The organism is Acetobacterium sp. MES1 (genome assembly GCF_002237635.1).
GTDB lineage: Bacteria > Bacillota > Clostridia > Eubacteriales > Eubacteriaceae > Acetobacterium > Acetobacterium wieringae.
The window spans coordinates 1-57,671 of sequence record NZ_MJUY01000013.1 but is presented as its reverse complement, the minus strand read 5'-3'; the positions used below and the strand labels follow the sequence as shown (position 1 = coordinate 57,671).

Annotated in this window: 47 protein-coding genes and 1 pseudogene (1 of these 48 running past the window's edge); 14 read left to right on the top strand and 34 right to left on the bottom strand. The window is 49.9% G+C overall.

The window, feature by feature from the left end; genetic code table 11:
• Positions 1-1,210, top strand: the 3' portion of a protein-coding gene (locus tag BI182_RS04200) for a DUF3298 domain-containing protein (protein ID WP_286805755.1). Its footprint begins 20 nt before the window's first position; 1,210 of the gene's 1,230 nt are visible here — the last part of the coding sequence; the start codon falls outside the window, past its left edge; its stop codon occupies positions 1,208-1,210.
• Between the two features lie 116 nt (positions 1,211-1,326).
• On the opposite strand, the gene BI182_RS04195 is transcribed toward BI182_RS04200, so the two are convergent.
• Positions 1,327-6,114, bottom strand: coding sequence for a leucine-rich repeat protein (locus BI182_RS04195; RefSeq protein WP_286805754.1), 4,788 nt, complete (start codon positions 6,112-6,114; stop codon positions 1,327-1,329).
• 280 nt (positions 6,115-6,394) lie between these two features.
• Here BI182_RS04195 and BI182_RS04190 point away from each other — a divergent pair, with 280 nt between their 5' ends.
• Positions 6,395-7,450 carry a DUF3089 domain-containing protein gene (locus BI182_RS04190; protein ID WP_286805752.1) on the top strand — a complete coding sequence of 352 codons (1,056 nt, stop codon included), beginning with the start codon at positions 6,395-6,397 and terminating at the stop codon, positions 7,448-7,450.
• A 211-nt stretch (positions 7,451-7,661) separates the two neighbouring features.
• Here the strand turns inward: BI182_RS04190 and zupT are convergent, their stop codons facing one another.
• The 14 genes from zupT to rsgA all read right to left on the bottom strand — a co-directional run bounded on the left by zupT (position 7,662) and on the right by rsgA (position 21,708).
• Entirely contained in the window at positions 7,662-8,471 is an 810-nt protein-coding gene (zupT, locus tag BI182_RS04185; protein ID WP_070369880.1) for a zinc transporter ZupT, read from the bottom strand.
• Between the two features lie 201 nt (positions 8,472-8,672).
• Entirely contained in the window at positions 8,673-9,272 is a 600-nt protein-coding gene (locus tag BI182_RS04180) for a hypothetical protein (protein ID WP_148636552.1), read from the bottom strand.
• 343 nt (positions 9,273-9,615) lie between these two features.
• Positions 9,616-9,999: a dihydroxyacetone kinase phosphoryl donor subunit DhaM gene (gene dhaM / locus BI182_RS04175; RefSeq protein ID WP_070369877.1), complete on the bottom strand. Its 384-nt coding sequence runs from the start codon at positions 9,997-9,999 to the stop codon at positions 9,616-9,618.
• Between the two features lie 2 nt (positions 10,000-10,001).
• The gene (gene dhaL / locus BI182_RS04170; RefSeq protein WP_148636551.1) at positions 10,002-10,640 is read right to left on the bottom strand and encodes a dihydroxyacetone kinase subunit DhaL; all 639 of its coding nucleotides are present in this window, start codon (positions 10,638-10,640) and stop codon (positions 10,002-10,004) included.
• Between the two features lie 203 nt (positions 10,641-10,843).
• Positions 10,844-11,839: a dihydroxyacetone kinase subunit DhaK gene (gene dhaK, locus BI182_RS04165; protein ID WP_286805747.1), complete on the bottom strand. Its 996-nt coding sequence runs from the start codon at positions 11,837-11,839 to the stop codon at positions 10,844-10,846.
• 442 nt (positions 11,840-12,281) lie between these two features.
• The gene (trpA, locus tag BI182_RS04160) at positions 12,282-13,076 is read right to left on the bottom strand and encodes a tryptophan synthase subunit alpha (RefSeq protein ID WP_286805745.1); all 795 of its coding nucleotides are present in this window, start codon (positions 13,074-13,076) and stop codon (positions 12,282-12,284) included.
• Positions 13,069-14,253 carry a tryptophan synthase subunit beta gene (gene trpB, locus BI182_RS04155; RefSeq protein WP_286805743.1) on the bottom strand — a complete coding sequence of 395 codons (1,185 nt, stop codon included), beginning with the start codon at positions 14,251-14,253 and terminating at the stop codon, positions 13,069-13,071. Before trpB ends, trpA begins: the two co-directional genes overlap by 8 nt.
• A 197-nt stretch (positions 14,254-14,450) precedes the next feature.
• Positions 14,451-15,059, bottom strand: a complete 609-nt coding sequence (locus BI182_RS04150) for a phosphoribosylanthranilate isomerase (protein ID WP_286805741.1) — start codon at positions 15,057-15,059, stop codon at positions 14,451-14,453.
• A 360-nt stretch (positions 15,060-15,419) separates the two neighbouring features.
• A complete protein-coding gene (gene trpC / locus BI182_RS04145; RefSeq protein WP_286805740.1) occupies positions 15,420-16,202 on the bottom strand; it encodes an indole-3-glycerol phosphate synthase TrpC in 783 nt (260 codons plus the stop codon).
• Positions 16,199-17,227, bottom strand: coding sequence for an anthranilate phosphoribosyltransferase (gene trpD / locus BI182_RS04140; protein ID WP_286805738.1), 1,029 nt, complete (start codon positions 17,225-17,227; stop codon positions 16,199-16,201). The genes trpC and trpD overlap by 4 nt, the downstream gene beginning before the upstream one ends.
• A complete protein-coding gene (locus BI182_RS04135; protein WP_286805736.1) occupies positions 17,224-17,802 on the bottom strand; it encodes an anthranilate synthase component II in 579 nt (192 codons plus the stop codon). Before BI182_RS04135 ends, trpD begins: the two co-directional genes overlap by 4 nt.
• A complete protein-coding gene (trpE, locus tag BI182_RS04130) occupies positions 17,802-19,265 on the bottom strand; it encodes an anthranilate synthase component I (protein ID WP_286805735.1) in 1,464 nt (487 codons plus the stop codon). Before trpE ends, BI182_RS04135 begins: the two co-directional genes overlap by 1 nt.
• Before the next feature lie 740 nt (positions 19,266-20,005).
• Positions 20,006-20,482, bottom strand: coding sequence for a GNAT family N-acetyltransferase (locus tag BI182_RS04125; RefSeq protein WP_286805733.1), 477 nt, complete (start codon positions 20,480-20,482; stop codon positions 20,006-20,008).
• A gap of 149 nt (positions 20,483-20,631) precedes the next feature.
• Positions 20,632-21,708, bottom strand: a complete 1,077-nt coding sequence (gene rsgA, locus BI182_RS04120; protein WP_286805732.1) for a ribosome small subunit-dependent GTPase A — start codon at positions 21,706-21,708, stop codon at positions 20,632-20,634.
• Positions 21,709-22,458: 750 nt separating this feature from the next.
• Between rsgA and BI182_RS04115 the strand changes: the two genes are divergently transcribed.
• The 3 genes from BI182_RS04115 to BI182_RS04105 all read left to right on the top strand — a co-directional run bounded on the left by BI182_RS04115 (position 22,459) and on the right by BI182_RS04105 (position 26,995).
• Positions 22,459-23,019, top strand: a complete 561-nt coding sequence (locus tag BI182_RS04115; protein ID WP_070369909.1) for a PadR family transcriptional regulator — start codon at positions 22,459-22,461, stop codon at positions 23,017-23,019.
• Positions 23,020-23,382: 363 nt separating this feature from the next.
• The gene (locus BI182_RS04110) at positions 23,383-23,922 is read left to right on the top strand and encodes a hypothetical protein (RefSeq protein WP_286805729.1); all 540 of its coding nucleotides are present in this window, start codon (positions 23,383-23,385) and stop codon (positions 23,920-23,922) included.
• Between the two features lie 175 nt (positions 23,923-24,097).
• The gene (locus tag BI182_RS04105) at positions 24,098-26,995 is read left to right on the top strand and encodes a methyl-accepting chemotaxis protein (protein WP_286805727.1); all 2,898 of its coding nucleotides are present in this window, start codon (positions 24,098-24,100) and stop codon (positions 26,993-26,995) included.
• A 261-nt stretch (positions 26,996-27,256) separates the two neighbouring features.
• On the opposite strand, the gene BI182_RS04100 is transcribed toward BI182_RS04105, so the two are convergent.
• From BI182_RS04100 to BI182_RS04080, 5 genes are all read right to left on the bottom strand, one after another.
• Positions 27,257-27,715 (bottom strand): chemotaxis protein CheX, encoded by a 459-nt coding sequence (locus BI182_RS04100; protein ID WP_148636538.1) that lies wholly within the window; start codon positions 27,713-27,715, stop codon positions 27,257-27,259.
• Positions 27,706-28,569, bottom strand: coding sequence for a response regulator (locus BI182_RS04095; protein WP_148636537.1), 864 nt, complete (start codon positions 28,567-28,569; stop codon positions 27,706-27,708). The genes BI182_RS04100 and BI182_RS04095 overlap by 10 nt, the downstream gene beginning before the upstream one ends.
• A 120-nt stretch (positions 28,570-28,689) precedes the next feature.
• Positions 28,690-29,994 (bottom strand): DEAD/DEAH box helicase, encoded by a 1,305-nt coding sequence (locus tag BI182_RS04090; RefSeq protein WP_286805725.1) that lies wholly within the window; start codon positions 29,992-29,994, stop codon positions 28,690-28,692.
• 100 nt (positions 29,995-30,094) lie between these two features.
• Positions 30,095-30,253, bottom strand: a complete 159-nt coding sequence (locus tag BI182_RS04085; RefSeq protein WP_187389155.1) for a hypothetical protein — start codon at positions 30,251-30,253, stop codon at positions 30,095-30,097.
• A 117-nt stretch (positions 30,254-30,370) separates the two neighbouring features.
• Entirely contained in the window at positions 30,371-30,568 is a 198-nt protein-coding gene (locus BI182_RS04080) for a cold-shock protein (RefSeq protein WP_070369908.1), read from the bottom strand.
• A gap of 552 nt (positions 30,569-31,120) precedes the next feature.
• Here BI182_RS04080 and BI182_RS04075 point away from each other — a divergent pair.
• Positions 31,121-32,032 carry a DHH family phosphoesterase gene (locus BI182_RS04075; protein ID WP_250932596.1) on the top strand — a complete coding sequence of 304 codons (912 nt, stop codon included), beginning with the start codon at positions 31,121-31,123 and terminating at the stop codon, positions 32,030-32,032.
• A gap of 31 nt (positions 32,033-32,063) precedes the next feature.
• Here BI182_RS04075 and BI182_RS04070 read toward each other — a convergent pair whose 3' ends face one another.
• A complete protein-coding gene (locus BI182_RS04070) occupies positions 32,064-32,699 on the bottom strand; it encodes a hypothetical protein (RefSeq protein ID WP_286805721.1) in 636 nt (211 codons plus the stop codon).
• A gap of 463 nt (positions 32,700-33,162) precedes the next feature.
• On the opposite strand from BI182_RS04070, the gene BI182_RS04065 reads away from it, so the two are divergent.
• Complete coding sequence (locus tag BI182_RS04065) at positions 33,163-34,083, top strand: PfkB family carbohydrate kinase (RefSeq protein ID WP_070369857.1); 921 nt, start codon at positions 33,163-33,165, stop codon at positions 34,081-34,083.
• Between the two features lie 333 nt (positions 34,084-34,416).
• Here BI182_RS04065 and BI182_RS04060 read toward each other — a convergent pair whose 3' ends face one another.
• The 3 genes from BI182_RS04060 to recQ form a co-directional block, all read right to left on the bottom strand.
• On the bottom strand, positions 34,417-35,187 hold the full coding sequence (locus BI182_RS04060; RefSeq protein WP_286805718.1) for an arylamine N-acetyltransferase family protein: 771 nt from the start codon (positions 35,185-35,187) through the stop codon (positions 34,417-34,419).
• A 113-nt stretch (positions 35,188-35,300) separates the two neighbouring features.
• Positions 35,301-36,074: a TraX family protein gene (locus BI182_RS04055; RefSeq protein WP_286805716.1), complete on the bottom strand. Its 774-nt coding sequence runs from the start codon at positions 36,072-36,074 to the stop codon at positions 35,301-35,303.
• Between the two features lie 12 nt (positions 36,075-36,086).
• Positions 36,087-38,273 carry a DNA helicase RecQ gene (gene recQ / locus BI182_RS04050; RefSeq protein ID WP_286805714.1) on the bottom strand — a complete coding sequence of 729 codons (2,187 nt, stop codon included), beginning with the start codon at positions 38,271-38,273 and terminating at the stop codon, positions 36,087-36,089.
• A 318-nt stretch (positions 38,274-38,591) separates the two neighbouring features.
• Between recQ and BI182_RS04045 the strand changes: the two genes are divergently transcribed.
• The gene (locus BI182_RS04045) at positions 38,592-38,843 is read left to right on the top strand and encodes a hypothetical protein (protein WP_070369853.1); all 252 of its coding nucleotides are present in this window, start codon (positions 38,592-38,594) and stop codon (positions 38,841-38,843) included.
• A 79-nt stretch (positions 38,844-38,922) separates the two neighbouring features.
• On the opposite strand, the gene BI182_RS04040 is transcribed toward BI182_RS04045, so the two are convergent.
• Together BI182_RS04040 and BI182_RS04035 are read right to left on the bottom strand one after the other, a co-directional pair.
• A complete protein-coding gene (locus tag BI182_RS04040) occupies positions 38,923-39,798 on the bottom strand; it encodes a nitroreductase family protein (RefSeq protein WP_286805712.1) in 876 nt (291 codons plus the stop codon).
• 52 nt (positions 39,799-39,850) lie between these two features.
• Positions 39,851-40,324 carry a VanZ family protein gene (locus BI182_RS04035; protein ID WP_286805710.1) on the bottom strand — a complete coding sequence of 158 codons (474 nt, stop codon included), beginning with the start codon at positions 40,322-40,324 and terminating at the stop codon, positions 39,851-39,853.
• Positions 40,325-40,477: 153 nt separating this feature from the next.
• Here BI182_RS04035 and BI182_RS04030 point away from each other — a divergent pair, with 153 nt between their 5' ends.
• Positions 40,478-40,960: a deoxycytidylate deaminase gene (locus tag BI182_RS04030; RefSeq protein ID WP_070369850.1), complete on the top strand. Its 483-nt coding sequence runs from the start codon at positions 40,478-40,480 to the stop codon at positions 40,958-40,960.
• Between the two features lie 46 nt (positions 40,961-41,006).
• Here BI182_RS04030 and BI182_RS04025 read toward each other — a convergent pair whose 3' ends face one another.
• Positions 41,007-41,642: a Maf family protein gene (locus BI182_RS04025; protein ID WP_070369849.1), complete on the bottom strand. Its 636-nt coding sequence runs from the start codon at positions 41,640-41,642 to the stop codon at positions 41,007-41,009.
• Between the two features lie 256 nt (positions 41,643-41,898).
• Between BI182_RS04025 and BI182_RS04020 the strand changes: the two genes are divergently transcribed.
• Together BI182_RS04020 and BI182_RS04015 are read left to right on the top strand one after the other, a co-directional pair.
• A complete protein-coding gene (locus tag BI182_RS04020) occupies positions 41,899-43,890 on the top strand; it encodes a serine hydrolase domain-containing protein (RefSeq protein ID WP_286805707.1) in 1,992 nt (663 codons plus the stop codon).
• Positions 43,891-43,975: 85 nt separating this feature from the next.
• Complete coding sequence (locus BI182_RS04015; RefSeq protein WP_286805705.1) at positions 43,976-45,316, top strand: GDSL-type esterase/lipase family protein; 1,341 nt, start codon at positions 43,976-43,978, stop codon at positions 45,314-45,316.
• A 222-nt stretch (positions 45,317-45,538) separates the two neighbouring features.
• Here BI182_RS04015 and BI182_RS04010 read toward each other — a convergent pair whose 3' ends face one another.
• Entirely contained in the window at positions 45,539-47,575 is a 2,037-nt protein-coding gene (locus BI182_RS04010; RefSeq protein WP_286805703.1) for a Na+/H+ antiporter, read from the bottom strand.
• Positions 47,576-47,765: 190 nt separating this feature from the next.
• On the opposite strand from BI182_RS04010, the gene putP reads away from it, so the two are divergent.
• Positions 47,766-49,325 (top strand): sodium/proline symporter PutP, encoded by a 1,560-nt coding sequence (gene putP / locus BI182_RS04005; protein WP_286805701.1) that lies wholly within the window; start codon positions 47,766-47,768, stop codon positions 49,323-49,325.
• Positions 49,326-49,603: 278 nt separating this feature from the next.
• Here the strand turns inward: putP and BI182_RS04000 are convergent, their stop codons facing one another.
• The 5 genes from BI182_RS04000 to BI182_RS03980 all read right to left on the bottom strand — a co-directional run bounded on the left by BI182_RS04000 (position 49,604) and on the right by BI182_RS03980 (position 56,005).
• Positions 49,604-50,023 carry a molybdenum cofactor biosynthesis protein MoaE gene (locus BI182_RS04000; protein WP_286805699.1) on the bottom strand — a complete coding sequence of 140 codons (420 nt, stop codon included), beginning with the start codon at positions 50,021-50,023 and terminating at the stop codon, positions 49,604-49,606.
• A gap of 69 nt (positions 50,024-50,092) precedes the next feature.
• A complete protein-coding gene (locus tag BI182_RS03995; protein WP_286805697.1) occupies positions 50,093-52,918 on the bottom strand; it encodes an EAL domain-containing protein in 2,826 nt (941 codons plus the stop codon).
• Between the two features lie 189 nt (positions 52,919-53,107).
• Positions 53,108-54,766, bottom strand: a complete 1,659-nt coding sequence (locus tag BI182_RS03990) for a C39 family peptidase (protein ID WP_286805695.1) — start codon at positions 54,764-54,766, stop codon at positions 53,108-53,110.
• A 71-nt stretch (positions 54,767-54,837) separates the two neighbouring features.
• Entirely contained in the window at positions 54,838-55,530 is a 693-nt protein-coding gene (locus BI182_RS03985) for a Crp/Fnr family transcriptional regulator (RefSeq protein WP_070369842.1), read from the bottom strand.
• 265 nt (positions 55,531-55,795) lie between these two features.
• Positions 55,796-56,005: a DUF1858 domain-containing protein gene (locus BI182_RS03980; RefSeq protein WP_070369841.1), complete on the bottom strand. Its 210-nt coding sequence runs from the start codon at positions 56,003-56,005 to the stop codon at positions 55,796-55,798.
• A gap of 181 nt (positions 56,006-56,186) precedes the next feature.
• On the opposite strand from BI182_RS03980, the gene BI182_RS03975 reads away from it, so the two are divergent.
• Positions 56,187-56,792 (top strand): hypothetical protein, encoded by a 606-nt coding sequence (locus tag BI182_RS03975; protein WP_070369840.1) that lies wholly within the window; start codon positions 56,187-56,189, stop codon positions 56,790-56,792.
• Positions 56,789-57,340: a hemerythrin domain-containing protein gene (locus tag BI182_RS03970; RefSeq protein WP_070369839.1), complete on the top strand. Its 552-nt coding sequence runs from the start codon at positions 56,789-56,791 to the stop codon at positions 57,338-57,340. The genes BI182_RS03975 and BI182_RS03970 overlap by 4 nt, the downstream gene beginning before the upstream one ends.
• A gap of 121 nt (positions 57,341-57,461) precedes the next feature.
• On the opposite strand, the pseudogene BI182_RS03965 reads toward BI182_RS03970, so the two are convergent.
• Positions 57,462-57,671: pseudogene (locus BI182_RS03965) on the bottom strand (group II intron reverse transcriptase/maturase); the annotation flags it as partial.

Sequence of the window (57,671 nt, the reverse complement as noted above, 5' to 3'; positions counted from 1 at the left end):
GCTTGCGGTCATGTTGGTGACAATCCTGATGGTGCTGACACTGCCCCAGAGCATTCTGGCTGAAACCATCGACACCGCTACGCTGCTGCCCACTGCCAACTATCGTACCCATGTCCAGAATATCGGCTGGCAGGACTGGAAAAGCGCTGGCCAGACCAGCGGTACCTCGGGCCAGTCCCTGCGGCTGGAGGCCATCGAAATCACCCTCAACGATCAGGGCTATGATCTCGGTGTCGCATACCAGACCCACGTCCAGAATATCGGTTGGCAGGAGCTCAAATACAATGGTGAAACCAGTGGCACCTCGGGCCAATCACTGCGGCTGGAAGCGATCCGGATCTTTTTAAGCGGCAGCGATGCCAATCTCTTTGATATCTACTACCGGGTTCACGCCCAGAATCTGGGCTGGCTGGGTTGGGCGAAGAACGGCGAAAGTGCCGGTTCCGCCGGGCTCAGCTACCGGCTGGAAGCGATTGAAATTGTGATCGTTGCCAAGAACGGGGCGGCTCCCGGCTCCACCCTGCGGCCCTTTGTCAGTGTCTACAATATGGGCATTGCGCAAACCCAGGAACAGAACTATTACGATATCGACACCCTCCGCTGGGTCTACGGCTCCCGCTACGAACGGCCAATCTTTTACGACAACAGCCTGGTGCAGATGAAACTGGACATCTTTTATGAAGCCCTGGAAAACAGCTGGGTGCAGACCAACAACGCCGACTACATGAGCTTTGTTTATGCCTACACCACCGATCCGGTCTTCCGCCAGAATCTGATCGGCAAATACGAAAACAACGTCACCGCAGCAATAACCTACAATAACAACAATATCATCTCGGTTACCCAGGAACAGTACCGCTATAACGGCGGCGCCCATGGCAACAGCGAGCTCACCGCCCACAGCTTTGGCACCAGAACCGGGGATGAACTGCTGCTGGGGGATCTGCTGGCAATCCCCGATAGCCAGATCAGCGCCAAGCTGACCGCCGAATTCCAGCAGCTGAAAAACAGCGATCCCAACTACAGCGACATTGACCTCACCGCCATTGCCAGCAAGCTGGGGGCCAACTCCCCCTACTACCTCACCACCACCGGGGTCTGTGTCTTCTTTAACCCCTACGAGGTCGCCCCCGGCGCCCTTGGCCGGGTCGAGCTGCTAATCCCCTACAGCCGCACCGATCTGCTGGTAGAGGTGGAGACCCTGATTTAAACAGAGCCCGCCCGGTTTTCATTTAACCAAAAATCCGCCCAAAAATAGCGGCCAAAAGGCCGCCATTCTCCCCCGTCCCGGCAATAGCTGGGGCGGGGGAATTTTTTAGGAGAATACTATTTAGACCAATCCGCTGATCCTGAATCATACTGATAGATGCCAGCACCGCCAGCTAGATATGCTTCCAGAAAGCCGGTGCCATTGGTTCCCATGGTTGAGGGATCCCCATCGATCGACACCCCAGCTGGCAAATTAATGGTGGTCAGCGGCTGGAATTTAAAAGCTGACGGCCGAATATTAACGCCTCCGGTGCTCTGAATGGTCAGGGTTTCCAGGCTTGACAGATGGGTTGTCCCCTCCATTTTTCCTTCAAAGGCATTATCACCGATATAGGTTACCGTCGCCGGAATCGTCAGACTGCCACTTAAGTGGTTATGATAGAAGCTGTAATTACTGATGATATGCAACTGACTCGGCAGCGTCAGACTGGTTAGTGGGCATTCGGAAAAACCATTTAGATCAATGCTGATTAACTGTGAACCGGGGGCAAAATGAACGGTTGTCAAATTTTGACACATATGAAAGGCCGCTTCCCCAATACTGGTAACACTGGCGGGGATGGTCACTTCGGTCAGGGTTTGATTAAAGTAAAACGCTTGTTTACCAATGGCCACCACCGGTTTCCCGCCTATCGTCTCGGGGATCGAAACAGTAGTTGCACTCCCCAGGTATCCGGTAATGGTCACCTTGCCGTCGGTTACCGTGAATGAATAAGGCAGCACCGTTACCGTACAGGAAGCGTAAGCACCTCCGCCATCAGCGGCGGTGGCGGTAATTGTTGCGGTTCCGGGATTTTTAGCCGTCACCAGACCGTTACTATCAACTGTAGCCACTGCTGAACTATCGGTCGTCCAACTCAGGTTTTTGTTGATTGCATTATCCGGTTTCACGGTCGCTGTTAAGGTGTCGCTGCTGTTTTGACTCAGATCCAGGGTCGTTTTATTCAGAGTGATCTCAGTCACTGCCACTAGGGTGTTCAGGTTGACCACCCGTGATGGCCCGGCATTGTCGCCGCCGGTGACCAGCAGCCGGAAATCGTAGCTGGTGCCGGGGGTTAGCCCGGTGGCGATGGCGGTCGTTGAGGCGCTGGTAAGCGCTTCAGTCGTTGTTGCATCGGTCCAAGCGCTATCCGTGTGGATCTTCTTCTGCAGTTTCACCTCAGTCGCTCCATCCTGAGCATCAAAACTGAAGCTAGCCGTATTGATGGTCACATCGGTCTGGTTCAGGCTGATATTGCGCAGCACTAAATGATACTTACTATTTGTCCAGGGGGCGCCCGTAAAGCCGGTTTTATCTTCCCAGTATGCAAAGGTCGTCCCGTCAGGAAAGGCTGTGCTGTCAACCGAGCCCGGGGCATTGCCATCAAAACGCAGCACCAGATTAGCTGGACAGCCGCTAAAGGCACTCACCTCAATGGTGGTGACCGTTTCGGGAATCCTCAGACTGGTCAGGGCGGTACAGGCTTGAAAGGTATAGCCGGGAATCTTAGTCAATCCTGGCGGCAGGGTCACGTTGTTTAGCTTGCTGCAGCCGTTGAACAGCCCCCATGCATTAAAGACCGCTTTAGAGTCAGCCGCAAAGGTCACAGACTCCAGGGCCGTACATCCCGAAAAGACCCAGCCATTGAGAGTCTGCGCATTTTCGCCCCCTAAAAAGATCACTGTTTTTAAGCCAGTACAGTCTGCAAAAACACTGCTATTAATCACTTTAACCGAATTGGGAATCGTCAGACTTGCTAAACTATTACATTGACTAAAGGCCTTTTCGCCAATGGTCTCAACGCTCCCCAAATTTAAATCTTTCAGGGCGAAACACTGCAAAAATCCATATGCACCAATCGTCTTAACACTGCTGGGGAGACTGACACTTTCCAGTATCTTACAGCCCTGAAAGGCTTTGTCGCCAATGGACACCAGCGTCGGGCTGCCCGTAAAGCTCAGTGTCGTCATCTTGTTGCAGCCTTCAAAGGCGCTCACCCCAATACTGGTCACCGTTTGGGGAATCGTTACTGCCGTCACGTTGGTTTGGCCTTTAAAGGCATTATCGCCAATCCCGGTGATGGTTTTACCGCCGACTTTTTCCGGAATCACCACCGCCCCGCCGGGGCCGGTATAGGCAGTGATCACGCCATTTGCATCGATATTCGCCGGGTCGATGACAGCCACACTCATATCCGCCGTCATCTCATTGGACAACAGTGATTCGCCGTCAGCATCCCTGGCTTTGATCACAAAATAGTAGGTCTTGGTACTGTCCAAACCGGTGATTGTTGCCGTCAGATCAGCAGTTATGATCGCCGTTGTTGGATAACTACCCGAGGTATCACCGTATAAAACCTCATAATCAGTGGCGCCAGCGACGGTGTTCCAGTTAACCGTAACGGATGGGCTGCCAGAATTTGCTATTTCCAGGCCGGTCTGGATCGGAGTTATTAAAATAAATTCCTTAGTACACCCACTCCAATCGCCGGCATTAAACCCGGAGCAATTTGCATAATAGCGGATCGTCGGTTTTGGTGTTGTCGGGATCGCTCCAGCCCCCAGTGTGGTCGGCGCATTGCCCCGGAAGGTATAGCTGCGACTGCTCGGTTCTTTGCCCCCTTCATACCCAAAGGCGCCACTGCTAATCGTATTGACCCCTTTAGGGATGGTGACCGTTGTCAACTTGGTACAATTGTTAAAGGCACCCATCCCGATGGCGGTTAGCCCCGATGGTAAGGTCACTGTTGTTAAAGCACGACACTCGGAAAAGGCCTCCAGCGGAATAGCGGTGACCCCGCCGGAAATCGAAATGGACTCAAGCAACGAGCAGCCTAAGAAAGCCCGATCACCAATGGTGTTAAGGCTTGCCGGTAAGGTCAGGTTCATCGCCCCAATACCGACAAAGGCAGCGGCACCAATAGCGGTAAGGCTTGAATCCGCCGCAAAGGTCACGGTTGTCAGATCAAGACAATCATAAAATGCCATAGAACCGATTGTTTTAACGGTTCGGGGGATTGTCACACTGGTCATGTCGCTATTATAAAAAGCCTGGTCACCGATCCCCGAAACGGTTACCCCGTCAATGGTTTCGGGAATAAGGATAACCTTGCTACTGCCGTTCATCCCGGTGATCACAGCGGTTCCGTCAGCGATTTGAGTCACCTCAAAGCTGGTCGTCACGGTTACCTTGCAGCTGGCGGTTTTGTTGCCGTCATCGGTCTTAACCGTGATGGCGGCCTGCCCTTCTTTCTTTCCGGTGACCTTCCCGGTGGCATCCACAGTGGCAATGGTATCATCACTGGATGTCCAGGTTTCTGTTTTATTGGCCGCATTGCTTGGTAACACCGTGGCGTTTAGCTGTGCCATTCTGGCTACTCCCAACGAAAGACTCGCCAGATCCAGGCTGACCCCGGTCACGGCCACCGGTGCTGGCGGGTTATAGCCCCCACCGCCATCACTGGGCGTCGGAAACACCGGCGGAATCACCACCCCCGGCGCCACCGTGTAGCTGGTCGGTTTTTTGTCAAAAACCACGCCGTCGGCCCTGACTTCGGCTTTAACCACATTGCCCTGGCCTTTGATGGCAGCTTTGCCATCAAGCACCAGTTCACTGACCGTAGTACCGGGATTCACGGTCACGGTGCTGCTGGCACCGGTTTCCCCTACCGTCATCTTACCGATGGTGGTGGTATTGCCCTGGGTGGTGACGGTCATGTTGGGGGCGTTAATCTCCACGCTGTCAAAGGCACCTTCTAAAATAATCGTCTCGCCACTGGCATCTTCAGCAATGATCACATCCAGACCATCCACGCCCGTGGCCACAATCCGCACCGCACCGCTGGCGGTTTTCTCCATTATAATGCGGCTGTAACGGCCGCCATTAATATGAATACTGTTGGCTCCGCCGCCCCGAACAAGAGTGTCTCCATCCACCGTCACATTGTTCAGGGTTGCGGTGCCATTTCCGACGGCCTCACTGATTAACATATCCCCGGTGATGGTCAGATTCTGCAGGATCACCCCATCAGCTGCGATCCTCACATCGCCATCAATGGTCTGGGAGCCGGAAGCCGGGCCATAGGTACCCGCTTTGTCATAGACTGTCGGTCCGGTTTTCTTCGTAAGCCCCTCATAAGCCGCCTGGATCATTGCTACGGCTGCATCCACCTCTGCTTGTGTCCAGTCGGCCGTAACCGCATGCTCGTTCACGGCCGTTTGCAATACTGCCCAGGACTCGGCCGTAAAATCCCCTTCGGTAAGCCTTGCAACCTTTGCCACCAGGGCATTGTAAGCCGTTAAGTCGGCATTATTCTTAACCACCCGCACCAGCAGCGCTTCCAGCCGCAGGGAGCTCCCCACGGTACCCAGCTGGGCGCCGTCAGCCAGCCAGCTATCGGCCGTCTGGGGCTGATCGCCAAGGTTCTGAACATGGCCCCGATACTCGACACGATACCCCGGCACCGGTTTTCCGGCGCTGTCAGTCAGCACAATTTTAACCGCTTCAATCCGCAAGCTTTCGCCCCGGGTTCCGGCATAGGCACCATCCCGGGGCCAGTCCGTCGGGTCATTCTCGTCATAGAGCCAGCCCCTGTTCTGAACATGGACATTATAACGAATCGACATCTCCATGGGCAGATCCTCATTGAGTTTGATTTCAAACCCCTCGATCCGTTTGCTCTGACCCACCGTACCAATCAAGTCGGGACTGTCCACCCAGCTGCCGTCAAGCGGGTAGTCCCCCCGGTCCTGAATGTGGCCCCGGTAGGCAACCCCTACCGGCAGCTCTGCCGCCCCGGCCGACAGTGGCATTGCCAGAAAAACCAGTGCCCAGCAGACACACCAGTATACTAATTTCTTCTTCATTTTCTTTTCTCCGTGATTTTATTTTAAGGTCCATTAATGGTTTAATTTTATCATAGTATCGCTTCTCAAAAAGGCGTAGATTTTCGTTTTAATGGCGTATTTTTTTAATTCTTTCTGTCAATCCGGCCCAAAGCCACTGTCCCAATTTGGCAGATTCTGTTATACTGGAAGTATCACAAGAGCTGTCTGATAAAGGCCCAATTGCAGGCCTTTAAACCAGCCGATTCATGCCTTACCCGCCCCGAGATCAAATAACCTAATTTTATTGAAGGAGCACCTCATGAAAAGAAAAAAATGGATTTCCCTGATGGTTTCTCTGCTGGCCCTGATTCTTTGCGGTTGCACCGCTGCCCAGGACAAAGCTCCCCAGACTGAAACGTCGGATGCCATTGTCCCCACCGACTATAGTGACAGCGCCCACTGGCTTAACCTACCCACCGCCCTTGACAAGGATGTCGATGTTTTCTACCTCTACCCCACCGCCTGGGCCAGAGCCAATGCCGATGCCCCGATTGTCAGCACCGTCGATGACCCGGTCATGATCACCAATGCCAATCTGGCTTATGCCCGTCAGGCCACCGCCTTTGAAACATCGGCCAATATCTATGCCCCCTATTACCGCCAGTTCGATCCATCCGCCACCGCCAACATGTCCTACGACGAACAGCAGGATGTCTTAAAAGGGACCACCTTAACCGATGCCACCGCCGCCTTTGACTATTACATGGACCACTACAACAACGGCCGCCCCTTTATTCTGGCCAGCCATTCCCAGGGCTCCAACGTGATGATCTATCTGCTATCGAACTATATGAAGGCCCATCCCGAGGCTCAGAAGCAGATGGTGGCAGCCTATATTATTGGCTATTCCATCACCGACGACTATCTGGCCGATAATCCCAACCTTAAGTTTGCCACCGGCTCCGGGGATACCGGGGTGATCATTTCCTACAACACCCAGGCCCCCACCATTGAAGGCACCGATTTTGTGGTCCTGCCCACCGCCCATGTCATCAACCCCCTTAACTGGACGACCGATGAAACCCTGGCACCAGCCAGTGCCAACCTCGGTTCACTGCAGATCAATGCCGATGGCACCGTGGCTAAAAATCCCGACGGCAGCAATGTCAAGGTAATGAATTTTGCCGATGCACAGGTCAGCCTGGAAAAAGGCGTACTGATCTGCAGCACCGTCGATGTGGACACCTACGCTCCCGGCAGCGCCGCCTTTGGCCGAGGCGTCTTCCATAGCTACGACTACCCCTTCTATTACTACAATATCCAGGCCAACGCCGAAGAACGGATCGCCAACTACTTAAAAGCCCACCAGAAATAGCAAAACACCCAAATAAAACCTCCCATTTACGTTGGAGGTTTGAGGTTATCGCTAAACTCCCGTACCGACCAATTGTTAATCTGTTGTTCGCTGCGGAATCGGACAGGCTATGCCATGTCCGCTCCGATGCGTACAACATGATGTAACAATTGTCGGTACTGGGTTAGCATCTTAACAGTATGAAACCGCCCATTTAATGTGGCGGTTTTTTTTACATCAGCACAATCAGGCTCAGGGCCATGATCATCATCCCGGCAATCAGGCCGTAGATGGAGAGGTGGTGTTCGCCGTATTCCCGGGCGGTGGGCAGCAGCTCGTCCAGCGAGATAAAGACCATGATCCCGGCGATCCCGGCAAAGAGAATTCCAAAGACGGTATCATTCAAAAAGGGCAGCAAAATAAAATAGGCGGCAATCGCCCCGACTGGCTCGGCCATGCCTGAAAACAGCGACCAGCCGAGGGCCTTTTTGCGGGATCCGGTGGCACAAAAAACCGGAATCGCCACTGACATCCCCTCGGGAATATTGTGAATCGCCACCGCAATGGCAATGGCCAATCCCAGGGACGGCTGCTGGATGGTTGAGACAAAGGTGGCCATCCCTTCGGGAAAATTATGGATGGCGATGATTACTGCCGTAAAAATCCCGGTCCGCAATAGTTTCTGGCTGCCATCCACCGGACAGGATGCCGTTTCTTCCAGCATGTGGGTTTCGTGGGGGTTTTCATAGGACGGCACCAGCTTATCGATGATGGCAATCAGCAGCATGCCCCCGAAAAAAGCGATGACGTTGACCCAGACCCCGGCCTCCGCACCCAGATTGGCAATCAGTAGCCGCCGGGACTCAAAAAACAGCTCCACAAAGGAGACATAAATCATCACCCCGGCCGAAAACCCCAGAGCGATGGATAAAAGTTTTGTATTGGTTTTTTCAAACAGCAGCACAATCAGCCCGCCGATGCCGGTGGATAAACCAGCCAACACCGTCAGCAGAATGGCTACCCCTAAATTGGAAAAATTCATGGTTCACATCCTTATGGTATCTAACAAAAATAGCGCAACAAAAATAATATACCACGAATGGTCGAAAAATGAAACAGTAAAAAGTCATCACACTTCGGAAACAGGCATAAAAAAAAGAAGCGTTCACCGGATGATAGAGATCCGGCCCGGTGCTTCTTTTCGGGTTTATGCTTGTCTATCTAAGCATCAAAAATGCAAGCATTAAAAAATACTGTTAGTGGCCTTGCGGCGGAGCTGACCGGCGGCCAGGTTCTGCAGCTGCTGAGTTTGCTGCTGTGGTGATGGCGGGGTCGGCAGTACAGATGCCGTCAGGTCGGCCGCCTGGGATGACGCTGCAACCGCTTTCTCCTGGCGATTCTTGATTTCGGCATTATAGGTGGCCATGGTAATCTTACCAGCTAAAACCAGACCCTTCAGCTCCGAATTGGTGTAGCTGCCCAACTGATTGCTGGCAACGGCCTCGTCCTCGGTCTGCTCGGCTTTGGCAGCCTGGCGGCGGGCGTCTTTCTCCTCGCGGGTGTCGTCGTCATCGCCGGGGATGCGCTTGAGCTTCTGATCAATGGTGGAAGTCTCCTGGTCGGTATCACTGTTTATGTTGCTGTTCTCGCTTTTCATCCGGTAACCGACATATTCACGGCTCAGCTCCATGCTGTCAAACTTGTAGTAGGAATTGGCCTCGTTGGCGGCCTGCTGGGGGTTGACACTGTCAGCGGTGGGCTTAACGGTTACTGTTTCAACTTTCTTGGCCAGCGAACTGGCAGCAGCCTGTGGCGCAGCGGCGTTAATAATTATTGGATCCATCCTGATTCCCCTTTCCCGGCAATTTTCTCAGACCCCCTGATTCGGCACCTGAAAATGATCGCATGATTTTTTTGTATTATACCACAGATCCCCGCACATTTCATCAATTTTTCGTAAAATCACCGGCAATTCTTCAAAAAAACACCCCGGCAAGCCGAGGTGTGATGTTATCGCTAAACTACCGTACCGACCAATTATTAATCTGTTGTACGCTGCGGAATCGGACAGGCGCTGCCGTGTCCGCTCCGATGCGAACAACATGATGTAATAATTGTCGGTACTGGGTTAGCTTATTTGACAGTCTGACATCCTTGCTTGCCGGGGTGTTTTGAACCTTGATCGGTTAAAATTTTTTATACGCTTTGGCCCCGGCCAGCACCTCGACGACTTCTTCAAAGGAGGAGCCGATGGATGCTTCCACTGAACCAAAGATGGTGCCTTCGACAATCGGAGCATCGATGATCTTGACCTGGCTGCTGTCACTAAGCATTTCCATGGCCATTTCCGAACTCATCACAGCACTGCCCAGATCCACCAGAATCACCACGCCATCGCCTTCTTCAACGGTCTCGATGGCGGCTAGAATTTTGGAGACATCGGTGCCGATGCTGCCATCTTCCATCCCGCCAGCGGCGGCAATTCGGGCTTCCGGCGCCATTTGCCGGGCCAGTTCCACGGCCCCTTCAGCTACCTTCTGACTATGCGAAACAACTACGATTCCAACCACTTTTAGTTACCTGCCTTTTGCGCCACTTCGTTGATGGCCTGAAAGGCATAGGCCATCGAGGTTGCCCCGGGATCCTGATGCCCGATGCTGCGTTCTCCCAGATAAGAGGCCCGGCCTTTGGTGGCAATGATGGTTTTGGTATACTCGACCCCGTTCCAGGCAGCGGTTTCACCGGCCACCAGAGCCTCAGCCATGGTTTGGCCATCTGCCAGACTGGCTTTAATGGCGTTGATGGCGGGAATCATGCTGTCGAGAATGGTTTTTTCACCTTCGACGGCTTTACCCCGAAACTGGATACCGCCCACTGCTTCATCCAGAGCCAGCAGAATATCCTCGTTGGATAATTCTTCTTTACCTTTAACAGCCGCTCCGGCTTTCATAAATGCGGTACCATAAAGTGGACCGGAAGCCCCGCCAACGGTGGATACCAGGGTCATCCCCACTGCTTTTAAAATATCGTCGATATTTTTCTCTTCAACTGTTGGTAATTTTTCGATGACCGCCTTAAAGCCTCGGCTCATGTTAATACCATGATCGCCATCACCAATGGCCTGGTCATAATCGGTCAATTCTTGTCGATGTTCAGCCATCTTATCCGCATAAATCCGGATAAAATCCAGCACTTCTGCCTTTGTTGCCATGTATTTTCCTCGTTTCTATGTTCTTCTCATTTAGTTCTCTAAAAGCCTTTATGTTAACAACCAAACTAAGTACCGACAATTGTTACATCATGTTGTACGCATCGGAGCGGACACGGCGTAGCCTGTCCGATTCCGCAGCGTACAACAGATTAACAATTGGTCGGTACGCCAGCGAAGTGCTAACCAATTAGTATTGCGAAATTTTAGTACATTTTAAAGCCGATGGTATCAGCCTTGGCCAGTAACAGGTCTTTAAGTTCAGCATCCAGTTTTAACAGGGTGATGGAAGCCCCAGCCATATCAATGGAAGTCATGTAATCACCGACGAAGGTTTTAAAGACTTTAATGCCTTTGTCAGCCAGAATCTGCTGAACCCGACGGTTTAAGATATACAGTTCCATTGGTGGGGTTGCGCCAGCACCATTGATCATAACGGCTACTTCGTCGCCAGCGGCGGGAGCCATATCTTTTAAGATCCGTTCCATCAGGTAATCAACGATTTCGTCAGCGGTCTGAATCGGTTTACGTTCGGTTCCCGGTTCGCCGTGAATCCCGATGCCCAGTTCCATTTCTTCTTCGGTCAGCTCAAAGCCCGGTTTTCCAGCAGCTGGTACGGTACACGGTTTTAACGCAACGCCCATGGTGCGGACATTGGCAATAACCTTTTGGGCCACGGCTTTAACGTCATCCAGGCTGGCACCGGTTTCAGCTTTGGCACCGGCAATTTTATGAACAAACACGGTACCGGCCACGCCCCGACGGCCAGTGGTGTATAGACTATCTTCAACGGCAACATCATCATTGGTAACCACGTTGGCAACTTTGATGCCTTCAGCTTCGGCCAGTTCAGCGGCCATTTCGAAGTTCATAATATCCCCGGTGTAATTCTTGATAACTAATAATACCCCTTCACCGGCATCAACCGCTTTGATCGCTTCAAATACCTGGTCGGGGGTGGGAGAAGTGAATACCGAACCGGCTACAGCGCCGTCAAGCATCCCTTTGCCGACAAATCCGCCGTGAGATGGTTCATGGCCGCTGCCACCACCGCTGACTAAAGCGACCTTGCCGACTTTTTTGTCAGCCCGAACCAGCACGTCAAAACCTTCCAGACGGGCTACATATTCAGGGTGGGCCAGAACGATACCTTCCAGCATTTCATTTTCCACATTTTCGACATCGTTAATAAATTTTTTCATAAGACTTCCTCCTATAAACATTATTAGTCAGATACGTGCAAAAGTGCCGTGAGCTTTGCATTCAGTTTCGCACGAAACAATTTCTACACTGTACGGCGTACAGGCTATCGCCAGTTCGCCTACACGTTACGAAATCGTTTGTGGAAACTAAACACAAAGCAATCACTGTTCGATGTTTATTCATTCGCCTTTGTACATACCTTAAACCATACTATAACACGTTTCTACCCATTTGGCAGGTAAAAAAAACGATATCAACTGATTTATTTTGGCCAATGCTGCGTTATTTCAAAAAAACAGCCGATTAAATCTGCAAAAAATCGATCCGTCAAGATGGTTGGGGAAAATAATATCCAATTTGTGTTAATCTTTTGTAAATTTTAAGCGCTTTCGTCAAACCAAACCACGATTAAAGCGCTCCGATAAAACACTGAACCACGCCCTATACCAGCGCCGCCTTCATCGTACGGACGTAGTCACTCAGGACTGGGGTGGCGGCGGGGCCGTGCTCGGCAATGATGCGGACAATGGCGCTGCCGACAATGACGCCATCGGCAAGCTTAGAAATCGTCATCGCCTGTTCCGGGGTGGCGATCCCAAAGCCTACTGCCACCGGCGTCTCGGTCACCGCCCGGATATCGCTGATGATTGCGGCCAGATCGGTTTTGATCTCGCTGCGGACCCCGGTAACCCCCAGCGATGAGACCAGATAGATAAAGCCGGTTGCTTCACTGGCCAGCATCTGAATGCGATCCTGGGAGGTCGGGGCAATCAGGGTAATCAGATCCAGGCCATGGCTGCCGGCAAGCTCCAGGATCTCACCCTTTTCTTCATAGGGCAGATCGGGAATGATCACCCCATTGATCCCCACTTCCTCGCAGGTGGCAAAAAAGCGTTCCCCACCATATACAAAAATCGGGTTCATATAGGTTAAAAAGACCAGCGGGATGGCGGTTTTCGCCCGGATCCGTTTAACCATGGCAAAAATCTTATCAGTGGTGGTACCGACCCGCAGGGCCCGTTCGTTGGCGGCTTCAATCACCGGCCCTTCGGCGATGGGATCGGAAAAGGGAATCCCGATTTCAATTAGATCGGCCCCGGCATCCGCCATGGCCAGAATAAATTCTTCGGTTTTATCGAGACTGGGATCGCCCGCAGTCAGAAAAGCGATAAAGGCTTTCTGATCGGCAAAGATCCGGGATATTTTATTGGTTTTTAAATTATTTAGCTTACTCATAGATATTTTCCCCCTTGTAACGGGCAATCGCTGCCACATCCTTGTCGCCCCGACCAGACACATTGACGATGATGATCTGGTCTTTACTCATCGTCGGCGCCAGCACCATGGCATAAGCGATCGCATGGGCCGATTCAATGGCCGGAATTATTCCCTCGGTCCGGGACAGGTATTCAAAGGCCGCAACAGCCTCATCATCGGTGATCGGCACATACTCGGCCCGTTTGCTGTCGTGAAGATGGGCATGTTCCGGGCCAATGCCGGGATAATCAAGCCCGGCGGAGATCGAATACACCGGCGCGATCTGACCATATTCATCCTGACAGAAATAGGATTTCATGCCATGGAAAATCCCCAGACTACCCCGGGCGATGGTGGCGGCATGTTCCTCGGTATCCACCCCTTTGCCGGCGGCTTCACAGCCGATCAGCCGGACGGATTCATCGGGAATAAATTTGTAGAAAGCCCCCATGGCATTGCTGCCGCCGCCGACACAGGCGATCACAGCATCCGGCAGTTTGCCCTCTTTTTTTAGAATCTGCTCCCGGGCTTCTTTGCTGATCACGCTCTGGAAATCCCGGACCATTTCCGGGAAGGGATGGGGTCCCATGACCGAACCGAGAACATAGTGGGTGTCGTCCACCCGGGTGGTCCATTCCCGGAAGGTTTCGTTGACGGCGTCCTTCAGGGTCATGGTGCCGGAGGTGACCACATGAACCGTAGCCCCCAGCAGCCGCATCCGGAAAACGTTGAGGGCCTGACGGTCGGTGTCTTCCTTGCCCATAAAGATCTCGCATTCAAATCCCATCAGCGCCGCGGCGGTGGCGGTGGCGACCCCATGCTGACCAGCCCCGGTTTCGGCAATCAGCCGGGTTTTACCCATTTTTTTGGCCAGCAGGGCCTGCCCCAGGACATTGTTGATCTTATGCGACCCGGTATGGTTTAAATCTTCCCGCTTGAGATAGATCTTGGCACCGCCCAGATCGGCAGTCATTTTTTTGGCAAAATACAGCCGCGAAGGGCGACCGGCGTATTCGTTTAATAATTCGGTTAACTCATCCTGAAAGGCCGGATCATTTTTATAGTGTTCATAGGCTTTTTCCACTTCAATAATGGCATTCATCAGGGTTTCGGGGGTGTACTGACCCCCGTGGATCCCATACTTTCCTTTACTCATTTTCTTTCTCCTTTTTGTATCACGTCTCCGTGCATTATAAACAGCGCCGTCAATCACGTTTTGTAGGGGCGATTCGCAATCGCCCGAGCGCTGTTGATTTTTAAATTGACGTTTAGCATTAGATCAACGTTCCGGGCGGTCAATGACCGCCCCTTCGAAATAATGCTCTGGGTTAGGGCTTTTATTTGGATCATTTATTAACGGTTAATCGTCCTGATCATTTCCACAATCTCAATAATCTTGTCCCGGTCTTTGACGCCGGCGGTTTCGACGCCGCTACTGATATCGACACAATAGGGGCCCACCTGTTTGATGGCGGCGACGATGTTGTTGCTGTTGAGGCCCCCGGCCAGGAAAAAGTCGCCGCTAACGCCCTGCAGCAGATCCCAGTTGAAGGCCTTCCCGGAACCGCCGTATTGCTTGGGGTCGTAGGTGTCAAAGAGGCGGTAGTCGGCAGCAGTTTCCTTAATGTCGGCCGGGCTCTTGATCCGGAAGGCCCGGATCACCGGCAAACCGGTTTGATCCTGCAGCAGCCCTACCGTGGCCTCATCCTCATCGCCATGAAGCTGGATGAGATCGATAATGCCCGCCCGGGCCAGTGCGATGATCTCGGCCACCGGGTGGTTGACAAAAACCCCTACGGCCTGGATGCCGGGATCAAGGGCCTGCTTTAAGGCCCGGGCCGTTTCCATATCAACCTGGCGTTTGCTCCCAGCAAAGACAAAACCAATATAATCCGGCCGGGCGGCGTTTACCGCTACAATGTCTTCTTTTCGGGTCAGACCACAGATTTTTATTTTTGTCATGGTATTCTCCTTGTTCTTTAGTCCATCCGTCGCTGATTTTACAATAAACGTTTGGCTTAAAATCACCGTTCCGCACGGGTAATACCCGCCCCTACAATCTAATGCATCATATCTGTGCATTTATTAAACAACGCTGCTGATCTTTGGTTCGTAGGGGCGAATCGCATTCGCCCGAGAGTTATTGATTATTAAGATCAACCTTTATCATAAAATCCACGCTTGCGGGCGGACACTGTCCGCCCCTACAACCTAAGTCATTACGTTGGTGGATACTATTTAAACAGCACCGTTATCATCAATTCGTAGGGGCGTTCCGTGATGACCAAGGGGTCAGACCCTCGCCCGCACCACAGCCAGCAGCTACCCCCGCAGCTGATCCAGCGCCGCTTTCTTATCCCCACTTCGCATCAAGGTTTCGCCAATCAGGACCGCATTGGTTCCATTTTCCCGCAGTTTAACCATGTCATCCGGCGTTTGTATCCCACTTTCCGACACAAACAAAATTTCCGGGGGCACCAGCTGACGCAGTCGGATGCTGTTGTTGATATCCACTTCAAAGGTTTTAAGGTTACGGTTATTGACCCCAATAATCCGGGCCCCGGCAGCCAGGGCCTGGGCTACTTCGGCTTCGTCATGGGCTTCCACCAGAGCTGACAAACCCAATTCATCGGCCAGGGCAAGGTATTCCCGGATCTGTGCGGTGGTGAGAATCGCGCAGATCAGTAAAATCGCATCGGCGCCAATCTGGCGGGCTTCGAAAATCTGTATCGGGTCAATAATAAAATCCTTGCGCAGCACCGGGATGCTTACCTGCTGTTTTATTTCGGTCAGAAATTCATTGGCCCCCTGAAAAAAGTCCGGCTCGGTCAGCACCGAAATGGCATCGGCGCCGGCGGCCTGATAGTCCCGGGCAATGTCCAGATAGGGAAAATCGGCCGCAATCACCCCTTTCGAGGGCGAGGCTTTTTTCACTTCGCAGATAAAAGCCATCGTCCCGGCATCCCGGCGTCTGGCCAGGGCTTTTTCAAAGGCAAACGGCGTTTCCGACCGTTTGACCTGACTTTTCAGGTTTTCCAGTGATGTCGTTTCTTTAAGCGCCGCCACCCGCTTGGCAGTAGCCGCCACAATCTGATCCAGAATCATGCCAGCACCTCAATCGCAATCTCATTCGTGCGCTTGACAAAGGCCTCCAGCTTGGCCTTGGCCTGCCCGGAATCAATCAGCTCTTCAGCCATCTTGACGCAATCCCGGAGGGTGATATTGTTGTGAGACATATACAGGCAAAAAGCCGAGTTCAGCACCACCACATCCCGCTTGGGACCTTTGGCACCGTTTAAGATATCCAGGGCAATGGCGGCATTTTCTTCTTTCTCGCCGCCGATCAGATCACGTAATTCACAGCGCTTCAGACCCAATTGTTCCGGGGTGATAAAGAAGCTGTTGATCTTACCATCAGCAATTTCGCAGATGGTGGTGGTATCCGTCAAAGTGATTTCGTCCAGACCGTCGTGGCCGTGGACCACCATCCCCCGCTTGACCTTAAGCTTGTTGAGCACATTGGCCAGGGGCTCCACCAGATTTTCATCATAGACCCCCAGCAGCTGCATATTGGCCCCGGCCGGGTTGGCCAGCGGGCCAAGAATATTAAAGATCGTCCGGATCCCCAGTTCTTTACGAACCGGCCCGGCGTATTTCATCGAGGCGTGATAGGTCGGGGCAAACATAAAGCAGATCCCCAGCTCGTCGAGAATCACGGCGCTTTTTTCGGCTGACAGTTCAATGTTCACCCCCAGGGCTTCCAGCAGATCCGCCGATCCGCACTTGCTGGAGACGCTGCGGTTGCCGTGTTTGGCCACCGGCACCCCACCAGCGGCAATCACCAGGGCGGACACTGTGGAAATATTAAAGGTGGCCACCTCGTCGCCGCCGGTGCCGACAATGTCCAACACATCGGTTTTGGGGAAAATCTTGGTGCACTTGTCCCGCATGACCATGGCGCAGGCGGTAATCTCATCGATGGTTTCCCCCTTCATCCGCATCGCCGTCAGAAAGGAAGCGATCTGGGCGTTGGTAGCCTGCCCGTTCATAATCTGATCCATAACCTCCCGGGTCCGCTCCAGGGACAGGTCCTTGCCGTTGACAATATCGTAAATGGCTGACTTAATCATATTTCGCCTCCAATCTTTAAAAAGTTCTCAATCATCTGGTGACCGGCCTCGGTAAGAATCGATTCGGGATGGAACTGCACCCCATAAACATCGTAGCTCCGATGTTTCACCGCCATGACCTCGCCCTCGTCATCCTCGGCGATAATCAGCAGATCATCCGGCAGGGTACTCCGCTCAGCACTGAGGGAGTGATAGCGACCGGCGGCAATAATCGGCGGTAGCCCCCGAAAAATCGGGCTGCCGTTGGCGATGTGAACGGTGCTCTGTTTCCCATGCATCAGGGTGCTGGCATAGGTAACGGTACCACCGAAGACCTCGCAGATGGCCTGATGCCCCAGGCAGACCCCCAGAATCGGGGTTTTGTCCTTGAAATACTCGATGACCTCTTCACAGATCCCGGCATCAGCGGGTCGTCCCGGCCCCGGTGAGACGATGATGTGATCCGGCGCCAGGGCGGCGATTTCAGCCAGACTCAGTTCATCATTTTTAATCACCCGGATATCGGGATTGATCATCCCCACATATTGATACAGGTTATAGGAAAAGCTGTCGTAATTGTCAATCAGTAAAATCATTATTCCACCTCCTGAGCCCGTTCCAGGGCTTCAAACATCGCCCGGGCTTTGTTTTGTGATTCGTTATACTCTTTTTCGGGGATGCTGTCAGCGACGATGCCGGCCCCGGCGGAGACATAAACCCTGTCGTTCTTTTTAACCGCCATCCGAATGGCAATGCACATGTCCATGTTGCCGGAAAAGTCGATATAACCAACGGCTCCACCATAAACACCCCGCTTCTGACCTTCTAACGCATCGATAATTTCAATCGCCCGTTTTTTCGGCGCTCCGGACAGGGTTCCCGCCGGAAGCACGGCCCCCAGGGCATCCAGCTGATCCAGGCCCGCTTTCAGGGTGCCGGTAACGGTTGAGGAAATGTGGGAGACGTGGGAATAGCGAACCACCTCCTGATAGGTTTCCACCTGAACCGAGCCAAATTCACTGACCTTGCCTAGATCGTTGCGGCCCAGATCGACCAGCATGTTGTGTTCACTGAGTTCTTTTTCATCTTTAAGAAGCTCGGCAATCAAAGCTTCATCTTCCGCCGGGGTGGCGCCCCGGGGACAGGTACCAGCAATCGGAAAGGTCGACAACTGGCCGTTTTTAAGCGATACCAGGGTTTCCGGTGACGCCCCGGCTACCTGCATCCCTTCAAAGTCGATATAAAACATGTAGGGCGAGGGATTGATGGTCCGCAGTACCCGATAGGCCGACAAGAGATCGCCGGAAAAATCAGCTTCCAGGCGGTTGGAAATCACCGCCTGAAAAATATCCCCCTGATAAATGTGCTCTCTTGTTTTTTTAACCATCTCGCAATAATAGTCTTTCGTGAAAAGTGAGCGGTACTCCGAAGTTACCTGCCCCCCGAAGGGCACGGTGCTGCTGCCGTTTTTAATCAGCGCCTCAATTTCCTTGAGCTTAATCACCCCGTCGATATAGTTTTTCTCAAAGTTGTCGGTTTTAATATTGACGATGACCACAATTTTCTGGCGTAGATGATCATAGGCGATGACCTTGTCAAAGAGCATCAGATTGAGGTCATCAAAGTTTTCGGTATTTTCATTGGTCAGCACCTGATTGGCTTCGGTGTATTTGACAAAGTCATAGGCAATATAACCGACAAAGCCGCCGGTAAAGGCCGGCAGAAAATCCAGTTTGGGGCTTTTCCAATCCGCCAGAATTTCCCGGAGCACCGTTCGGGGATCATCGGCCAGGGTATCCTTTGTCTTGCCATTTTTGACAACTACCTCCCCATCCAGACAGGTCACCGATAAGGTCGGGTCAAAACCGAGAAATGAATACCGCCCCCATTTTTCGCCGCCTTCCACACTCTCCAGTAAATAACATTTTTTGCCGGTGGCCTTTAAAATTTTAAGCACCTCAATCGGTGTCTTGATATCCGAAAACAGCTCCAGGCTGATCGGGATGCTCTGATAATTCCCGCAATACCCTCTGGCCTCTTCCATCGATGGTTTAATCATAATCGTATCCTTTCGTTAAGAAAAATTTATCTTGTAATCTAATTTTGTGTTGTTTTGGCAGATGTTAATTAGCTGATTAAAAAGGGATGAACAAGCACTAAAAATCAACTCTACCCAGTACCGACAATTGTTACATCATGTTGTGACCTAGGGGTCAGACCCTACGCATCAAGGCGGACACGGCAACGCCTGTCCGAGCTTGTGGCGAACAACAGATTAACAATTGGTCGGTACGCAGTGACGAGCTCACCCTTTATCCAGCGCCAATCAGCGTCCACACTATTTATGCGCTTTTTAAGTAATAAAAAAACGCCCGCCCCTGATTAATAAAAATTAATCAAGGACGAGCGCAAAAATTCTGCCCGCGGTACCACCTTCATTTACAGAGAAAAATCCCTGTACACTCTGCAGGATACTAACATATCCCTCGCAACTGACGTATGCGTCACGTCGCAGAATACTCGGAAAATTTTATTTCCTTTGACTGCGCCCTCAGTGGTCCATTTGATGCTCTGCGTTGTGCGAGGCTCTCAGCCTTCCCCGCTCTCTGTAACTGCACGATACACCGTTATCTCCACGTCAACGGTTTATTGATGTATTAAATTAAATAAAGCATAATCGATCTAGCCGTTTTTGTCAAATTAAATTTTTCTGATAACGCCATCATTAAGAATTCACCATCTGTAAATGTCTTAACTGGCTTTTAGAGGCAGTTGCAATTCTGCCGTGAGCTTTGTTCGTCAGCAATCACTGACCGTCAGTTTCATCGGTACAAAGCGGATGCCGTTGTTTTCCTGTTCCCCGGCGATGTCCACAAAGCCAAAGCGGTGGTAAACGGCCACCGCATAGGGGGACGAATTAACTGTCAGGACAAAGGGGTCTCCCGGGTGCTGGCTTTTTAGTTCGGCCAGTACCGTGTCAAAGAGCGCCCGGGCAATGCCCCGGTGGTGATAGTCCTTGTCGACAAACATCAGTGAGATATGCAATTCATCCCGGGTACCAATCACCCCGACGATCCGGCCCTCCTCATAAAACCCCCAGAGAACCTTATGACCGGAGATCAGATCTTCGTTCATTTCTTCCAGCTTGAAATCCAGATATTTGGTAAAGGTCTGGCGGCCTTCTTCGCTATAACCCTCGGCAATAAATTCGTGAAAAACCTGATTGGCCAGATTCACTGCTGCTTCTAAGTCAGTATTGTCAATTTTTTTAATCATCTAACCCTCTCTCCTGGATGTCAATTCGAATTCACCCGCTTAGTTCTAATTATTTGTTATTGGTCGGAAAAGTCGGCAAGGCATCGACTCCGGAAAAAGCGTGCCGGATCTTCATATCTTTGCCACCATGCCGCTAATCACTCCACTCTTTAGCGTTTGTTTTTATTCTTGGCCTGGCGCATCAGCTGTTTCATTTCGCCCTTGCTACCAAACATTTTTTTGATCTTTTCAGCCTCCAGCTGCCGGGAATTAAGCCCCTCATAACCTAATTCCTTTTGCAGCTTGCGATAGTTTTCCAGCCGCTTTTCAGACAGGTGGCCGGATTCTACAGCCGCTTTTACCGCACAGCCCGGCTCACCGAGATGGCTGCAATCCCCAAAGCGGCATTGCGCAGCCAGGCTTTCAATGTCCGTAAATGACCGGGACAAGTCCGCACTGTCCAGATGGAGCTCCCGCATTCCCGGGGTATCAATAACCACCCCACCGCCAGGAAGTCGCAGCAACTGCCGATGGGTGGTGGTGTGGCGACCCTTGTCATCACTTCGCAGGCCTTTGGTCGCCAGCACCTCGGCCCCGATCAGATGGTTGATAATGGTTGATTTGCCAACCCCGGACGAGCCCAGAAAGACAATAGTTTTACCCGGGGCCAGATAAGCGGCAATCTGTTCGTAACCACGGTTATCGACACTAGAGCAAACCACCACATCGGTGCCCACCCGAACCGCCGAAATATCCCTAAGTCGTGCTGCTAAATCATCGCAGAGGTCGGCCTTGGTCAGAACAATCACCGGTCGGGCCTTGCTGTTCCAGGCAATTGACAAATAACGCTCCAGCCGCCGCAGATTAAAATCATTGTTGAGTGACATGCAAATAAAGACCAGATCAAAATTAGCCGCCACAATCTGGCTGCCACCACTGGTACCGGCGGCTTTTCGCTCAAACAGCGACTTGCGACTTAACACCTGATGGATCACCGCATGACCAGAATCTGCCTCGGTGCGATCAATCATCACCCAGTCGCCAACCACCGGAAAGCTGGTATTATCCCCGGCATCAAAGGCAAACTTCCCCGATACCTCAGCCAGCAGTTCGCCCTTCTCGGCCACTACCTTATATAGGTCGCGATGTTGTTCCGTCACCCGGGCCACAAACAAATTGCTATACAAACTGGCTTCCTGCTTAATCCGCTGATCCAATCCGTAATTTTCCAAATCGATCTTATTCATTTTTTCCTCCAAATTTTATTGATCTAGATAATTGCGAGAAATTTTCAAACGCCGAACAATGATTGCTTTGGGTTCAGTTTCCACAAACAATTTTGTAACGTGTAGGCGAACAGGCGATAGCCTGTACGCCGTACAGTGTAAAAATTGTTTCGTGCGAAACTGGACCTAAAGCTCACGGCACTTTCTCAATTACCTATATAAATTTCATCCTATTGGAGGGCTAAAGGCCTAGTATCGTGCTTTGCCCTCCGGCGTCACGACACTATCCATTTGATTGATATTTTTCATAAATTCTCCTTTTTTAAGCGATTCAGGTGTATTCGAAACATCGAACGATGATTGCTTGGTGTTTAGTTTCCACAACAATAAGAAATCGCTATGCGAATTTCTCAGACTGTCAAAAAAGCTAACCCAGTACCGACAATTGTTAGATCATGTTGTACCCAAAGGGCAGACCCTGTGCCTCAAGGCGAACAGTTGCGCTGAAACGCCTATAATTAGCCGTATCTTTAATAGCAACTGTACGAATTGTGCGCATACAACAGATTAACAATTGGTCGGTACGGTAGCACTGCATTTCTCGATTAACACCCGGTGCTATTATTGTAAATGATTCTTTTTAATCAAGTCAAGGTAAATAAATTGCTTTCGCGGGGATAATCTGAAAACTCCCCAAGAAAATAAATGCATTCCAGTCTAAAATCGGATAAAATAGAAGTCAATAACTATTTGACGAAAGGCTTAAACACAATGAGAACACTAAAATATGCCATCCTCGGCTTAATCAACCGGGAAACCATGACCGGCTACGATTTAATGAAGGTCTTTAATATGGAGCTGGTCAATTTCTGGTATGCCAGACATAGCCAAATCTACCCGGAACTCAAAAAACTCACCGACGAAGGTCTAATCACCTACGAAATTTTACCCGAAGATGAAAAGCTCCGCAAAAAAATCTATTCGATCACCGAGAAAGGCCGCCAGGAATTTCATAACTGGGTTTTACAGCAGGATTTGCTGGAGCCCACCCCCAAGGATATTTTTCGGCTGAAAGCTTATTTTATCGAATCCCTGTCCCACGACGAAATTCTGGCCCACTTTCACTACCAGCTGACCCAGCGACAGGAAAAGCTCCACAAGCTTAAGCACAACATGACGGTGCTGCTTGACACCAAAGACATTTCCAAAATCCAGAGCCCGGAATACGGTGACTACATTGTCTTAAAGTCAGCCATCAAGCGGGAAAAATCCTACATCGAATGGCTTTGCGAATGCATCGAAGAAGTGTCCACCAACACCCGCATCTATTGATTTTGACTGCCGTAAGCTCTGCTACAATTTTGCAGCTAAAAAAGGAACTTGGTTTAATAATCAGACCTAGTACCGACAATTGTTATATCATGTTGTACGCATCAAGGCGAACAGGTCATCGACCTGTCCGAGCTTGCGTGAAGGCAACGAGCCAATCACAAGCTTGCTTGTAGTTGGCGACTGCCCGCGACCAATGCGAAAGGAGCTAGCGGATTTCGCATTGGTGTGGCGAACAACAGATTAACAATTGGTCGGTATGGTAGCGAAGTGCCAACCTCAAGTTTTATCCAAAATTGTTTTTAGAACCACCGGCATTGTTCACTATTTTCAACTATATAAATTTTTACATCCAAGGAGGCCTTTATGAGCCCAATTATCTGCCCGAAATGCGGCGGCGCCAACACCAGCCCGGCGACCCGGCCCTTGCTTTATTGCGTAGACTGCCAGTCTGAATTTGGCGGCGATCACCGTGACCTTATGGCAACCACCCGTCAGATTGTTCTTACCACCAATCAAAAGGGTACTGCCAGCCAGAATCTGACCTTTACCCGAACCCCGACCGGGGCCACCATTGAAGGACCCTTTCTCTGTTACTACCCGGATCTGCCGGAGATTTACATCGACCCCCAACAGTGGCAGCAGTTGCTGGCCGATTTTTTTAAGCTGTACGTTCTTGACTGGCGGTCCGACTATCAAAATGACGTCAAAAACAGTGATACTACCTTCAGCTGGGAGCTAAAAATCAGCTTCGATCACCAGCAACCCTTTTGCTCCCGGGGCCAGGATCTCTACCCGCCCTACTGGGAAGCCCTGATGACGCTCTTTACCAAGCTCGGCCTGCCCAACATCGGAAAAGCCCTGGGCCAGAATTTTTTACAGCTCCAGACCCAAACTGTTTCGTAACCCAAAATTTAACCGGGATTTTATGGCACTCTCGTTTAGAATACGCTAAAATGTGGTATAGAATAACAATACAAAAAAATTCAAAGGCGGAAATCACAATGAAGATTTTTAACAAGCATTCCATCGGTAATAAAATCACCTCGATGGTGATTATTTTTGTCGCCCTGGCCTTCTGGTGATCGGTATCACCGTCACCGTTTTAAGCATCACCACCGAAAACCAGCAAATCAAAGAACAGATGAATCTGCAACTCACTCAGACCATCACCGAGGTGGAACAGGCCCTGGACAAACACAGCAAGGTGGTCGAAAGCCTCGGCACCACCATTGGGGTCAACGGCACCCAGATGACCCCAGCTGAATACAGCGCCCTGCAAACCCAATTTGTGGCCCTGAATCCCGATACCTACGGGGTCGGCGTCTGGTATGACTATAACGGCTATCAGCCGGGAATGAAGTATTTCGGTCCCTATGCTTATCGGGATGGCGAGAATATCAGCTTTGCCGAAGCCCTGTACAGTACCGACGACTACGATTATCCTAACCAGGAATGGTATCTGGCCGGGAAAAACGACAACAAGGCGGTGGCCTGGTCACCACCCTATCAGGATGAAACCCTGGGGATTTCTCTGGTTACGGCCACTCAGGGCTTTTATGACAGCAACCAGCAGTTTAAAGGCGTGGTCACCGGCGACATCGATCTTTCCAGCCTCCAGCAAATGATCAGTGAGATCAAGGTCGGCGAGACCGGTCGGGCCTTTCTGGTTGATCGGGACGGCCTTTATATTGCCGATGCCGATGCCGAAAAGGCCATGAGCGTCAATCTGCGGGAGGATCCCAACACCAGTCTGGCCGCCCTGAGCGAAAACATCCTCAGTGGAGACGCTGGATCCGGAGCGTTCACCGATGCGGCCGGTAAAAACAACATTTATTATGCGCCAATTCCTGCCACTGGCTGGACCCTGGCCATTATGGAACCCCAAAGCGAACTCAACGCCCCGATTATGATGCTGATTTTTCAGCTCATCGGACTGTTTTTACTGACCCTGATTGTGCTGAGCTTTATCATTATCAAACAGGTCAAAGGGGTAGTCAACCCGATTGTCCTGATTACCGACCTTTTCCAAAAAGCCGAACTGGGTGATTTTGACAGTCAAATCCCCGCCGACATTGTCAACCGTCAGGATGAGTTGGGACAGCTGGGGCTGTCCTTCCAGAAGCTGTCGGAAAATATTCAGGAAAATATCGCCACCCTTGAACAGATTTCCCTGGGTAATCTGAATGTGGCCGTCGATGTCAAGTCTGACAAAGACATCCAATCCAAGATTCTGATTGAGGTGGTGGACAACCTTAAAAACCTCGAAAACGAAGTCAACATGTTAACCCAATCGGCCACCGATGGTCACTTATCAATTCGGGGCGATGCCGATAAATTCCAGGGCAAGTACCGGGATATTGTAGTCGGCGTCAATAATACCCTGAATGCAGTGGTTGAGCCGCTCAACATGTCGGCTGACTACGTCGATAAGATCAGCCGGGGCCAACTGCCGGAAAAAATCACCGCCACCTATCACGGCGATTTCAATACCATTAAAGAAAACCTGAACGCTTGTATCGATAATATCAAGGCCCTGGTTGCCGATGTCAACATGCTGGCCCAGGCGGCCACCGCCGGGCAACTTGAAATCCAGGCCGATGCCAGCACCCATAGTGGCGATTACCGCAAAATTATCGAAGGCTTTAACAACACCCTAAATTCCCTGCTGGCACCGATTAATGAGGCCCGCCAGGTGATGACTAAAATGGCCGCCAATGATTACACCCTGTCGATGACTGGCAATTATCAAGGCAGCATGGCCGAGTTTGCCGCCGAAATCAATCTGGTTCATTCTCGACTGCTTACCGTTCAGGATGCCTTTATTGATATTTCCAATGGCGATACCAGCCAATTGGCCGAGTTTGTGGCCGTCGGCAAACGTTCGGATAACGATAAGCTGATCCCCTCAGTCATTGCCACCCTGACCACCATCGAGAATTTGATTGCCGAGTCCCGCAATCTGGCCGAGGCAGGAATCAGTGGTAATCTGCAGATTCGCAGCGATGCTACCCGCTTTTCCGGCGGATATCGGGACATTGTTTCAGGCTTTAATCAGACTCTGGACGCCATCGAACAACCCATCAACGAAGCCGCCATCGTGCTGGCTCAAATGGCCGCTGGCAATCTGACCCAGCCGATGGAAGGCGATTACCAGGGCTCCTATGCGATTATCAAGAATTCCTTAAATGATACGATGGCCTCACTTAACGAGATCCTTGGTAACATCAATCATTCTGCCGATGAGGTCGCCTCCGGTTCCCGGCAAGTTTCTGACGGCAGTCAGGCCCTGGCGCAAGGCGCCACCGAGCAGGCCAGTTCCATGGAAGAGCTCAATGCCTCCATTGAAGAGGTGGCCGTCCAAACCCGGGAAAACGCCATTAACGCCAATCAGGCCAACCAGCTGACGCTGGCCGCCCAGCAGAATGCCCAAAACGGCAATCGCCAGATGCAGCAGATGCTGGGTTCGATGGCCGAAATCAATGACGCTTCAGCGAAGATTTCCAATATCATCAAGGTTATCGATGATATCGCCTTCCAGACCAATATCCTGGCCTTAAATGCCGCCGTTGAAGCGGCCCGGGCCGGACAGCAGGGCAAGGGCTTTGCGGTGGTCGCCGAAGAGGTTCGAACCCTGGCCGGTCGCAGCGCCGAAGCCGCCAAGCAAACCACCGAGCTGATTGAAGGCTCCATTAACAAGGTCTCCGAAGGCACCCGGATCGCTAACGATACCGCCGTATCCCTCGATGAAATTGTATCCGGCGTGGCCAAGGTCGCTGCTTTGGTTAGCAAAATTGATGTCGCCTCCAATGAACAAACGGCCTCCATCAGCCAGATCAACGTCGGCATCGACCAGGTGGCCCAGGTGGTTCAACAAAACTCTGCCACCGCCGAAGAAAGCGCCGCCGCCAGCGAAGAGCTCTACAGCCAGGCGGAGCTGCTTAAAAACATGGTCAGCAAGTTTGAATTGACCAGGTAAACATCCTATCTCCCACCTACCTATAATAAAAAAAGAGCCTCATCCACATTGGATGATACTCGAGGTTGTCGATAAACTACCGTACCGACCAATTGTTAATCTGTTGTTCGCTGCGGAATCGAACAAGTTTATCAACCTGTTCGCTCCGATGCGTACAACATGATGTAACAATTGTCGGTACTGGGTTAGCTTTATTAACAGACTGAGCCTCATCCGCATTGGATGAGGCTCAGTTTCGTATTTTTTAAAATAATTTAATGCTTAATCCAGCGCCACATTGATTTCAATCTTGATACCATCGACATCAAATTCCACACACATGACCTGATCCTTACTCATACTCAGTTCAATGCTTTCACCCGTCAGCATGGTTGGCGGCGAAATATCAACCGTGATATTATCATTGGAGAAATTGATGGCGGCATTGGCGGTTAGCATATTGGACAGCTCGGAAATGGCACTTTTGGCCATATCATCGAGTTCCTCCACCGGCATCCCCATCATCATAATCGAGGCAATCTGTTTCGCCCCTTCCGTATCGATGGCATAGGCGACATTGCCCTTTTTATCGCCAACAATCCCCAGCGTTAAAACAATCCCGCTGGCCACAATTTTTTTTGTTTTTTCGCTTTGTTCTTTTAAATTAATGTTCGAAAAACCCAATTGCGGCATCACATCAGTAATGGAAGCGATAAAAGGATTAATAATTGTTACATCCATTCCACATCCCCCTTTTGAAAGCCGACATTCATAAAGACGTCCCCAAGATCGGTTTTAATCACAAAGGATTCGCTCATTATATCCCCAATCGAAATAATAATGTCCTTGCCCCGAAAGACGGTTGGCGGTGAAACCCGTAAACCAAAGGAACGATTAAGGCCATTTAAGAGCGAACAGGCATTGCCGCCAATGACATTGGTAAATTCGCTTAAAAAGTTAATGGCGTCATCAATCTGTTGGCCATCATCCTGTAATATTTTCCGGGTCATGGCCAGCGCCGTATTCTCGGACATATCCATAATCAGGCGGCCGTCGTGACGGCCAATGATCCCAATGGCTACCGAAATTCCCGAAGAACTGGTGGTCATCGGATGATCTGCAAGCTTTTCAACGACCACTTCTCCGCCGATTTCCCGTTTTAGAAAACTGAAAATTGATTCTTTAAAGGCTTCTTCGAAATTATTTTTTAGGATTCCATACAGCTCTTCACCCTCAAAAAGCCGTTCAATGGCAGCATCCAGATCAGTTTGATCCACCGGTTTCTGCAGATAGCCTTTGATCCCGACCTTTCGGGCCCGCTGGATGATTTCCTCATCCATCATGGCACTGATGGCAATTATTTTGGTGCCCTGTAAATGTTTTAAAATTTGTTTTGAGCACTCGATGCCGTCACCATCCGGCAAGGTCATGTCCATTGTTATCAAATCTGGTTTAATTTCCTGAGCTTTCTGGATTGCTTCGCTCATATTCAGGGCTGTGCCCACTATTTCAATTCCGTCTTTTTGGAGCATCCGCTTAAGCACTGCTATTGAAAAAGTTGAATCATCGACTATCATCACTCTAATATTTCCCATAAATCCACCGCCTTTTTAATCGAATCGAAAAAATTCCTATTTGTTAATTTTACTGGTTATGACCAGCATTCGTCAAGCACTATTTAAAGCGTGCTCAATCTTTTGATACCCCGATTAAGCTTAATTATTCAGGCTACTGCGATTATCTTTTTTCTTGCTTTTGGCATAAAATCGATCCCGCTCTTTTTTACCGCCGCTGTCACCATGGCTGCGTCGATTTTTGGGGGCCGCTCCCTGATGACCGAGCGAGCGTCGGGATGGGCCAGGATTGACTTCCACTGGCCCAGGTACCAGCGGGAAGGGATGAACTTCCACCACCGGAATGGATTTTAAGGTCAGTTTTTCGATCCCTGCCAGTAAAGGCATTTCGTCCTGGTCACAAAAGGCAATGGCACTCCCGCCCAGGCCCGCCCGACCGGTTCGGCCAATCCGATGAACATATGTCTCCGGCACTTCCGGCAGGTCGTAATTAAAAACATGGGACAGTTCATCAATATCAATCCCCCGGGCGGCAATATCGGTCGCCACCAGTACCCGGGTTTTACGTTCCTTGAAATTGTTCAGGGCCAGTTGTCGGGCGTTCTGGGATTTGTTGCCGTGAATGGCCTGGGCTTTGTGTCCGGCTCGTTCCAGATGTTTGACGATTTTATCCGCCCCATGCTTGGTCCGGGAAAAAACCAGGGCCGAAACAATTTCCTTGTTTTTTAGCAGATGGTTAAGCAGATTGATCTTATTGGCTTTATTGACATGATAAACATTCTGCTCAATCACTTCAACCGTAGATGACACCGGAGTAATCGTAACCTTGACTGGTTTATTTAACATCGTTCCTGCCAGTTTGGCAATTTCTGTTGGCATGGTTGCTGAAAAAAGCATATTCTGCCGCTCCACTGGCATATGTTTGATGATTTTCCGAACCTCCTGGAGCATCCCCATGTCCAACATCATATCCGCCTCATCCAGAACAAAGGACTCGATCTGGTTCAGACGAATGTACTTCTGATTGATCAAATCCAACAGTCGGCCCGGCGTGGCGACCAGTATATCAACCCCGGCGGATAAGGCTTTGGTCTGGGGATTCTGCGATACGCCGCCGTAAATTACCAGGGTTTTAAGGCCCAGAAACTTGCCATAGGCTTTAAAGGAATCACTGATCTGCAAGGCCAGCTCCCGGGTCGGTGCCAGTACCAGCGCTTTAATCGGGCGGTTGCCCTTGAGATTCCGCTGTTGATAAGAAAGCTTCTGTAAAATCGGAATCGCAAAGGCGGCGGTTTTGCCGGTACCGGTCTGGGCGCATCCCAATAAATCGTTACCTTCCAGCAACGGTGGAATCGCCTGCTCCTGAATTGGTGTCGGCTGGGTATAACCTTCAGCTTTTAAAGCCTTCTGAATCGGTTCAATAATATCTAAATTTTTAAATTGCAATCGGTACTCCTTTTTATATCTATACTATACGGGTGATCCGTAGTCGATCAACCCTGATCATAAATAAAGAACGCCAGTAGCGTTCTTTAAGAAAATTACTTTACTTGTCGAAGAAGCCGCCACGCTTGGTTGTTTTAAAGGCTTTTCGCTGACTGACTCTGGTTTGACCCGCTTTGTCAGTTTTGTTGCCCTGCTGGGCGCTCTGTTTTTTCTTCGCTTCAATAATTTTTTTCATCGCTTCTATGTTATTGGTCGACATAAAACCCCTCTTCTTCTCTGGTCATAAACGGCAACCCCAGGGCTCCGCGCGAAATTGATGACAGGATAAAAAAAAACTTATGCCGTTTTCAGGCATAAGTTTAAACGTTCTTGTTACTTAAATAACTTGAATATTTTCGGCTTGTGGGCCTTTAGGTCCTTGTGTGATTTCGAAAGAAACTTCCTGACCTTCTTCTAATGTTTTATAACCGCTCGATTGGATTTGTGAGAAATGTGCAAATACATCTTTACCATCTTCCCCTGTAATAAAACCAAATCCTTTTTCTGCGTTAAACCATTTTACTGTACCATTCATCATGCGTACCTCCTAATTTTATTCCCTAAATCCTGGTAATACGGATAACAACTACATTTCTAAATTAGGATAATACTGTAAAGCATAGTACCAATTAAAAATAAAACTGTTAAATTCATTTACTGTTAATTTAAGTTCTTATACATAATAACACGAAATAATTAATTATGCAAACTTTTATTTTTAGCTAACTTAAAACGCTTAATTAAACGCCCCATTGTTCCACTATTTTTTTCTTTGAAAGGATGGCAAATCTTTCTCTAAAATGGTACAATATAACAACTGTTTCTAAATTCTTACTGACATTAACATCCTAAAGGGCATGCGGCTTGTAGACTTGTGAATAAAGCAGTACCGACAATTGTTATATCATGTTGTTTGCATCGGGGCGAACACGGCGTAGCCTGTCCGAACCCGCAGCAAACAACAGATTAACAAGGGTCTGACCCCTTGGTCATTGGTCGGTACGGTAGTTTGTCGACACCCTGTGGCCCCGGAGGCTTTTAAATTTAAGGTAGCATTTAGCTAGTATTTTTTCTTAGGAGGTTTCATATGCGTTTAGTTACTCGTTCAGATTTTGACGGTTTAATCTGCGGCATGCTGTTAAAAGAAGCCGGCATTATTGACGATTGGATTTTTGTACATCCCAAAGACCTGCAGGACGGGCTCTTTTCCCCCACCGAAAATGATGTGCTGGCCAATGTTCCCTATGTGCCCGGTTGTGGGATGTGGTTTGACCACCATTCATCCGAGCAAGACCGGATGGGGTGGCACCCCGGGGTAGCCGGTGAAAGCCGTCTGGCACCATCGGCCGCTCGAATTATCTATGAATATTATGGCGGTGCCGAAAAATTCCCCCATTACGGCGACATGATTGTTTCTGTCGATAAGGTGGACTCCGGCAATCTGACCAGGGACGAGATTTTAAACCCCACTGGCTGGATTCTGTTGGGCTTTATCTCCGATCCCCGCACCGGTTTGGGCCGCTTTCGGGATTTTCGGATCAGCAACTACCAGTTAATGGAAGAACTGATCAACCTGTTTCGCAATCTGTCGATTGAAGAAATTCTGCAATTACCGGATGTTAAAGAACGGGTTGAGCTCTACAATGACCAGGCCCGCCTCTTTACCGAAATGGTCAACGCCCACACCCGCATCGAAGCAAATGTGATTGTCACCGATCTGCGGGACGTCGAAACCATCTACACCGGTAACCGTTTTATGATTTACAGCCTCTTCCCGGATCAGAACGTCAGTCTCTGGATTGTCGATGGCAAGCAAAAACAGAATGTTTCAATTGCCTGCGGCTACAGTATCTTAAACCGCTCCTGCACCGCTGATATCGGCAAACTGATGCTTAAATACGGCGGCGGCGGGCACCACATGGTCGGCACCTGTCAGGTTCCCTACGCTGACGCCGATGCCACCATCACCGCCATTGTCGACGTGCTAAAGGGCGCATAAAAAAAGCGCAACCGTTACTGGTTGCGCTTTTTTATTTGGCTGGCCGGAATTCAAAGACCTTAAGCGACCCCTTATAGCCCTGAAAGGTCAGGTAGGCCACCGAGTGATCGGGGTTAAACCAGGCCATCACCGAGTAGGCGTTGGCGGGATCCTTTTTGTTATAGGCTGAGTTGATTTCGGTTCCGTCGACGCCGCCCATAATGGTCTTGACCTCTTCATAAGCCATCCCCTCTTTAAGGGAATTAACCTGATCTGCCGTGACATTGGCATTGACCAGCCCGTCCAGATAGGTGTCGTCAGGTACATAGAGCTGTTTGAAAACTGCGATCTCCGGGGCTTCTTCCGAATCGGCTGTTTCTTCACCGGTGTTGGCCACCGTATCATAGCTTACCGTCACACCATAGCCGGTGTTTTCATCAATATAGTTAAAACCTTTTCCCTTGGCCGAACCCTCAACCGCCAGAATTTTTTCCGCTTCTTCTTTGGTCATGCCCACCAGCACCTGATTATAAAGGTTCAGGGGATCGGTGCTGACCTCTTTCTTGGCACCGCCGAAAATCACAAACACCACACCAGCAACAACAGCTAAAACGATCAGGGCAATACCGCCGGTCAGTAGTGGTTTGGGAATTTTCTTGTTCGTCATCTTGGGAATTTTTAATTTCATAATTCTTCTCCTGTTTAACATTTCAATGATTGTGTCAACACGGGCAGAGCCCACCGCCGGTTGCTAAAAAAAGTGATATCGTCCATCTCTACAATACCACTTTTCGCTGAACTAATTCTAAACAAAAGCGATCCCTTTGTCAATTCTAAAGAACACCTCGGCTTTCATCTTCCCATAATCACTTCCGTTTTGACGTCTCACTACTGCAACACAAAATAATATCCTTTCAACTTTTGAATGCTCAATTATTTCCAGATTGATGTAGATTTTTTTTCATTCAATTTGTTTGACAGCGTCTTCATCTCGTGATAATGTTTGCATATGTAAACAAACCGCCGGGGTATATGTAATATTTTCAGATCAGTGGGATCAATCTGTATAACTGATGGTCTGGTATTCGCCAAGAGTGGATTGCTTGATTTATTCTGAGATGACCCGGTCAATTTAAAAGGAGGCTATTTTTATGGCAGCAAAAATTTTATTAGTCGGCAGTGTAATGATGGATCTAATTCTTCGGTGCGAACGGGCACCTGAACCCAGTGAAAGTGTTTTAGGACACGATTACCGCAATGCTCCCGGTGGTAAAGGCAGCAATGCCGCAGTGGCCGCCGCCCGCACCGGCGCCCAGGTTTCTGCTTATGCCACCATTGGCGATGATGCCAATGGTGAATACCTGTTGGATTGCTGGAAAAAAGAAGGGGTTGACACCACCTTTACGATCACCAAGCCTGGTGCCAACACCGGTTTTGTGGCCATTACCCTGGAAGACAACGGCCAGAATCGGTTGATCATCTTCCCCGGAGCTAACATGCTGACCCCTCCCGATGAACTGGAAAAAGTTTTTGAAAACGATTTTGATGCGGTTCTACTGCAATTTGAAATCCCCCTGGAAACCAATGCAAAAGCCATTGAACTGGCCAATAAAAAGGGCATCATCACTGTGCTGGATGCCGGTCCGGCCCAGGATTATCCGCTAGAAAAACTGCCCCCGGTCACCATCCTGTCCCCCAACGAGACCGAAACCAAGGCTCTGGTCGGTATCTATCCCGCCGATCACGCATCCTGCCGGGAAGCTGCCCAAAAACTGATGGCCCGCAATGGCTGCAAATTCGTGGTCCTGAAACTGGGCGAACGGGGCTCCTACCTTTACGGAGAAGGTTTGGATGTGATGGTTCCCCCCTATAAGGTTGATGCCATCGATCCCACCGCCGCAGGGGATGCTTTCACGGGTACCCTGGCGAAAGCCTTTGTAGAAATGGGCGATCTGGTTGAAGCAGCCAAATATGCCAGCGCTTCTGGGGCCCTGACCTGTACCCAGCTCGGCGCCCAGCCATCCCTGCCCACTGCCGCCGAAATTGATGCCTTCCTGGCCACCCAGAAATAAGTCTTAGAACACAAAAAGCAACAAACACTGATGCCGGTTTGTTGCTGAGGTTATCAAATCCTGCCGTACCGACCAATTGTTAATCTGTTGTTCGCCACACCAATGCGAAAGCCGCTACGCTCCTTTCGAATTGGTCGCAGGCAGTCGCCAACTATAAGCAAGCTTATGATTGGCTCGTTGCCTTTGCGAAAGCTCGGACAGGCTACGCCGTGTCCGCCTTGATGCGTACAACATGATATAACAATTGTCGGTACTGGGTTTTACTTTTAAACATACTAAAATACCAAAAAGCAACAAACCTTAAATCGGTTTGTTGCTTTTTTGTACCAGTTTTTATGCCAGTTCCAGCCCGAAATAGCTTTTTAAGGTATCTTTGATGGCGCCGTCGCCGGTGATGGTGGTTTCGGTCAGGGTTTCACCGTCAATGATCTTTAAGTGGCCATCAAAATAGGTGATCTTGCCGGTTTCGGTGACCAGAGCGCACATCATTGCCTGCCGGAAAAAGGATTCCGGATAGGTGGCGGTATAATGGTTGGCAATCAGATAATCGGCCGGACAGCAGGCTTCCCGGGTAAAGGCGTAGATTGGCTCAAAACCGGCTGCAGTTTTAAACTCCACCCGGTAACCGTAATCCGGATCGGCCATCACCCGATGACAGCGGCCCAGATGCTCCTGCTCCAAACCTTCTTCAAACAACAGTGGGGCCACCAGGCCATTACCACCAAAGCCCACATCACAGAGCCATGCCTGGCCATCGGCTTTTACCAGCAGCACCCGGTGGGTTTTTCCCGAATGGTCAAAACTGCCCTGATAGACCCTGGCCAGATGGCTGCTGACCAAAAATCCCATTTCGGTCAGCACCCCCGCAAACAAGCCGTTCATCTCAAAACAGTAACCACCACGGTGGTTGATGACGATTTTTCTAAAAAGATCATCACGCTCCAGGGAAATCGGTTTTCTGGCATAAACGTCCAGGTTTTCAAAGGGAATGCTCATCACATGGCCAAGATGCAACTGTTTCAGGGTTGCCGCCGACACCTGGGTGCCACCGCTATAGCGAATTCGTTTAAAATAGTCCTCAAGTTTAAATAATTTTTCTGGCATTGGTTCTCCTCTTTAATTCGTTTTGTTTAAAAGATAAGGCTAGTATAACAGAATTATCAGAAAAACAATAACACTTTTAATGTTGCTTTTTGTCAGTTATAGCACTAGCCAATCTAGAAATACAGATTTCCAATAAAATATAGTACCACGATATGGAGCGGATAAAAGACATAGAACAGGTATTTCAGTCCCCGCCCTTTTTCACCATTATAGGACAACATCAACGGCAATGAAGCGATCATCATCCACTGATAATTATTGTAAAGCAGTGCCGTCGGCCGGGGATCAAGCGACCACTCCAGCCCCAGAAAAGCCAGACAGAAAAGCCCATAGGACAGGATCAGCCGCTTCTTGTCGGTGCGGTTAAAATAGATCAGCACTCCCAGAAAGACAAAGATAAAACTGCCCTCATTAAAAATCAGATTGCCGGTGATGGCACCGACAAAGCTCATCATCCCCATCAGCGGCACAACCTGAGCAATCAGGATACAAAGAATCGTGGTCAACACCTGATAACCAGCGAAAAGGGCCAGGTAGCGGTTGCCCTTGGGCTTGTCGGTTTTGCGCAACTCAATCAGCCAGACAATCACCGCCACCAGTAGCAGGGTCACAAAAATATTATTGGTCATCATGGCGTAGGGGTCGACCACGATATTATTGCAAAATAGGGCAATGATCGCCATGCCCACTCCAAAGAAATACATCCGAAGCAGGTACTTCTGGCGGTCATGGGTGTAATAAAATCCCCAGGCCATACAAAACATAAAGACCGGGGCTGAAACCCGCCCCACCCAGTGGAGCCACAGCGGAGCACCGGGAATAAACTGCCCGATGTGGTCCAGCAGCATCAAAATCAGGGCAATCAGTTTTAAGCTTGTCGAGGTCATCGTTTCTCCAATCTACTGTAAGCCATTTTTATGGATCACAATTTTAATCTCGGCATAGGAATAGTGCTCCGGCAGGGCTTCTTTGATCGGTCGCAAGGCTTCCAGGCCAACAGTGCCGATGGCGTTGATGATTTCCAGCTCTTTCTCGGGATCGACAAAATCCGACCAGTCAATGGTCCGACCTTCCTGATCACAGCGGATCAGGTGAGCCAGGACGGTGTTTTCGGTCAGTTCCCGCTGCCTGGCGATTTCGGCAATCGTCAGCCCCCCGGCAAACAGTTCGTAGCTGATTTCCCAGGAAGCGGTCTTCGGCTCCTTTTCTCCCGCTTGCGGCCGGGCCACCCGGAGTTCCGGCGCGACTGGCTCCGGCCGGGGCCGGAGGGTAATCGGATTGTTATCAGCAAAACGGCTAATCGCTTCGATAAAGACCGAACCATAATGATCATAGCGGGCCTGACCGACGCCGGTGATGTTTAGAAATTCGGCTTCGGTGCGGGGAAAATAGGCGGCCATCTCTTTTAAAGCCGCATCGGGAAAGATCACATAGGGTGGCAGGGCTTTGTCCTTTGCGATCTCCCGGCGCAGCGTTCGCAACTGTTCAAACAGAGCGGCATCACAATCCACCGGGGCGATGGCCTTGCCTGCGCTACGAGTTTTGGCGGCCGTAAGATTCAGCAGGTGTTTTTTATGAAAAACGGTCTCGTGGCCTTTCAGGACCCGACCCGCCGCCGGCGTCAGCTTCAACACCGGATACTCGTCGGCAGTGACGACAAGATAGCCCTTGGCCACCAGGGTCATAATCATTTCCCGGAGGCTTTCGGCGCTCTGTTCGCCCATCAGGCCATAGGTGGACAGCTGATCAAAGCCCAGCTCCAATACCTTCTTGTTTTTCGAGCCCCGCAGCACCGCAATCACCATATTCAGACCAAAACGGTTTTTCATCCGATAAACACAGGACAAGATCTTCTGGGCATCCCGGGTGATGTCCACCATTTCCGACTGATCCAGACAGTTGCCGCAATTGCCGCAGCGCTCATAATCGGCCGCTTCCCCAAAATAGTGGAGGATGCTTTTTCTGAGGCAGTCATTGGTGTGACAATAATCGACCAGATACTGGAGATTCTCAAACAACAGCGTCTGCCGCTCCGGGGAAGTCTGATTAAGCCCAATCAGCTGCTTCTGCTTAACAATATCCGCTGGCGAATAAAGGATCGTGCAGTGACTGGGCTCGCCATCCCGGCCGCCGCGACCGGCCTCCTGATAATAGGCCTCCATATTCTGGGGCATATTGTAATGGATGATAAAGCGCACATCCGGTTTGTTGATTCCCATCCCAAAGGCATTGGTGGCTACCATGATCGGCAGCCGGTCGTTAATGAAATCCTGCTGATTGCGCTCCCGTTCCTCGGGACTCATGCCACCGTGATAAGCGGCGGCAGAAAACCCCAGACCAATCAGCCTGGCCGTGACGCTTTCAACGGTTTTGCGGGTGGCACAATAGATAATCCCCGCCTGACCGGGAAAGATTCGGGTGATGGTGTCGGTAATATAACCAAGCTTATCCCCGGTCTTAACCACCTGATAAAGCAGATTGGGCCGATCAAAGCCGATAATTGATTCCACCGGATCCTGCAGTGCCAGTAGCTCTTTGATTTCCTGAATAACCAGGGTTGTGGCGGTGGCGGTATAGGCAGCCACCACCGGCCGGGGCGCAAGACTCCCGATAAAACCGGGGATCTCCCGGTAATGGGGCCGGAAATCATGACCCCATTGACTGATACAATGCGCTTCATCCACCGCCACCAGAGATACCGAAAGCGCTCTCATCAACTCTACAAAGGCTGGAACACAAAGCCGTTCCGGAGCAATATAGAGGAGCTTGTAGCGATTGGCCCGGATCTCCGTCAACCGTTTTTGATAACTGACCTCATCGAGACTGCTGTTTAAGAAGGTAGCCGGGATGCCCATTTCCACCAGGGCATCGACCTGATCCTTCATCAGTGAAATTAGTGGTGAGATTACCAGGGTGATGCCGGGCAGCTCGATGGCCGGAAGCTGATAACACAACGATTTTCCCCCGCCGGTGGGCATAATCCCCAGCACATCCTGGCCATTAACCACTGCCGTTATGATTTTTTCCTGCCCCTCTTTAAATGTATCGTAGCCAAAATACTGGCTCAGGTTTTTTTTAAGCGTCAATCGATACCTCCTGTGAATCCTTGTCTCCGAATAGACGGTTCTCCTGAGAACCCTGACTCTTGTCATCTGCTTTATTATAAGATAAAAGACCGCCCCTGACAAGGAAAGCGGCGCTGATAAACTGCCGTATCAACCAATTGTTATTCTGTTATATTTAACAATCTTCATTAAACCTTAACATTTTGTTCAAAAGTCCTTAACAAATTTCGTTTATACTAAAAACAGATCAGCAGTCGATCTGTTACACACCAAATTAGCAACAAAAATTTGTACTACTTTTACAGTTATATGAATCTTGTTTAACGAAAGGAAATAACAATGGTACAGTCACGATTTGCAACCTATTATGAAAACCATCCAGAGACTAACGATATTTCACTGATTCTAAAAACAGGCAATAATCAAACGATCACGCCCTGTCACACCAGCATGCCTTCAAAAAAGGAAATTGCTTTAGCTAAAAAGCAACGATCTGATGAATGGGATTATCTTAAAAAAAGCATCGAAATGAAACTGGAGTTGGCTTTGCTTTATCTCAATCGTTCCAACGCCCATCTGCAAACCCTGTAACAACACAAAAGGAGCTTTTGCCATCGTGACCGATGGCGTAAGCTCCTTTTATTTTAGCAATCGTACTTAATTGCACCCTTTACAGATCAAAATGGGCAACCCGTCGATACTCAGCATTCTCAGAATCATCCTGGATAAAATGCCAGTTGGATGGGAAACTCATTTCTTTAGCCAGTCCTTCCAGGATAAACAGCATTATCCCGGCATCGGTATAATTTTCTTCCTGCTCCGGATTAATCACACACAGTTCTCCATAACCATCTTTAAGAATCAAACGGCAGGGTTGAGCATTCTGATAGGAGGGCGAATTTCTGACATAATAGAGCAAATCCAGCACTCCCCGTTTTTCCATTTCTTCATAGGGAGCCACATTTCCCCAGGTCTTAAGAAAAATGGTCTCAACCACTGACAACCGACTTTCGTCAGATGTGGAAATAATCGCCAGTCCATAGGGATCCTGCTGATACTTGGCATCACAATTTACAATTGTTTTATGACGATCGCCTTTGCTGTCTTTTTTTGCCGGTTTGCCGAACGCCAGTAAATGCTGGATGATCCCCGGTTGACCAGCCAGTAATCGTTCTGTCTGAGACGGAATGATGCCATCGACGGTGATCCAGCAACTACCCAGATCCAGATCATAGAGCTTTTTAACCACGGATTGCAGGTAAAATGCTCCGTAAACTTCAATCTCATGATCGAGCCGATCCAGCCGCAGGGCGATATAATGAGGGCCCTTGATCATTACTCCACCATAACCACCAAAACCTTCCAGATCCTGATAAACCTCAGCACCGTTTTCCAACAGGATCAGGGAAAAACCCTTTTCTTTTCCAACTGTACTGTTGACCTCATCCAGATAGGTTTTAATTGCACCGATATCCCCTTCATTCACACGGTCATTCATAAATTCTCTCGTTGAGTGGTTATTGACCGTAAATTCTCTGAATTTCATAAGTTAGACCTCCTTGTATTGGCTGATTATTATATACCCCCTTTGACGGGGATTAATCGAAGAAAACAAAAAACCGCCGTGAAATCCGATTAATTACTAAGGCGGTGACTAAAACGCCAAGCAGCGCCCCGGCACCATCAATGAGTACGTCCCGGAACTGGCCGGAGCGACCGGGCACAAACAATTGATGGAATTCGTCGGAAATGGCGTACAAAAGACAGATCAGTAGGGCCAGGTTAGCCGCTTTGGGAACGGCGCTTTGAAGAAGCGCCAACAGCATCAAAACCGCCAAAATAAAGTAGGCAATAAAATGAGCATTTTTGCGGATATAAAAATCGAGACTGCGAATTTCCAGGGTTTCGATCCCTGGGATAAAATGTCCCAATATCCCCAGTAATTCATCTTTCAAGCCGGTGCTGAGATGTGCCGACTGGGTGGCTGGCTGACTGGAAAGATAAAAGATGACGCCCATCCAGATCAGGGTAGCCGTCCAGGTCAATAATAATATTAATCGCTTTTTATCCATTTCTTACCCTTTCCTGATCCCGTCCATCAGAAGTCATTCTTTTTATCCGCTTCTTTCCAATCCATCCAATCAGTAGCGACCCATTAATTTTATCACGACCACTCCCCTTTTGGCTGGAATTATGTTAAACTAAAGAAAAAACTGGAGAATGCCATGAAACGACATGATTATATTACCTGGGAAGAATATTTTATGGGGATCGCGCTGTTATCGGCCCGCCGCAGCAAAGATCCCAACACCCAGGTAGGGGCCTGCATTGTCAATAAGGACAATATTATTCTATCCACCGGTTACAACGGCATGCCCAAAGGCTGCAGCGATGATGTCCTGCCCTGGGAGCGGGACGGTTCTTTTCAGGAGACCAAATACGCCTATGTCTGCCACGCCGAACTAAACGCCATCTTAAATTCCGACGGCCGCTCGCTGGCTGATTCGATTTTGTATGTTACCTGTTTTCCCTGTAATGAATGCGCCAAAGCAATTATTCAGGCTGGAATAAAAAAGGTGGTCTATCTGGAAGATAAATACCCGGATGCCGATGCTACCCAGGTTTCCCGGCGGCTCTTTAAAATGGCTGACATTACCCTGAAAGAATTTCTCAATCCCACCTTTTACAGTGACTTGTCGCTGTATTAAAAGCATTCTGAAACGACCCTCCCGACCAGCGGACAGATCGCTGCAGTTAGTGGCTGGCGATCTGCTCCAGCATTTTGCCGAGTCGGCGATTGAGTTTGGCAATCGGCAAGCCGACGATATTGTTGTAGTCACCTTTAATCCACTTGACCCAGAGACCGGCTTCTTCCTGAATACCATAGGCGCCAGCCTTGTCCATGGCCTTGCCAGAAGCCACGTAGTCCGCCACCTGCCGCTGCATCTGATGATCCCAGGGATAAAAACGGATCGTTGAGGTAACAACAAAGCACTCTTCCTGATCCCGGTAGCGGATACTGACCCCGGTTAAAACCTGATGGGTATTCCCGGCCAGCGCTTTGATCATCTGGTAGGCGGCCATTTCATCGGCTGGCTTACCAAGAATCTCCTCCTCAAGAACCACCATTGTATCGGCACCCACCACCAGCGCCCGGGGATTAAGCTTCTGGATCACCCGAGCCTTTCGGGTAGCCAGCTCCACGGCCAGTTTTTTGACCGTTTCCTGAAAATCTCCGTCACACTTTTCCAGAATTTCCGCTTCAATTCGTTTTTCATCGATTTCAGCCGCCTGAATACTAAACTCATTGATGCCATAACTGCTGAGAACTAGCTTAAACAGTTCCCGGCGGCGGGGCGACTGACTGGCCAGAATTATTTGGGGTTGCAAGGTATACCTCCAATTTTTCAAAAAGATAGGGCTATTGTATCATTTTTTCGTAAACAAAACCACCCGTCGATGTTTTTGTCTTCATCGACGGGTGACCATAAGCATCAAAAAAAACAGCTCAATTACGTTTATTTCGGTGAAAATAGTCTATAAACACAACAGGCATGTATTTTTTGCGATCACGGGATGACTAAACAACGAACCGCTATGTTACCAATTCCCGTGGGTGCAAGCGTCAAAATGAAAGGATCAGGATATGAACAGAAAAATAATATGGATTGGTTATTGTCTTCTCATCGCCGGACTGGTTCTGGCCACCACCAGCTGCACAACAAGTGGCTCGGCTACAAAAAAAGAATCGGCGTACGCAAAAACCATCGCTGCCACCCGAACCGAAATCTGGCAGACGATCTCTGCCGGTGGAGCGTCCAGTGCTGCAGTGGCAATCTGTGAAGACGGAAAAATTGTCTACGAAGAAGGTTTTGCCATGGCCAACCGTACCGCCGCTATTCCAGTTGACAGCGAAACCCAATTTAATGTCGGCTCGGTCAGTAAGATGTTTGCCACCATGGCGGTGCTTAAGCTCTGTCAGGATGGTCAGCTGGATCTGGATCAGCCGGTGACTGGCTATCTGCCGGAATTCACCATGGAAGATCCCCGCTACCAGCAGATCACGGTGCGGATGCTGCTCAATCACACCTCGGCTCTGAACGGCACCTACAGTTATGACACCAGCACAGCGGCACCCAGCGCTGAATTCATGGACTATTTTCTGGCCAACTTAAACGCATCCTCGTTGAAAAGTGATCCCGGGATTATCAGCATCTACTGCAATGACGGCTTCACCCTGGCCCAGGCCCTGGTTGAAAAGGTTTCCGGCATGCCTTTTGCTGATTATCTGAGTAAAAACATTTTAACCCCTGCCAGCCTGGACAATACCAGCTGTTACTTCAAAGAAGGCAATGACAATGTGGCCCTGGCCTACAACAATGACGGCAGTGCGGCCGCACTGGAGTATCTCAACAGCCTTGGTGCCGGGGGGATTGCCTCCAACGCCCATGATCTTGCTAAATTTGGAGATGCCATCCTGGCTGGAAAAATCGTTGAGCGCAAATGGGTGGACGAATCTTTCACCGCCCAGTACGGCCCTCAGACGGTTCCCGCCGGCACCCCCAAAATGGCCTTCGGGCTGGGCTGGGACAGCGTCACTGATGAAGCCTATGAAAAACTGGGCGTCCGCCTGATCTATAAAGGCGGCGATACCAGTTATTATCATTCGATGCTGTATCTGCTACCCGATCAGAACATCACCATCGCCCTGACCTTTGCCGGTCCGGCGGACACCACTGCGATCACCGATGTGATCGCTACCACCCTGCTCGCTGAAAAAGGCGTGATCCCCAGTGGATCAACAACCATTGCCACCGCACCACAAGCTGCAGCAGTCCCGGAGCAACTGCTGGCCTATGCCGGATATTACACGCTATCTGGCAATATTCTCAAACTCGACTTCAATCAGGCCGCCGGAGTGATGAATCTCTACAGCAATTCCGACGCTGGCTTCACCCTGGTGGATACCCTCAACTACAAGGATGATGGCTTCTTTTACGGCACCGACAAACGCCTGAAACTTGAAGAAAACTTTGGCACCAAATTTCTGATGTCCTATGCCCTGACTGGAGAGACCGGCTCGATCAATGCCACCATGCTACCAGCCCGAACCGCTGGCATCAGCCCGGATCAGTTTGCCAATAAACAGTGGATCACCATCAATACTCTGCCGGAGGATACGGTTTTTCTGGCCGGTTCAACCTGGGTGATGGATGAATTCCCCGGCGATGTGCTGTTTGGCGGCAACGGATACTATCTGATCAATCAACTGATTGATGAGCGCACCACCCTGCCCAATCTGAAATATACCCGGGATACCATGGAGTTCAAACTGATTGAGGAACAGGGCCAGACCCTGCTTGATGTGGGCAGCTTTAAACTGATCAATACCGCCACCGTACCAGTGCTGCAAACTGGCGAAGTGATCACCATCGGTGCGCAGAATGTCTGTCGCAAGCTACCATCTGACGGCCTGATCAAACCCCGTGAGGGACGGATTGTGGTGTTGAGCCCAACGCTTGAAGGTCAGTATGACAGCCTTCTCAACGGCACTGAGGGAACGGCTGTGACCGCCGGTTCCTATGTGGTCTTTATCGGTGATGACGGTGATACGATCAGCTATGATTATCAGATTTAGTGCGATAGCCTACGTTTACAAAGATCTGTCGTGGATCTTCCAATGATGAGATCTTAACAAAATCTATTCAAAGAAAGGATCTGAAATGAAAAAAAGTATGTTCAAATCCCTTACCGGCCGTCTTGTGATTCTTGTGTTGATGCTGTCGATGATTTTTACCACCGGGGTTTTTGCGGCGGTGGACGTTAACAGTAATGATTCAGCCGATGGTACCGCCATTGATACCCAAGCTACGACGGACATTGGTGTCCAGTATCGCGGCCATGTCCAGAATAAGGGCGATGTACCGCTGCCGGTTGGCAGCTTTGTTACCGGTCCCGACGAACTCGGCTCCCGGGGCGAAGGACTCCGTCTGGAAGGCCTCCGGATTGAGCTCACTGGGGATATCCCGGCCGGTGCTGGCATCAGCTATGATGTCCATGTCCAGAATAAAGGTTGGCAAGGCCCTGTATCAAATGGTGCTTATGCCGGAACAACTGCCCAGGGTTTGCGGATTGAAGCCATCAAAATCAACCTGACCGGTCTTGATGGCTATGAGGTTTATTACCGGGGCCACGTCCAAAACAAAGGCGATATCCCGGTAGTCGATGAGTCCTGGGGTTGGGTGAAAAACGGCGCCCAATTGGGAACCACCGGCGAAAGTCTGCGGCTGGAATCGATCCAGATAAAAATTGTTAAAACGGAAAACTACACTGCCTTGGGCGATTCCATTACCTATGGGATGAGTGCTACGCCGGGTTCCGGTTATGTTAATCTGTTCTACAACCATTTAACCAGTCAGACCGGAAATGAAAATCTGCAGCTGGTTAATCTGGGGGTTCCCGGTTACACCTCCAGTCAACTGTTAAACCAGCTCCAGAACGATCCGGCCACGATGGCGGCGCTGAGCCAGGCCAAAGTAATTACCATCAGTGTCGGCGGTAACAATATTCTTGCACCCGTTATCGCCGGTTTGGCAGTCGCTTTCCAGTTGGATCCCAACTCACCAACCTTCCCCGCTGATCTGGCCACCGCTTTAGCCCAGCTCGGAGCTGCGGATATCATAACCGCTGCTCTCCCTGAAATCCAGACCTCCGTAACCGCCAGTGTTACCCAATTTGGAACCGATTGGCCGCAGATTGTCGCCACTGTCAAAACCCTGGCACCCCAGGCTGATATTTACGTGACCACCCTGTACGATCCGATTAACCTCCAGGATCCCCTCTACGCCGTATTTGATCCAGCCATCCAGACCATTAACACCGCCATTAAGACCCCCGGGGCCGGTTATAAAGTAGCGGATGTCTACACCGCCTTTGCCAACTACCAGGGCAGTGAACCACTGGTCAATTTCAACTGGTACACCGGTAATCTGGATCCCCACCCGACTACCGCTGGCCATGACGTGATTTACCAGTGCCACCTGAGTGCCGGATTTATTAATTAGGACGGCATCAACAATTACCAGTCTATCTGATCTACCTGCGTGCGTGTCATTTGAGATTTGATCAGCATAATACCAAATAAAAAAGCGAAGCGGTTTTCACTAAGAACTGGCTTCGCTTTTTTTATTTACATCAGTGAGGCAGTTATTCTTAAAACCGATCGCCCACCATTTTTGGCAATATAAAACCGGCTCGCTACGAGAACCGGTTTTTTGGGTGATTGTTTATTCTTCGGATTCATCCAGGGTCGCACTTTCGATATAGTTGATATGACGACGCAGCTTCCGGGATTGCTCGATGGTGATCTCCCCCGACTCATACATCCGCTGGATTTCCTGGCGTTCGCTGTCCATGGCTTTAATCCGCAATTCTTCTTTCAACACTTCATCGGCTTCCCTGTTTTCTGAGCGTTGCCGGGCCAGCCGCCGAATCATTCCCTGATATCCCAGGATGACAGCGGCAATGATCTCACCATCGGCCTGGTTTTGTGGCTGCAGCTGTTCCTGTTCGAGACTGGTAATGGCCGCCTCAAAGGCATTGATCTGGAGTTCTTTGACCGTATTGATGGTCGCCTTTAGTTTTTCCGGTTCTTGTTTGAAATGGCGTCGGAACTGATGCCAGAGCCGCAGGGTTTTGGCCAGAAAATAGCGTACACTGAAGCGGACATCATTGGACAGGGCTTCTTCCCGGCGATCCAGGGTGGCTTCAAATTTTTCGTAGACAACCGGATCAATGCGGTTATTTTCCCGGGCGTCACGAAGATAGTCGGCTTCAGCCCGCAACCCCTTGTACTTCATTTCATTGAGCTTTTTCAGATAGACCTGGGTTTCCGGAGAATTATCTTCGTTTTGAATCCGCTTAACCATCCGCTTGTATTCGCTAATCAATTCATCGGCAACCAATTCGTTTTCTGGGGTGATTTCCTGTCTGATCCGCTTGATTGTCGCCAGAAAAATCCGCATCATGGCGGCATTGAAGTCCAATTGTCGGGGAGCACTAAGCGGCTCCCTGGCAGTTTTACAAAGCAGCGGTAAAAACAGGGTAGCGGCTACCAGGGTCACCAGGATTACCCCGGTGGCGATAAACAAAATCAGTGATCGCTGGGGGAAGTCTTCGCCACTGGCCAGCAGGGTCGGCACCGACAGTACCGCAACCATCGTCACCGCTCCTCGAACCCCAGTGAGGCTGATCAACAGGCTGGTTTTAATGCTGGGGCTCTCGGCACCCTGACGTTTTGCAAACCAATAATGGACTGCAGTGGAGAGATAGGAATACACAAAACGAATGCCAAAAATTCCCAACCAGATCACCAGAACCCCGGCAATGGCCAGCCAATTGTTGATGTCCTCACTGGCTACCGCCGCCCCCATCGATAAGGGTATGTTTAAGCCCAGGAGGATAAAAACCACCCCATTGAGGACAAACAACAGCACCGACCAGACATTTTCAGAAATCACCTTTTCTTTGGCCAACATTGTCGACGTGTGTTCGGTAATGGCGGCGTGAGCGATTCCCGCCACGACTACAGCAATAACCCCGGATGCATGAAACACTTCTTCAGTGACAATATAAATGATAAAAGGCGTTAAAATCTGCAACAGACTGTGGAAGGTGGCGTCCCGGATTCCTTTTTTTCGGAGAATAAAACCAATCCAGTCAATCATCAGACCCAGCGTCAAGCCCAGAATAGCACCAACAATAAACATATAGGTAAAATTAAGCGCCGCATCCCGCAGCGAAAAAAAACCGGTAACCACTGCCGCAATGGCATAGTTAAAAGCGACCAGTCCTGAAGCATCATTAATCAGCGATTCTCCCCGCACCAGGGTCAACACCTTCGGGGGAATATTCACCCGTTTGGCAATTCCATTGACCGCCACCGGATCAGTGGGCGAAAGCACTGCCGCCAGAGCAAAGGCCGCTGCCAGTGGCATATAGGGCATCAGCCAATGAATAAAATAGCCGCCCAAAATGGTGGTCAACAGCACCAGAATAATGGCATTGCCAAATATCGGTTCCCGCATTTTCCAGAGATTTTCCCGGGAAAAGTGACGGCCATCATCATATAAAAGCGGCGCCACAAACAGAATTAAAAACCATTCCGTTTCCAGTTCAATGGCTCGGCTATGCATGATAAAGGCAATGCCCAGGCCCAAGCCAATCTGGATCAGGGCGGTGGGAATAAAGGGGATAAAATGACTGATGACATCTGAAATCAGTAAGCACAGCAGCAACATTAAGATAATAAGCAGTAAATTCAAGCCAATCTCCTTTGAACCTTTTTTTATTATCTTACCGCATGATCCGTTTTTTCTCAAGAAAATCCTGATGGTTTCATAATATTATACGGCCTGTTTTTGCTTCACCGTTATCAGTTTTTTTCATCCATTTCTTTGTATATAAATTCATTCTGTGCTATAATACATTGGAATTTATTTGAGGAGGAAAAGAATGAGTACTGATAACATCCAAATACTGATTGCCATGATTATTTACATTGTGGCAATACTCGGTATCGGCGTCTATTTTTTAAAGATCGCCAACGAGAACAGTGACAATTATTTTATCGGCGGCCGTTCCCTGGGTCCCTGGGTAGCGGCAATGAGTGCAGAAGCATCCGACATGAGCGGCTGGCTGCTAATGGGATTACCGGGGGTCGCCTACTGGTGCGGCTGGAGTGATGCCTTCTGGACGGCTTTAGGCCTGGCCCTGGGAACCTACCTGAACTGGAAGATTACCGCCAAACGGCTGCGTAATTATTCGGCCATTGCGGGGGATGCCATTACCATTCCCGAGTATTTCAGCAACCGTTTCAAAGAAAAGAGCAAAGTCATCATGCTGATTGCTTCGGTGTTTATTCTGGTTTTCTTTACGGTTTATGCCGCCAGTTGTTTTGTTACGGTGGGCAAGCTGTTTAATTCACTGTTTGGCATTCAATACCAGGTTGTCATGATCGCCGGTGCATTTTTTGTTATTTTATATACCTTACTGGGTGGCTTCCTGGCAGAAAGTGTTTCTGACTTTCTGCAGGGCATCATCATGTTTATTGCCCTGACCCTGGTGCTGGTTCTGGGGATAACTGCCGCTGGCGGTATCAGCGGCGTGATGGAAAACATCCAACAGATCCCCGGCTTCTTTGATTTCTTTGGCATTGCCAACCCCACCGTGGTGGACGGTACCCAACAGGTTCTGGCCGGGAACCCGGTGTTTGGCCCGGCCCTCCCCTACACCTTTTTAACGATCATCTCGACGATGTCCTGGGGTCTTGGTTATTTTGGGATGCCCCAGGTATTGTTGCGGTTTATTGCCATCCGGGATGCAGCCGAGATTCCTAAAGCACGTCGGATTGCCACCACCTGGTGTGTGATTTCACTGTTTGCAGCCGTCATTATTGGTCTGATTGGTCGGGTCCTTTTCCCAACTGAACTGCTCACTGCCAGCCAGGCGGAAAGTATTTTTATTGTCATGTCCACCAACCTGCTGCCCCCTTTGCTGGCCGGTTTTGTAATGGCCGGGATTCTGGCAGCAACGATGAGCTCGTCAGACTCCTACCTGTTGATTGCTGCTTCGGCTTTTTCCAAAAACATCTACGAAGGCATTCTTAAAAAAGATGCCACCGAAAAACAGATCATGCGGGTTTCCCATCTGACCTTGATTGCCGTGTCAATCATCGGTGTCCTGCTGGCTCTGGATGAAACCAGCGTTATCTTTAACATCGTCGCGTTTGCCTGGGCCGGTTTTGGGGCCACCTTCGGACCACTGATGTTGTTCTCACTGTTCTGGAAACGCACCAACCGGGAAGGTGCCATTGCTGGCATGCTGGCCGGTGGTGGAATGGTCTTCATCTGGCGATTACTGATTAAACCAATGGGCGGTATCTTCGGGATCTATGAACTGTTCCCCGCCTTCCTGATCTCCTGCCTCTTTATCGTGGTGGTTTCCCTGTTGACCAAGGAACCCTCCCAGGAAATCCAGGATGAATTTGAACAGGCCAAGGCCGCTTCACTGTAGTAAATAACCTACCCATTTAAAAAGCCAGCGGTTACGCTGGCTTTAGACTGTCAAAAAAGCTAACCCAGTACCGACAATTGTTACATCATGTTGTACGCATCGGAGCGGACACGGCAGAGCCTGTCCGATTCCGCAGCGTACAACAGATTAACAATTGGTCGGTACGGTAGTTTAGCGACAAGTTCAAGCCAGCGTCTACGCTGGCTTTTGTTTTTGGCTCTGTTTTGTCACTAAATATATTTTTGCGACAAAATGATGTTTTTTTTCTGGCCGTGTCGCTAGCTGCTGATGGCGGCCTTCTTCTCAATCTCGGTGACACAGGTGGTCTTGATGGTTTCAACCAGAAACTGCAGGGCATCGATGACCCGGGGCCGAATATCGCCACCGATCAACACGACCATGATGTCATCGCCAACCGCCAGTTCCCCATCAGCCAGCCACACCCGCACGTGAAAGATACCTTCCCGCGCTTTGGTGGCGGCAATGGCAGCGGCCACTTTATTTTCGTCATAGCTAAAGGTCATTCCGGTGATCTGGGAGCCGTCATCAAGCCCCTGACGCACTTGTGCCTTGGGGGTCTGGCGAACCGTGCCGTTATGAACCAGATACATCCCCTCCTGCCAGGCTTCCGGGTCGCTTTTGGCCTCTTTCAGCCAGGCATCAATGGAGGGTGGGGTGTTCTTTTTTTGCATTGTCATGGTTCTATCTCCTTTTTGTAACGGTATCCGTTAATTACTTCGGGTTTTTTCAAATCATCTGCTATGTTATCATTCTCCGGCCATATTTTCAAGGGACCATTTGCCCAGACACAAATCCATGAACTCCGTTTTCTCAAGCGGCTTGGAAAAATAGTAACCCTGATAAATTCTGCCGCCGTTATGGCCATGAAAGTCCACCTGTTCCCGGGTTTCCACCCCTTCCACAATGGTTTGCAGATTGAGCACCTCGCCGATGGAAATAATCATCGCTGCCAGTTTTTTCTCCTTTTCCAGGCCGATACCCTGGGTAAAACACTTATCGACCTTAATCAGATCAAAAGGCATCTGACTGATCAACCCCAGAGACGAATAGCCCTTGCCAAAATCATCCAAAACGATTTTGATCCCCAGCTCTTTTAAGGCTTTAATGGCCGTCAGTGTCTTTTTTTCATCCTCCACAAAAATATTTTCAGTCAATTCCATATACAGTAATTGGGGATCAATCCGGTTTTCTTTAACCGCCTGTTTAACAGTCCCAACCAGATCGTCGCTTTTAAATTGCGTCACTGAAACATTAATGCTGATGGGAACGGCAATCCCCAGCGCCATAAATTCCCTGATGGCCTGGCAGGCTTCATTAATAACCCATTGCCCCAGGGCATTGATCATTCCGGTTTCTTCCGCCAGAGCGATAAAATCGTCCGGCATATAGGTATGACCGTCTTCATCGGTCCAACGAATCAGCGCTTCGGCCCCGAAGATTTGGCAACGACCAGCTTCCACGACAATCTGAGGCTGATATGAGAGATGAAAGGCATTGCTGATAATGGCCCGCTTCAGGCGATTAATCATGACAATCTTGGGAATCTCCAGCTGCTGCTCGGGACTTTTGGCAAAGGTATAGCAATTTTTCCCGCTGGATTTAGAAACGTACATGGCCTTGTCGGCATTAATCATAATCTGTTCAATGCTGTCACCGGCATCGGGAAAAATAGCAATTCCAACGCTGGCACCAATGCTGATGCACTCTCCGGCGATCATTATTTCCCGGGAAATATGATAGAGCAGATCGCTGACAATTTTTTTTACATCAGACTTTTCCCGAATATTGTCAAGAATTACCGTAAATTCGTCACCACCCCAGCGGGATAACAAATCCGTTTCCCGGATATGCTGGCCGATCCGTTTACCCACCTCAATCAACAGCTGATCGCCGTTACTGTGCCCAAAAGTGTCATTGACCAGTTTAAAACCGTCCAGATCAATAAATAAGACGGCCATTTTTCCCCCATCTTGTTTGATTCGGGATACCACCTTGCGCAAATGAATATAAAAAAGAGAGCGATTGGGCAAGCCGGTTAACCCATCATAAAAAGCCATCTGCTCCAACTGATCCTCCATCTCTTTCTGGCCGGTCAGATCGGAACAGGCCCCAACATAATGGGTAATTTTCTTGTCCTCATTCCTAATCGCATTGAAACTAAGCCAGATCGGCTTGATGGTATGGTTTTTGTGAAGATAGCAGAGCTCGCCTTCCCAGCTGCCCCGGGTTTTTAACGCATCCCAGAGGACCTCATAAAAGTCGCTTTGATCAGTAACCGGATTGACTAGCTGAGGCTTTTGCCCCACCAGCTCGTCTCTGCTGCAGCCGGACAGGGCCGAAAACGCCTTATTGCACATGATAATGTGCCCCTGGGGATCGGTAACCAGCAAGCCTTCGCTGGTTTCTTCAAAGGACTCTCCATAAAGAATCAGCTTGGCATTGGCCGCCTTCAGGGCTTTAGTCCGATCCAATACCATGGTTTCCAATTGATTGTTAATGCGCTTGTTTTCGGCATTGGCGGCTTTGATATCCGCACTGACATACAAAAATTTCTGATACAGCTCGCCAATTTCATCCTGGCGCCGCTGCAAGCCGGGGTTATATCCTGAAGCCGGGATCGCCCCCGGATCAATCAGCGTATCCAAACCAATTTTTAAATGATTCAAGGGATCGATAATAAAGCGGCGGACAAATAATGCCGTCAGAGCAGCAATGGTGATGCCAAACAACACCAGGATCACGCCCGTTTGATGGAGGCTGTTCTGGCCTTCGGCAATGATATTGGCCGATGTTTTAGAACGGATCACGGCAAACCGCTGACCCTCCAGATTGGTTAAAAACGAATAGACCACCAGCTCCCGGGCATTGATTGGCTCGCCAAACACCAGCCGTCCCGTAGCCGCATTGGCGCCCTGGCCCAGGTAGTTCTGAAAAACACGCTCGATGTGAAGCTGCTGCGCTTCTGTCATACCCTGAAATTCGATGATTTCCAGCTTCGCCCCGGGAATCTCAGCCAGTTTTTGATTGACTGTTTCCAGATAGTCACGCAGAAAAATGATGTGAAAGTCCGCGTGCTGACTTTCATCGGTGGTTGAAATTACTTCGCAAGAAAACATATAGGTTTTATCACCCACAGTGATAAAACCGGTTCTTTCATGCTGTTCGGGATCAAAACGGGCCACCACTTCATTTTTAATGGCCGCTGCTTGAGAACTGTCGGCAAGTCGATCGTAGGAAAACAGAAAGCCATCTTTTCCGTAAATACCAACCAGGGCCATATTCAGGTTGTCCATGGTTGCATCCGTAAAATTATTCGCAATAAAGTTCTCATCTCTGGTAAAGGTGTAGTTATAGGTGTCATCCCAGATGGCATAGTCACTGACAATCATGGCAATATTATCAAGCTCATCCCCCATCACCCGGAGCCCCTCGTCCACAGTGTCGGTGGCTTTTTCCAGATTGATCTTTTCAAATCGGGGTAGAATTAAAAAAATCTGCTCTGCAGAAATAATCAGAATAAAGGCGATGACGATGATTAAAATACTGATGGTGGTTTTATTTTGTAGTTTCATCAGATAATCCTACTTAATCTTTCTTATGGTTTATTGATTTTCCCGAGTCACTTCAGTTACCTTTTAAATTTCTTACCCAATCTGATTAAAAATATCCATACTGCTTGATCACTTTATCAGGATTTTGCCAATCAAAAAAGAACCCGATCGCCCAGGTTCTTTTTGTTCAGATGGTGATGCCAATTGCCCTTAGTGAATAATGTAGGCGATATTGCCGGACTCGGCCCAGGCAGCGGCAAACTGATCGAGCCGGTATTTTACCCGAACACCCGCATTGCTGGCGGCCGCCGGATCGTTGATGATGATATAGTCGGTGCCATTTTCCTGGGTGAAACCGCAGACCACAATCAAGTGGCCCGGAGTCTGACGAATCGGGGCGCCATCGATTACCGGCAGATTGCCACTGACGGCAGCACTGTTTTTATAAGCCACCGCCACCGCCACCGGATGGCCCCCGACGATTTCCCGCTTGAGACCCTCGATGGTGGAATAATCGACATAGGCCTGGTAACCCAGACTGGCCGCATAGGCAGTGTTAAAGGGCCAGTTGCCAAAATCCTGATAACCGTAATCATAGGCCCCCCAGGCCGCCGTTTCCGGCTGGACAACGGTGCCATAATACGCAAGCATCATCGTCACACTGGTGGGGCTGCAGATGGAATCGGCAATGGCCGGATCCCGAACCATTTGGGATAGTTGGGGCACATTGAGCACCGGCAAATTGGACAGATCGGGACGATCACCAAAGACCTTGGGTATCTCCTGGCCAGGGTTCTGATTGCGCAACGCCAGGGCCACTAGTCGCAGAGTCGGGGTGATGCCGGGGCTGCCGGAGTGAAGAATCACCCGGTATTGGATTTTGTTGGCAGTCTTGCCATTTTTAACCACCAGCGTATCAACATCCAGTTTAGCCAGCGGGCTATCGGTCGTTCCGATGCCGGAAGCCCGGTTGATACTGCTTCCCCAGCGTCCCCAGGAGAGCCAGTCCGACCAGTTTTCGGTGGACTGGCCGTTTGCATCCACGGCATTCTCACAAACCCGGGCTTCCACCTGAACCAGGCTGCCCGCTGGGGTATCAGCATTCCAGGACAGCACCGCCTTGGTAAAAGGGCTGGTATTAAAGACATTGGATGTATAGACGCCGACCTGATTCCCGTTATTCAGGACAATGGCACCGTCACCGGCGTCCGGAACAATCGCAACCCGATCCAGCCCCAGAGCATTGCTGTTAAAGTCACTGGCGGTGGTCTGGATCAGCAGGTTTCCCGGCACTGACTGGCGTTCCACAAAAGGCGTTAACTGATCCACGGTACCCGTTGGCGGGCTGCTGCCCTTGGGCAGAATAACAATATGGATTCCTTCCAGCCGATAGGAATAACCAGCGGTGCCGGCGCTTTCACCGTTTTTGGCCCAGCCCAGCCAGCCAAAATTCTGGGCGTGCACCTGATAATAGACATCAAAGGCATCGGCAGCAGCCCCGGTCAAACTGATCTGGATGGCCTCCAGGCGGTAGCTGAGCCCCTCGGTCCCGCTCATGGCGCCGTCATTCTTAAAGCCCCGATCTGTATCCGCTTCCCAGCCGATGTTCTGGATATGGGTCTGGTAGCGAACGCCGAGGTCATAATCCGCAGCCTCCAGCTTGATTTCAATCCCTTCCAGTCGCAGACTGCGGCCGGCAGTGCCACTGAGGGCGCCATCACTGACAAAATCCTGCCAGCCATCATTCTGAACATGGGTGCGGTAGAGCACCCGGGGGGCGGTCGCCGCCAGCACCCCGGACGATAGCAGACCGGCCAATACAGTCAGGGTCAACAACAGCACTAATTGTATGAGTAAGTATTTCTTCATCGATTTCTCCATTTTTTCTGTGATTCTTGAGTCTGTGGCGCCGATAACCATTCAGACGCCACTTCGTCCAGTTAGCGCATCAGGCAGGCAGTTAAACCCTCCCTGTTGAGAATCCGAAAGGAATTCTGGTAATAATCCAGCAGGCCTTCGTCTTTCATCCGGCTCAGTTCCCGACTCATCGATGTCCGGGAAACATTGAGGTACTCGGCCAGCTCATTGCGGTTAAGGACAATATCAAAGCTGCGGCTGTTGTTTTGGCTGGCCTGATCAAGCAGATAGGTAGCCAGCTTTTCCCGCATCCCCTTTAACATCAGTAATTCGATTTTTACATTCATCCGAAAGTTTTTTTCACCCAACAGCATCATCATATTCTGAATCAGCTGAAAGTGAAAACCACAGGACTTGCCACAGGTTTTAATGATCCGCTCAAAGGGAATCACAAGAATTTGTGACGCTGCTTTAACACGGACACTGACCGGGGCAATCCGGGCTTTGGTGCAGACGATTCCCTCCCCAAAAATATGACCCGGCCCCAGCACATCCATAATCAAACGGGCTCCGGCAGGATTTTCTTTGATGATTTCGACTGCCCCGCTCAGCACAATCCCGACAAAAGCGATCTGGCTACCGGCCAGAATTACATAATCATCACTGTTGTAGTGACGGATACTGGCGTTGATGCAGGTCATCAGATTTTGATACTCGTCTCTATTGACCATATCAAACAGGGGGCATTGTGCGATCACCGGATAAAATTGCTCCATTTTTTTCTCTCCTTTTTGCAATTAACCCTATTATATGACAGCCACCCGATTCCGTAAAGGCCGAAAAAAAAGCGCCGGTTACGGCGCAACAGACTGTCAAAAAAGATAACCCAGTACCGACAATTGTTACATCATGTTGTACGCATCGGAGCGGACACGGTGCAACCTGTCCGATTCCGCAGCGAACAACAGATTAACAATTGGTCGGTACGGTAGTTTATCGTCAACCTCAAGCGCCGGTTACGGTGCTGGGGGGTATGGTGCGTTAGGCGTTAAGCGAAGCCAGATGGGCGTTGAGCTTGTCGACCAGGGCATCGGCGCTGGTGCTGTGAACCTGGCAGGCTTCTTCAATGGTTTCCATTTGTGAGGACGGACAGCCCAGACAATGCATCCCGATTTCCAATAGAATCGGAGCAAAGCCACCGTCAATTCTTAATAACTCACCAATTTTCATATCTTTACTTACTTTTTGCATGGTAAAACCTCCTGATATAATTGTTCAAACAATTATTTGTTTTTTAACTTGAACCCAGTATAGCACAAAAATAGCAGATAATTGTAGCCATAGCTACAATTATCTGTCTGAAAGTGGTTATAATAAAATCATCAAATAAAAACACCGCGCGAAACGATAGGCGCAACTCAGGAGGACGAACATGAGTAAATTTTTAGGACCGATTCATTTTTGGGTATATCATAAAATTCAGTTACAGGAAGCGATCATCACCGAAATCATCGCTTTAAATGGTAACCAGGCAAATCAGCTTCAGGCCGAGCTGGATCACCGTTATGGAGTTTCCGAAACCCGGCCGTTGGAGACGGTCATTGATCCTGGCAACATTCACGGCTGGCTCCAAACCAATGTCACCCGGGCCGAATACAAGCTGGCAGCGGCCATCACAACACTACTTGACCAGAACCCCGACAGCTATCCTCATATTGAAGCGATTTTCCGGTCCCAGGGACAGGCTTTATCGCAGTCCGATTTAACCCCGGCGGCCGCCTATAAGCTGCTGAGCGACAGTCTGCTGGACGGAATGCCCTGTGATCACGCCAATGTTCTGATTGAAGAGGGTGATAACCAGGTTGTCTGGCAACGTAACCGCTGCGTTCACAGCTCCTACTGGCAGGCTGTCGGTGGTGACATTGCCGTCTATTATCGACTACGGGAAGCTCTAATCGAGGGCCTGCTGGCTGGCACCGGACAGGTTTATCAAAAACGTGACGCGCTCACCAGTATTATCAGGAGGTCTAACCAATGAACAGTATTACGTTAATGGTCGATGAGCATACCCATATTATCCGAATGCTGGCCGTGGTTCGCAAAGCCAGTACCCAGGTGATGCAGGGCCAGCCGATAAATTACGACGACTTTGACAAGATGATTGATTTCATCGCCAATTACGCCGACGTCCACCATCATGGCAAGGAAGAAGCCTTTCTTTTTAAAGCAATGGTCGATCACCTCGGTAAAATGGGCAGTAATCTGATTTCCCATGGGATGCTGGTGGAGCACGACTGGGGCCGCCTGTTTATCGCCGAGCTGAAAGCCGCCTTAATCCGGGTTCAGGCCGGAGATGACGACAGTCGTCTGGACGTCATTGCCAATGCCGTTGGTTACGCCAATCACCTGACCCGTCACATTGTCAAAGAAGACACGGTGGTTTATCCCTTTGCTGAAAAGCAACTGGCCCCGGAAATTCTGGCCCGGGTCAATGTCCAGACCGCCGAATTTGAAACCGCGGCTAATCAGCAGGGCATTCCCGCTTACTACCTGGGGATTTTAACCGAGCTCGAAGCCAAATACTGATGACCGTTGACTGAACCAGCCCCACACTTGAGCAACAATCGGGTAGGAGGCTGACCATTAATTGATCAGCCGACCTCCCACACCACCGTACGTACCGTTCGGTATACGGCGGTTCCAGAGTTTACACGGTTACTTGCAGATAATAATCATAAAAATTGGGATATCCTGCCCGCTTAAGGCGATCATTCGACAGGGTTCTCAGTAGGATTGGGCTATGGGCGGTTCGCCAATAGCCTTTTCTTGTGTTTGCCCACATCCAGGCCCGTTCTTCATCCCGTCCCAATTTCTTGAGCTTGCTAAATCGGGTTTTCACTTTCTTCCAGCGTTTCCC

Coding starts and splice junctions, on each gene's coding strand:
- BI182_RS04195 (WP_286805754.1), bottom strand. CDS start 6,114: ATGAAGAAGAAATTAGTATACTGGTGTGTCTGCTGGGCACTGGTTTTT.
- BI182_RS04190 (WP_286805752.1), top strand. CDS start 6,395: ATGAAAAGAAAAAAATGGATTTCCCTGATGGTTTCTCTGCTGGCCCTG.
- zupT (WP_070369880.1), bottom strand. CDS start 8,471: ATGAATTTTTCCAATTTAGGGGTAGCCATTCTGCTGACGGTGTTGGCT.
- BI182_RS04180 (WP_148636552.1), bottom strand. CDS start 9,272: ATGGATCCAATAATTATTAACGCCGCTGCGCCACAGGCTGCTGCCAGT.
- dhaL (WP_148636551.1), bottom strand. CDS start 10,640: ATGGCAACAAAGGCAGAAGTGCTGGATTTTATCCGGATTTATGCGGAT.
- dhaK (WP_286805747.1), bottom strand. CDS start 11,839: ATGAAAAAATTTATTAACGATGTCGAAAATGTGGAAAATGAAATGCTG.
- trpA (WP_286805745.1), bottom strand. CDS start 13,076: ATGAGTAAGCTAAATAATTTAAAAACCAATAAAATATCCCGGATCTTT.
- trpB (WP_286805743.1), bottom strand. CDS start 14,253: ATGAGTAAAGGAAAGTATGGGATCCACGGGGGTCAGTACACCCCCGAA.
- BI182_RS04150 (WP_286805741.1), bottom strand. CDS start 15,059: ATGACAAAAATAAAAATCTGTGGTCTGACCCGAAAAGAAGACATTGTA.
- trpC (WP_286805740.1), bottom strand. CDS start 16,202: ATGATTCTGGATCAGATTGTGGCGGCTACTGCCAAGCGGGTGGCGGCG.
- trpD (WP_286805738.1), bottom strand. CDS start 17,227: ATGATTAAGTCAGCCATTTACGATATTGTCAACGGCAAGGACCTGTCC.
- BI182_RS04135 (WP_286805736.1), bottom strand. CDS start 17,802: ATGATTTTACTGATTGACAATTACGACAGCTTTTCCTATAACCTGTAT.
- trpE (WP_286805735.1), bottom strand. CDS start 19,265: ATGATTAAACCATCGATGGAAGAGGCCAGAGGGTATTGCGGGAATTAT.
- BI182_RS04125 (WP_286805733.1), bottom strand. CDS start 20,482: ATGATTAAAAAAATTGACAATACTGACTTAGAAGCAGCAGTGAATCTG.
- rsgA (WP_286805732.1), bottom strand. CDS start 21,708: ATGAATAAGATCGATTTGGAAAATTACGGATTGGATCAGCGGATTAAG.
- BI182_RS04115 (WP_070369909.1), top strand. CDS start 22,459: ATGAGAACACTAAAATATGCCATCCTCGGCTTAATCAACCGGGAAACC.
- BI182_RS04110 (WP_286805729.1), top strand. CDS start 23,383: ATGAGCCCAATTATCTGCCCGAAATGCGGCGGCGCCAACACCAGCCCG.
- BI182_RS04100 (WP_148636538.1), bottom strand. CDS start 27,715: ATGGATGTAACAATTATTAATCCTTTTATCGCTTCCATTACTGATGTG.
- BI182_RS04095 (WP_148636537.1), bottom strand. CDS start 28,569: ATGGGAAATATTAGAGTGATGATAGTCGATGATTCAACTTTTTCAATA.
- BI182_RS04085 (WP_187389155.1), bottom strand. CDS start 30,253: ATGTCGACCAATAACATAGAAGCGATGAAAAAAATTATTGAAGCGAAG.
- BI182_RS04080 (WP_070369908.1), bottom strand. CDS start 30,568: ATGAATGGTACAGTAAAATGGTTTAACGCAGAAAAAGGATTTGGTTTT.
- BI182_RS04075 (WP_250932596.1), top strand. CDS start 31,121: ATGCGTTTAGTTACTCGTTCAGATTTTGACGGTTTAATCTGCGGCATG.
- BI182_RS04070 (WP_286805721.1), bottom strand. CDS start 32,699: ATGAAATTAAAAATTCCCAAGATGACGAACAAGAAAATTCCCAAACCA.
- BI182_RS04065 (WP_070369857.1), top strand. CDS start 33,163: ATGGCAGCAAAAATTTTATTAGTCGGCAGTGTAATGATGGATCTAATT.
- BI182_RS04060 (WP_286805718.1), bottom strand. CDS start 35,187: ATGCCAGAAAAATTATTTAAACTTGAGGACTATTTTAAACGAATTCGC.
- BI182_RS04055 (WP_286805716.1), bottom strand. CDS start 36,074: ATGACCTCGACAAGCTTAAAACTGATTGCCCTGATTTTGATGCTGCTG.
- BI182_RS04045 (WP_070369853.1), top strand. CDS start 38,592: ATGGTACAGTCACGATTTGCAACCTATTATGAAAACCATCCAGAGACT.
- BI182_RS04040 (WP_286805712.1), bottom strand. CDS start 39,798: ATGAAATTCAGAGAATTTACGGTCAATAACCACTCAACGAGAGAATTT.
- BI182_RS04035 (WP_286805710.1), bottom strand. CDS start 40,324: ATGGATAAAAAGCGATTAATATTATTATTGACCTGGACGGCTACCCTG.
- BI182_RS04030 (WP_070369850.1), top strand. CDS start 40,478: ATGAAACGACATGATTATATTACCTGGGAAGAATATTTTATGGGGATC.
- BI182_RS04020 (WP_286805707.1), top strand. CDS start 41,899: ATGAACAGAAAAATAATATGGATTGGTTATTGTCTTCTCATCGCCGGA.
- BI182_RS04015 (WP_286805705.1), top strand. CDS start 43,976: ATGAAAAAAAGTATGTTCAAATCCCTTACCGGCCGTCTTGTGATTCTT.
- putP (WP_286805701.1), top strand. CDS start 47,766: ATGAGTACTGATAACATCCAAATACTGATTGCCATGATTATTTACATT.
- BI182_RS04000 (WP_286805699.1), bottom strand. CDS start 50,023: ATGACAATGCAAAAAAAGAACACCCCACCCTCCATTGATGCCTGGCTG.
- BI182_RS03995 (WP_286805697.1), bottom strand. CDS start 52,918: ATGAAACTACAAAATAAAACCACCATCAGTATTTTAATCATCGTCATC.
- BI182_RS03990 (WP_286805695.1), bottom strand. CDS start 54,766: ATGAAGAAATACTTACTCATACAATTAGTGCTGTTGTTGACCCTGACT.
- BI182_RS03985 (WP_070369842.1), bottom strand. CDS start 55,530: ATGGAGCAATTTTATCCGGTGATCGCACAATGCCCCCTGTTTGATATG.
- BI182_RS03980 (WP_070369841.1), bottom strand. CDS start 56,005: ATGCAAAAAGTAAGTAAAGATATGAAAATTGGTGAGTTATTAAGAATT.
- BI182_RS03975 (WP_070369840.1), top strand. CDS start 56,187: ATGAGTAAATTTTTAGGACCGATTCATTTTTGGGTATATCATAAAATT.
- BI182_RS03970 (WP_070369839.1), top strand. CDS start 56,789: ATGAACAGTATTACGTTAATGGTCGATGAGCATACCCATATTATCCGA.